The organism is Bacillus cereus group sp. BfR-BA-01349 (genome assembly GCF_022663795.1).
Classification (GTDB): domain Bacteria; phylum Bacillota; class Bacilli; order Bacillales; family Bacillaceae_G; genus Bacillus_A; species Bacillus_A cereus.
In genome coordinates, this window is record NZ_JAKUGE010000038.1 from 1 (window position 1) to 48,973 (window position 48,973).

Here is a 48,973-nt window from a genome sequence, read left to right on the forward strand (position 1 = left end):
CAAAACTAAAAGGATTGTCCCCTGTGCAATACAGAGTTCAATCCTTAGTAGCTGCTTAATATATTTGTCTAATTTTTTGGGTTCAGTTCATAATAGAAGGTCTTTTTTTTATGCTTATGTTCATATAGATGAAGTAAGACAAGCATAGGAGGGATAGCGATGAAGAACACATGTATCGTTTGCGGTGGTGAGGAGTTTTTTTCCTCAACGTTATATGCACGTACGAAACAAGATTGGGCATATGCACCAAACATGTATCGATTTGAAAAAGTATTTATTGAGCATCGAGATGAAGAAAATTATCCAGTGTTTCAAGAAATTACAGCGAAACATTGTTGTGGATGCGGTCATATTATGTTGTATCACGAATGAACACACCAAGTATAACTTGGTGTGTTTTTTTAAAACGCTGACAAAGCAAGCGGATAAAGTAAAGTAAATAAAACAGAAAAACTACCAAAACCAATTGCTGTATATCCAAGTGTTCTTGCTCCGAAATTGACAGCTAATAAGCCAACTAAAATTGCTAGGGAGCCGAGCGTAACGGGATAAAAAGCAATGGAGAATAACGAAAGAAATAAAGCGACATAGCCTACCATTGCGCCGGTATTTGTACCTTCTATCTCATTTGCAATTTCTTTACGCTTATGTCTAATTGGAATGCCAGCTGGTGATATTTCAGCAGCATACTCTTCGTTTTTTTCACCACTTTTAAAATGATGATTTCTCTTTCTTCGCATGTACATCCCTCTCTTTCAATTGGGTGTATCTATAGTATCTTTCAAAATGAGAAGAGCATGAGTATGAGTTAAACCCAAGTAAAGCAAAAATTGGAGAATACGCATTCCATCGTTAACATATCCATCTCCTAGTGAAGATAAAGTGTGGGATTTTTCCACTAGGACTGATTATCAGCCAGCAACAATTGGATTTTTATGAGCAGTTCTCTCCCATTAACTGGTCCGCATCCATTGAATTTTGAGGTAGGTATCTTACTGCAAGCGGGATAAAACAGGAATTTTGGAAAATGATGTAGAATGAAATGAATGATAATACGTGAAGGTAGGGGAATGTATGACGAAATTTAATTGGCATGAATCAGCAGAAAAGAAATGGGATAGTAGTGCAGAGTTTTGGAATCAAAATAGTCAAGAGATGTGGGACAGCGGGAGTAGGAGCACAATTATTCCGTTTTTTGAACAATACGTGAAGAAAGAAGCACTAGTGCTCGATGTTGGTTGTGGTGATGGGTACGGTACATATAAATTAAGTCGCGCAGGCTATAAAGCAGTGGGAGTAGATTTATCGGAAGTGATGATTCAAAAAGGTAAGGAACGCGGAGAAGGACCGAATTTATCTTTTATAAAAGGAGATCTTTCTGCATTACCATTTGAAAATGAGCAATTTGAATCAATTATGGCAATTAATTCTTTAGAATGGACGGAAGATCCATTACGAGCGTTAAATGAAATAAAGCGTGTGTTAAAGAAAGATGGATATGCATGTATTGCAATTTTAGGACCGACAGCAAAGCCACGAGAGAATAGTTATCCTCGCTTGTACGGAAAAGACGTTGTTTGTAATACAATGATGCCTTGGGAATTTGAACAGTTAGCGAAAGAACAAGGTTTTAAAGTTGTAGATGGCATCGGCGTATATAAGCGCGGAGTAAACGAGAAGATGTTAGGTCAACTACCTACAGAGTTGCAACAATCGTTAACATTCTTATGGGTATTTATGTTAAAAAACGTATAAAGAAATGAAAGAATTTTTAGGAGGTAAATAAGTGCAGAAAATACAAAAAACTGATACAATATCATCAGAACCAATTAAAGGGGGACTAGGGTATATGACAACTACTACAACAGTGAAATCCGATATTGAAATCGCACAAGAAGCGAGTATGAAGAAGATTCAAGAAATTGCAGCTGATTTAAATATTTTAGAATATGAATTAGAGCCATACGGGCATTATAAAGGTAAGTTATCTCTTGATATTTTTAAGCGCTTACAAGATGAGAAAGACGGTAAAGTTGTTTTAGTAACAGCAATTAACCCAACTCCAGCTGGAGAAGGTAAATCAACAGTAACAGTTGGTTTAGGTCAAGCTTTTAACAAAATTGGTAAGAAAACAGTAATTGCACTTCGTGAACCATCTCTTGGACCGACGATGGGATTAAAAGGTGGAGCAGCAGGTGGCGGTTTTTCACAAGTCGTACCAATGGAAGACATTAACCTTCACTTTACTGGAGATATCCATGCGATCACAACTGCCAATAACGCATTAGCAGCGTTTATTGATAATCATATCCAACAAGGAAACACACTTGGAATTGATACGCGTAAAATCGTTTGGAAACGCTGCGTTGACTTAAATGATCGTGCCCTTCGTAACGTAGTAATTGGTCTTGGTGGACCTGTACAAGGTGTACCACGTGAAGACGGTTTTGACATTACAGTAGCATCTGAAATTATGGCCGTGTTCTGCCTTGCAACAGATATTCAAGACTTAAAAGCACGTTTATCTCGCATCGTAGTTGCCTATAACTTTGCAAATCAACCTGTAACGGTTAAAGATTTAGGTGTAGAAGGTGCGTTAACACTATTATTAAAAGACGCATTAAAGCCGAACTTAGTACAAACGTTAGAAAATACACCAGCTATCATTCATGGCGGACCATTTGCGAATATCGCTCACGGTTGTAACAGTGTTATCGCTACAACAATGGCAGCAAAATTAGGTGATTATGTTATTACAGAAGCTGGATTCGGTGCTGATTTAGGCGCTGAGAAGTTTTTAGATATTAAAGCTCGTGCAGCTGGCATTAAACCAGAAGCAGTTGTTATTGTTGCGACGATTCGTGCGCTTAAAATGCATGGCGGCGTTGCAAAAGATCAATTAAAAGAAGAAAATGTAGATGCATTAGCAAAAGGTATGGAAAACTTACAGAAGCATGTTGAAACAATTCAAAGCTTCGGTGTGCCTTTCGTAATTGCAATTAATAAATTCATTACAGATACAGATGCAGAAGTTACATACTTACAAGAGTGGTGTAATGAGCGTGGCTATGCAGTATCCTTAACAGAAGTTTGGGAGAAAGGTGGCCAAGGCGGAGTTGACCTTGCTGAAAAAGTACTAAAAGAAATCGAAAAAGGTGAAAACAACTACGCACCACTTTATGAATTAGAATTACCCTTAGAAGAAAAAATTCGTACAATTGCTCAAAAAGTATATGGCGCAAAAGATATTGAATTTGCTCCGAAAGCACGTAAGCAATTAGCTCAATATGAAGGAGAAGGTTGGAGTAACCTACCAGTTTGTATGGCGAAAACACAATACTCTCTTTCTGACGATGCAACAAAATTAGGTCGTCCATCTGACTTTATTGTTACAATTCGTGAGTTAAAACCATCTATCGGTGCAGGTTTTATCGTTGCGTTAACAGGTACAATGTTAACAATGCCAGGTCTTCCAAAACAACCAGCAGCACTTCAAATGGATGTAAATGAAGATGGAAAAGCAGTAGGTTTATTCTAAAAGGTTGTAATTCATCTCGTTTATCTGTAAACTATATATACATCAAGTGGCGCCTTTCCATCGAAAGGCGCCTGTTTTTTGGAGGAAATTATGTTTGATCCAACTGCTTTTGACAATTTAAAAGTAATCGTAGAAGGTGCTGTGTATGATTTTGATCTACATGGAGATATTCTTGTAACAGATCGAAAAGATATGATGGATCTTGCTTCATTAAGTCGTATATATCATATCTCATTTCAATTAACAGAACCGTTTGAACCATTAGTAGAAGCAACATTTTCATTATCTGTGGATGCAAAGAACTTGTCTGGTGAAATACTAGAAGTGCCTCAGTTTACACCAGGTTGTGAAATGAAGCTAGCATTTTCATTCCCGTTAGAACAACCAGAAGTAAAATGCGAAGAAATTGAAACATTAATGCGTTCTATATGGGGAAAAGAAAGAATGATTATGCAGAAAGTTTCATACGAATATAATAAGCGAGCGATTTCATATCATAATAAGGTAGAGGTTCTATTTCAAAAAGCGATTACAGAAGACCATGTTGATGATTTAATAGCTGTTATTTCACACATGATAGAAACGGTGCGAACAATACAGCATTTTCTTCAAAAATAGAGATAAAGGAGAAAAACAAATGATAAAAGATATGCAACCATTTTTACAACAAGCTTGGGAGAAGGCTGGTTTTAAAGAGTTAACTGAAATTCAAAAACAAGCGATTCCAACTATTTTAGAAGGACAAGACGTTATAGCTGAATCTCCAACTGGAACAGGAAAAACATTAGCGTACTTATTACCACTTTTACATAAAATTAATCCTGAAGTAAAACAGCCACAAGTTGTTGTTTTAGCGCCAACACGTGAACTTGTAATGCAAATTCATGAAGAGGTTCAAAAGTTTACAGCAGGAACTGAAATTTCAGGTGCATCTTTAATTGGTGGTGCAGATATTAAGCGCCAAGTTGAAAAATTAAAGAAACACCCAAGAGTAATTGTCGGTTCACCAGGCCGTATTTTAGAATTAATTCGTATGAAAAAGCTAAAAATGCATGAAGTAAAAACAATTGTATTTGATGAGTTTGATCAAATTGTAAAGCAAAAAATGATGGGCGCAGTGCAAGATGTAATTAAATCAACGATGCGCGATCGTCAATTAGTATTCTTCTCGGCGACAATGACAAAAGCGGCAGAAGATGCGGCACGTGATTTAGCAGTGGAACCACAATTAGTACGTGTAACACGTGCAGAATCAAAAAGCTTAGTTGAGCATACGTATATCATTTGTGAGCGACGCGAAAAAAATGATTACGTAAGAAGAATTATGCATATGGGCGATGTAAAAGCAGTTGCTTTCTTAAACGATCCATTCCGTTTAGATGAAATTACAGAGAAATTGAAATTCCGTAAAATGAAAGCGGCGGCTCTTCATGCAGAAGCAAGTAAACAAGAGCGCGAAGCGACAATGCGTGCTTTCCGCGGAGGGAAATTAGAAATTCTACTTGCTACTGATATTGCAGCGCGCGGTATCGATATTGACGATTTAACACATGTAATTCATCTAGAGTTACCAGACACAGTAGACCAATATATTCACCGCTCAGGACGTACTGGACGTATGGGTAAAGAAGGAACTGTCGTATCTCTTGTAACTCCACAAGAAGAGCGCAAATTACTGCAATTTGCGAAAAAACTAGGCATCGTATTTACGAAGCAAGAAATGTTCAAAGGATCATTCGTAGAAACGAAACCGAAAGCACCAAAGAAAAAGAAACCAGCATTTACTGGGAAGAAAAAGCCTAGATAAATGATGGAGAAGGCGTAACTATTTGTAGTTACGTCTTTTTTGTTTGTAAACAAGTGATAATGGGAATTGTATTAGTGTTTTTAATGTGCCTATCATATATATGCTTCTACTGGGAGTATCGAAAAAAGGGTAGTTTATTTATTTGGTTTATACGAGGAAATAATATAAAAAAGTCGAATATTAAAATGATGCGAAATAATAAAAAGAAGGTACATATATGGATAGGAAATTAGGAATGTTTTTGAATACAAAATATATTGAAGTAAACGAAGGAATAAAAAAGGCGAGAGAATGGGGGTTAGAATATATTCAATTATATGCTATGAATAAAAACTTTAACTTAGCTAATATTCCAATGGCAGAGTGGAATGCTTTAAAGAAAAGCGTATCTTTTAATGGAATAAAGATTCCATCATTAGCAATTAGTTTTGGAGAAAATGGAATTATGGGAATAGAAGCTGAGAGTGCAATAGATCAGTTTAAATATATTACTGACAGAGGTTTGGAGCTTGGGGCAAAGAACATAACAGCTCATATTGGGAAAGTTCCAGATGATGAAAAAAGTGCCTACTATGATAAAATGGTACGGGTTTGTTATGAGATAGGGGAATTAGCGTTCAAATTTGGGGGAGTCTTTGCTATTGAGACGGGATCTGAAAAAGCAATAGTATTAAAACAATTTTTAGAAACTGCAAACTCGAAAGGACTAGCTGTTAACTTTGACCCAGCAAATTTAATAAGTGATGTAAATGAAAATCCGGGAGAAGGTTTATTACTATTAAAAGATTATATAGTACAAACTCATATTAAAGATTGTACAAAGGTGAAAAGCGATAGTTCAAGTAAGTATATTGAAGTCGCAGCAGGGAATGGTGAAGTAGATTTCGATATATTCTTCAAAGTATTAGATAAAATTGGATTCGACGGATATAACATGATTGAAAGAAATGATTATTTTGATGAACTGGATGGGATGAGTCAGTCGATAAATTTTGCAAAGAAGTACATACCAACTCAAAAGGAATAACGATAGTATTTGTAGAAAGCTACATAGAATATAAAAACCATTAGGGGGAAATGTAATGATCCATAAAGTAGGACAAATTATGTTATATGTAAATAATCAAGATGAGGCAGTAAATTTTTGGACGGAGAAGGTAGGGTTTTATGTAGTTGCAGAGGAAGATAATAAGCAAGGAATGAGATGGATTGAAATCGCTCCGAAAAGCGGTGCGGAAACGAGCATTATATTACATAATAAAGAAGTTATTTCGAAAATGAGCCCAGAATTGAATCTTGGTACACCGTCTTTAATGTTCTTCTCAGAAAATCTTGATCAACTATATACAGATTTAACAAATAAAAATGTTACTGTTGGAGAAATGGTAACTATGCCTTCTGGTAAAGTGTTTAACTTTGCTGATAGCGAAGGGAATTATTTTGCGGTTATGGAGAAGAACCAATAATAATATTGCTATGTGAAAATCCCCCTCAAATATATTTGAGGGGGATTAAATTTTTGAAGTGGATTTTTCATTAGAGAGTTGTTTAATAAAAAATACTCCTTTTTCAATAGCTGTCTCAATATAGCCAACGATTTGGTCAAACGTAAATACTTGTAAGTCTTCATGCAAATGTTGCTTTGGATACAACATATCTTCAAAAAGATACTTTCGAAAAGCTAAAACGTTTTCTTTAGAAACCTCTTCAATATCCACAATGTGAGCCTCTTGATTGAGAAGAGAGAAAAGCTGTTGTTCTTGATCGTAATGATGAAGCAACTTTGCATTTAACAATTTAAAATCGTTATAGTACAGGGGTGCGATAGTTTCGTCATTCTCTATTCTATTTTTTAGCCAAGGTAGAAAAAATCCACTTAGCCAATTATCATCGGCAATGAGGTGGGTATAATAGCCTAAAATAAATGGGGAATCTATATGTGATTCATATTTATGAAAAAATGAATCATAATCTATTCTTCTCGTATAGTTCTTCGTTGTACCGGCATAAAAATGTGAGGTTCCTTTTTCTTTTTTTGAATGAACAGCATCAGGGGCTACAGCTCCAAGTAAGAAAGAAGTCTTATCGTGAATTGATAGTTTCTCAGCAATACCACTAGCGATAATAACATGCATAATTCGTGATCCCATGAATGCCACCTCTGTTTCCAGTATTCATTTCAGGAAGAGGACTAAACAGTTAGTATTACTTTCCCTGTACTTTTTCTACTTTCGACCCATTCATGTGCTTTCCCTGCATTTTGAAGTGGAAAAGATTTCGTAGCCTTAATTTGTAAACGTCCGTCACGCAAATAACGGAAAACTTCATTTGCAGTTTCTTGGAGCAGTTCAGGACGCTTTTTTCGTGTGGTTCCAAAGCTAAAACCGAGTATAGAGCGACAACTTGCATGTAAATCTTTCGTTTGAAAGTTACCAATTTCACCGCTAGCATTACCGAAATGAACGAGGCGACCGTAATCAGCAAGGCAGTTTAAACTTCTTTCAGAAACAGTTCCAGAAATAGAGTCCAAAATGATATTCACTCCTTCTCCGTTTGTCAGCCCATTGACTTTCTTTACAAAATCTTCAGCTTGATGACAAATTACATAATCAGCTCCAGCATCTAAAGCAATTTCTTTTTTTGCTTCACTTCCGACAGTGCCTATAACTGTCCTAGCCCCTAATAGTTTAGCAAGTTGAATAGCAGTAGTGCCAATTCCGCCAGCAGCTGCATGAATGAGTACAGATTCACCTTGTTGAAGCCTTGCAACATTTGCGAGTAAATTATAGCTTGTAAAAGATACGATTGGACAAGCGGCTGCAGTTTGAAAGTCAACTTCATGGGGTAATACGAAAGTAAGATTTTCATTTGCAACAACGTATTCTGCGTAAGATCCATTTTGAGGAAAAGCAATGACACGTTGTCCAGGGTGAATATTTTTCACATGAGAACCGACACGTTCTACAATACCAGTGGCATCTATACCTGGAATAAAAGGTAGTGCTTTATTTCCTTTTTTACCATAACGTGATTTAATATCAGCGAAATTTACACTAGTAGCAACAACGCGAATTAAAACTTGATCTTCTGGAATAGCCGGTATATCCAAATCTGTATATTTCATCACTTCAGGACCACCGAACGACGTTACAACGATAGCTTTCATCATATATCCTCCTAAATTTGACTATATAAATTATTTTAAATCTTTATCAGAAATTGGAAAAATATATAATAGTTATGTGTGGTTATAAGTGAAGCTTATGAACTCAATGAATCATAATATTAATTTATATAAAAAAACTTTAAAAAAATCGAACGAAATATGAATTACCTGCCAATATATAGTGTAAGACAAAGGAGGGCTGGAATATGAAGGGTGAAATAGATTACGCACATTTAATCCAATTAACTTTATCAGGAAATAAAGAAGCATATAGCAAGTTGTATGATAAAACGATTCAAGAAGTATATAAAACAGCACATTTTTTAATTGAAGATAAAACGGATGTAGATGATGTCGTTCAAGAAATATACATACAACTATATGAATCGCTTCGTAAGTATGATAGCGAGAAGCCATTTCGTCCTTGGCTAATTGGACTTGCGATTAAACAAATTCATTCATATAGAAGAAAGAGGTGGATGCGACTACGCATTATAAAAAAAGCAGACGAGCAAAGAAAACCAGTACAAATTGATTTTTCTAACGCTGTTGTAAGTAAAATATCAAACCAAAAACTAATTGAACTCATTCATAAATTACCGTATAAATTGAAACAAGTTATTATCTTAAGATACTTACACGATTATTCACAAGAAGAAGTAGCACAAATATTACATATTCCAATTGGTACAGTGAAATCTAGAATTCATGCGGCATTAAAGAAACTACGTCAAAAAGAGCAAGTAGAAGAAATCTTTTTAGGAGAGGTAGGGAATGTGAAATGAGTTTAGATTGTAGAGTTAGGGAATCTATACAAGAAGAAGCAAAGGGTATTGTTGCCCCGCCGGATTTAAAAGAAAAAGTAATTGTACAAATAAAAATGAAGCACGGGCGGAGTAAGAGGAAGAAACGCCTTATCGCAGGAGTACTTGCAGCAGCTCTTTTAATCCCGACGACAGGTTTTGCGTATCAATCTATTATGGCGGACGGTATATACGGATCTTTCGAGAATTTAAAAAAACATGCCGGAACGATGACATTAGAGGCGTATATGCGTTTTAGTGCAAAATTATCAGAAGCAAAAAATGAAATGGGTGCGAAAGAATATGAAGAGTTTACAAAAGAACTAAAAAAATTAACAAATGCAAAGCTTGCATACGGAGATTCGAACGGTAATATTGATTATGATCAATTATCACCAGCAAAAAGAGAAGAAATGAAAAAGGTAAGTATGGGTCTTCAGCCATACTTTGATAAATTAAATGGTCATAAGTCTAGTAAAGAAGTATTAACACAAAAAGAGTTTGACCGTTATGTGGAAGCTTTAATGACATATGAAATCGTACAAGTGAAGACAAAATCAACTGGTGGGATGAAAGTAGAAGAAGTACCTGAGGCGTACAAAGAAAGATTTATTCAAGCGGAGCAGTTTATGGAGTATGTAGATGAAAAGGTGAGATAAGTAAAAAGCTCAATGCTTTAGCTTTGAGCTTTTTTATTAAAACAAAAAAAGAGTGTTCAATTATATTTTTTCATATTTGCATTATCTTTTTGTATAAAACAATCTAAAAGGGAATAACCAGCTATTAAACTAATTATCGTAACAAAAGTTGTATTTATTAGAATAATATTAACTAAATAAGGTAGGTATTCTGCAAGTGGTGAAAAGAGTAGTGCTGGGGAAAAGGAAATGAATAGTGTAGGCACTGTAATAGCAATAAATTTATCCGGTTGAAAGCTCCAGTTTTGTTTACTTGTTTCGCGATTAATAGATTGAAGGAATCGTAATAAAATGCCAACTATAAGAGGGAAGAGTGTAAAGTAGAATAATCTTGGATAAACGTTAAAGTTCACTTGCGTGTCTGTATCTAAATAAAATTGAATTTTTACTCCTACAAATAATAATAAGACGATAAATAATGTAAAGCAGAGGTATAGCATCACTTTTTGCATTATATTCCACCATCCTTTACTCAAAATATATTCAAAAAAAGAAGAGATATACAATAACTACTGTTGTATATCTCTTCTTTTACTGTTAGTTAATAGTGGAGTTTGCTTTTTCTTGCTTCGTGAAATAATCAATAATGCCCATTGCACTAATTTCTATATCTAGATGTAAAATATTATAAACGGAATGATCTGATGGAACGTTTAACCTTGTAAGATGAGAAGAGATTTTATCCATTAACAAAGTTTGTAAAGCTTTAGTCGCTTCATCGAAATCATTATACTTTTCAAAGACTTCCTTACCAGTCTGAACGAAAATAGGTAGCCAATGTTCCAGTTGATTGTATACTTCTGTAACATGAGAGGATGCGCCGTAATGACCGAAATAAATAGTATCTACATCCATACTTTGAATATGATTTTTAGAAGCAATCATCGCATCTGGTTGAAATTGTGAAGGGGACGTTGATGGTAGATACAGTTCTACACCAACGTTTGCGAGTTCTCTATAATAAATTCCAATTGTATCACCAGTGAAAATCCCGTTTGTTAATGAATCGTGAATGCTAATATGGTGCTTAGCATGCCCCGGTGTATCGTAAAATGTAAGGATACGTTCTTCGGCAATTTTTAACGTATCACCATGTTGTACAATACGAACACGTTCTTCTTCTATAGGAAGAATTGGATCAAATAGTTTATCAAAATCTTCTTTGTATACAGCTTTTGCACCTAAAATGAGTTTTGTTGGGTCAATCATATGACGAGCACCGCGAGAATGCACATATAAAGTAGCATTTGGGCACTTTTCCATCATTAAACCAGCAGCCCCTGCGTGATCTAAATGAACGTGTGTAACGATAATGTTTTTAACTGCGTTTAAATCAATATGTAATTGTTGTAAGCCTTCTAAAATATACGGAAGAGAAGGGGCTGCACAAGTTTCAATTAAAGTAATATCGTCACCTAATAAAACGTACGTACCAGTTCGTTCATTATGTTGTAAATCGAAATCATCAATCAGATATAGGTGAGAAGATAATTGCTCTACTTTTTTCATATTTACCACTCCTTATATACTGCATGTTTCTATTATACGCTAAAATAGAAAAAAGGCAGAAAACGAAGCTCGTCTTCTGCCTTTTTGTAATATTATTATTTCGTTTGTTGTTTATTAATAGACATAATGAACAGTCCAACAATCCCGCCTACTAATGGAAGCATAATTTCTCCTGCTAAATTAAAGTAGGAGCTTAAGAATAAACCATTTACATCGATTACCCAGCCAGTAACATACAATAACATCATATATAGTACGAAATAAAACTCGCGATTTGAAATCGTTTCATGTTGTGCAGTTTTCATAATGGACACCATCCTTTTCTTTTATAATGGAATATAAACTGTCACATTTTGTTCACATTTCAATTGTAAAACTTTCCATCATAAAAGTCTAGTAGTATGTGTCGAATTTTGAACGGAAATAAAGCGTTATCATTATATCTTATAAGTACGTAATAAGAGATGTATATTCACGAATGTAGTATAGTATAAACATAGAATGATAGTGAAGAGAGGGGCAAAGACAATGACAGTTTATGATTTTTCAGCTAAAACAATTACCGGTGAAGAAAAATCGTTAAAAGATTACGAAGGAAAAGCACTTCTTATTGTAAATGTAGCTAGTAAATGTGGTTTCACACCGCAATATAAAGGATTACAAGAGGTGTATGATAAATATAAAGACCAAGGACTTGAAATACTCGGATTCCCTTGTAACCAATTTGGAGGACAAGAACCAGGTACAGAAGCGGACATTACTAGTTTTTGTGAATTAAACTACGGTGTAAACTTCCCAATGTTTGCAAAGGTTGATGTGAAAGGTGATAAGGCTCATCCTTTATATACATACATGACAGAACAAGCACCAGGTTTACTCGGTATGAAAGCAGTGAAATGGAATTTTACGAAGTTTTTAATTGGAAAAGACGGGAAAGTAGTAGGGCGTTTTGCGCCACAGACGAAGCCGGTAGATTTAGAGGTTGAGATTGAGAAGGTACTTGGAGAATAATTAGGAGTTTCACTTTATTAAAAAACGTCTCAAAGAACAATGTAGTTCTTTGAGACGTTTTCTTTAAACTCACATTTTCAAGATTAAATTACTGTATCAAAGCCATCTGATTTAGGTAGAGAAGCTGCTTTTTTCATAAGCACTTCCCATAAGTGTACGGATTTCTTCCATTCTGCTGCAGCCTGCCCCTGTTTATACATAGCATTCTCATAACTGGCAGTAAGTTGTTGCATATCGGCCGAGTTGTAAAGTGTATCGATATGGAGAGCGTATTCTCGGAATGTTTGACTTTCACCCCGTGGCATGCCAATTCTCGCAAATTGTTTTAAAAGTGCACCGTAAGCTTTTTGATAAACAGCATCATCTTTTCGGTATTTATAGAAATGAATAATAAGAAATGTCCTCCATATCATTCTAGTGGTGAAGAGAATGTATCCCATAATACTAATTAGTATCGTAGAGAGGAATACGTACCACCAAGACAAACTAGTTTGAGAATTTGTGACCTTTTTAGTAGAAGCTTCTTCTGTATTTTTTATTAAACTTTTAAGTTTTGCTTCATTATTTCGTTGTTGTATTTGCGTGTTATTAGAATTATTTGCTTCGCTATTTTGTGAAATAGGAGCAGGCGTATTATTTATAAAATTATAGGGATTAGTAAATCCTTTTGTTGGTTCGAATGGAATCCATCCGTATCCTGGGAAATATACTTCGACCCAAGAGTGTGCATTATCGTTCGTGATTGTATAAACATCCTCACCTTCTGCAGAGGCAAGTGTATTGTCAAGAGTTCCTTCTGTATAGCCTTTTACCCAGCGAGCAGGAATCCCGGTAGAACGAAGTAGTACAATCATAGACGTCGAAAAATTATTACAGTAGCCGCTTTTTGTATCGAAAAGGAATTGATCTACATAATCTTGGCTCTTGGCAGGGAATAAGACATTCGTTGATTCGTATGTAAAAGAGTTGTCTGTAAAGTAATTTTCAATAGCTAATACTTTATCATATCGGTTGTCTTTATCATTTGTAAGATTGACAGCCAAGTCTTTTACGCGCTGTGGTAATGACTTGGGAAGTTGTGTGTACTTTGTCATAAAATAAGGATTTGTTTCTTGACCTTCATTTGTTTTTACAGCTTTCAAGTTTTCTATGGAAAACTCAGGGATCTCATATGTTACTTTATACGAATGTAAAGTAGTAGAAGAGTCTCCATTCATTGTATAAATTTTTTCTGAAAACGAGTCAACACTGTATGATACATCAGAAGCAGCCTCAACTGATACTAATCCTGCTGGATAGGTAAGGTGAGGGTAACTTTTTTGCATGGTAATTGTTGCCTCAGTCGTTTTCATTTTTGTATTTTGTTCGTACCAGCTTACGACGTCGTTTTTATTTTTAAAAGAAATCTTTTTCGGATTTTCAGAAATTTCCCAGCCTTTTCCTGTATAAAAATCTTTTGTTTCTACTCTCCAATATTGTTTGTTTTGCGTTCGTGCTGTGAAAACAATTGTAGGATCCGCCTTAAAAGGACCGCCTAATCGCGAGTCATCTAAACCATACCCAATTGTAGAAATTTTTTGTTCTTTACTTGCTTCAGATGTGTTGAATTTTAAAAAATCCATTGGGTTTGGCCATTGAGGGCCAAATTTTGGAGAAAAGTATGCAATGGTTGCTAATAATACGATAAATATTGTAAGTGGTCTAAGTAATTTTGAGATTTCTCTAGCATAATTTTGTAAGTGTTCACGTTCTTTTATTCGTTCTACTTGAAGAAGACTAAGCATAAAAAAGCCGATGACAACAGTACGAATAATAGCGTAGTTTGCATTGTATAAATGTAAGTTATGAAAAGTTGCGATATAAATAATAGTCAATACAAGGAATAGAAACCCACGTTTTTTATGAATAATCCAAAATGAAGTGAAAGAACTCAAAAACCAAAATGAGAGAAAAAATAAAACCGTCGGAAAAACTGGAGAAATATCTAGTAAATTCCCTTGGAAAAACAGGGAGGAATTTCGAAACATATTAGAAAAGAATGTTGTTAGCCAAGATGGATTTATAAAAGCATTTTTATAATATAGGGAATGAATGATAAATAAGACTGTGACAATTTTTATAGGAATCTGCCACCTCGTTTGAAAAAAAGAGAGAGCGAAGCAAATTCCTATAAATGTTACGAAAATATCTAATCTACCTACATTTGTAATACCTATAAGAGGTCTTAGCCATTCTAGTAAAAGAAGAAATACACATGCATGCATGAAGAATCTGTTCGTATCCCACTTGTATTTTGCTTGTAATATCATCATTTGCTCACCTCAAAAAACACGTTTGTATACCGGTTTTCATAAACCGTGTTTACAAATATTTGTCGTTTTTTTAGAGTTTCTAGTATACTGAGTTCTCGGTGTGAAAGTTGATTCGCTTTTTCTTTCACGACAAAAACCATACATTTTCTATTTCTTATAGCAGCACAATCAGCCGCCTTTTGAATATCGGGAGAAAGATTACTGGTCACGAGTATAACCGTGACGGGCTCATAAATTTTTCTTAGTTCCATGTCTACACTCTGGGAGAGCGGGAATACACTGTCTGCTTGTACTTTTGCTAAATGACAAAGGATTTGTTGTAACTGCGTATCTCCATTGTCTAAAGGGAAAATAGTTTGTTCTTTTCCGATAGACACGAATGATGCTGGTGAATTTTGTTTCAAGACAGCCCTTACGATAGAGGCAGTAAATGTGACGACTGATTCGAATAGAAGAGACTCGGTTCTGTCTATGAATATCATGATATTATGGCTGCGCTGTTGTTCAAACTCTTTTGTCATAATATTGTTTGTTCGTGCAGTTGCTTTCCAATCGATCCATGAAAAGCGATCGCCAGGTTTATAGTCTCTGACACCGACCGAGATTGTAGAGTCTTTTGCTGAATTTATATTTGCTGAAAGCGCTCCTTGTTCGAAATGATTTTCCAATTGTCGATACGCTATATCTACATACTGGGGATAGACTAAAAATGTATCTGGAACTGAAAAAGTTACTTCTTTCTCCATCATGCCGAATAAATCGCCAGTTTTGACACGAACGCTTGAAAAAGTGTGCTCGCCTCTAGGGATTGTGTCAATAACATATTGAAACGAAATATTTCGTTTCAATCCTGGGAAGAGTACTACCTTATTCATCTTTATTTGTTTACAACTTATAAATTGTGGTGGCAGTTCATCTTCTATAACTAAATAAAGTAAGGGAAAAGGAAATTTTCTTTTTATTGTAATCGTGCTTACAAATTGTTCTCCTACTACATATCCATTTTGGTTTGTTATTCGCTTTACTTCAGCGTCCCGTAAAGCGTAGAAGGGGAGTAGTAGTGAATAAAGAGCAATGGGAATTATGCTGTAAAATAAAAACCAACTGACAAACCCTCCTTGAAACATAGCGTACACAAATGTTAAGACTAGGCATAAAGGGAGTAGCAATAACTTCATAACGTGATATAGCGCTCGCAGCATTCGTTTCATCAAGGGTTCATTGTCCTTTGAGTAGGCACGGTAGTTCGTGCAACGATTTTTGCGATAACTTGTTCGCCAGTTATTCCTTCAAATTTTGCTTCCATTTTTATAATGAGTCTATGTGCTAAAACGTAAGGGGCTAAAAGTTTAACATCGTCTGGAATAACATAATTCCTGCCATGGATAAATGCATAAGCTTGTGAAGCTTTCATTAAAGCAATCGAACCACGTGGACTTGCACCTAACTGTATAGAACTGTACGTACGAGTCTGATTAACAAGCTTTACAATGTAATGCTTAATTGCTTTGTCCATACTTACTACCCGTACGCTTTGTTGTAAATAAATTAATTCTTGTATTGTAGTAATGGTCTGTAATTGAGAGAGTGGATTTGTTTTTTCCATCCGGTTTAAAATTTCAAATTCTTCTTCTGGTGTAGGATATCCCATTTTTAGTTTCAATAAGAAACGATCGAGCTGAGCTTCTGGTAGAGAATATGTTCCTTCATATTCGACCGGATTTTGTGTAGCCATGACAAAGAACGGCTTTGGTAAAGGTCTTGTAATACCATCTATTGTAATATTTCCTTCTTCCATACATTCAAGTAAAGCAGATTGTGTCTTTGGAGATGTACGATTAATTTCATCAGCAAGTACAAAATTCCCCATAATTGGTCCAGGCTTGAACTCAAATTGGAGCTCTTTCGGATTATAAATAGAAACTCCTGTTACATCTGACGGCAATAAATCAGGTGTAAATTGAATTCGCTTATAATCAGCATCAATGGATTTAGAAAGAGCACGTACTAGCATTGTTTTTCCGACACCAGGAACATCTTCTAATAGCACATGACCTTCAGCTAAGAGAGCTGTCAAAGCTAAGATCGTTTCTTTTCGTTTTCCGACCATTATTTTTTCAATATTATTGATTATTTTTTCTACAGTGGGATGTAATGAATCAAGCTGGGGCATCGTAATCCTCCTAATGTTATTATCGTTTTCTAATCTATTTAGTGGACATATTTCTAATTCTATTTGTAGATAGTAAAACTTCCACCTTTAATTCTGAGAATATTCAGATTATTTATTTTGATTATATCTAGTATAATTGTTTCCGTAACTAAGGGCAATACAGTAAATAATGATTTGTAGTTTTATGTAAAATATATCTTGATATAAACTATTGTTGTGGGTAAAACATATAGGAAGGGAAGGAAAGATTGTCCTCAATGAGCAAAATAAATAGCGTAGGAAACCCTACGCGTAAAGTTTGGAACATATATTAATATGCCTTGTGATTAAAATGTATATGAATAAAAAATAAAGTCGAATTCACATGAAGAGGTCAGCTATTTAAATTATTACACTCTTTTATTTTTTATCTTTCTTATATTCTTTTCGTTTATTTAACCAAATATGAATTAATTCTACCAATTCCATTGTTTCAATCTCACAATATTCTCCTTTACCATCTTCGGCTAAATTGTCTAACACAGTAGTTGTGTCGTTCCGAATTTCTAAACCACAAATATTGCCATTTACTACTACATAATTTTTTTCTCCGTTTAAAACATTATGTATTTCTTCTAAAATCCAATCTCCAAAAGCTGTAACTTCAATTCCTAAAAAAGTTTCAACAAGTTTAATTTCTTGAGGAAGTCTCATAACTAAATCACTACTGTTAAGCAATTCAAAACTATATGGATATTTCATGACTATTTTACTCCTTTATTTCTGGCTTTAGTGACTCTATTTACTTCTCTATTAATCTCATAAGCTCTATTAAGGTAATAAATTCTTATACTATCATCACTATTTTCCTACTTAAATTATAGTAAAAGTAGATTATTATTAAACTTATCTATCCAATATTTCTCTGATGTAGGTATGAATTCAGTGAAATCTTCATATGTACCACTCCAATCTTTTGGTACATAGTTTTCGTAGGATGCCGGTTCTGGAAACATTGAATATAGTATTTTATTATCAAAGTTAATTAATAAGATTGGACTAAAATCTAATAGATCTTCTCCTGCATTTTTCCTTTTAATATTTTCAAGTAGTAAATAATTTAATTCTTCTTTAGTTGTTTTATATTGATTAATCCTTACTAAAAATACTTCTACATTTTCATGATCTAATACTTTTATTCCATTTCTTTCTTCCGTTTCGTCATTATCTTCAATGCTTATACCTAAATTTTTATATGCATTATCTAATTTATTATAATCTAAAAACCATAGTTCTTTATCTGTTACATACCATCTAAACTCATTTTTATATATGACGGCTACTATAATGTTTTCTGCGTAAAGCGGTTCTAATTTCATAATATACTCCTTGTATTATTATCTTAAAATCCTGCCATTCTTGTTGTATTCTTCTATTGATTCAATCCAAGTTGCTGACAATTCATATGGATTTCCTGGCGTTTTTTGTTCAACTATTTTCAGGATAGTTGCCCTTGATATGGTGGATTTAAAGTATTGTATTTTCATTTATTAACTCATTTAACGATTTAGGTATATTAAATTTAACTACTCCCAAATTACTGTCTCTATTATATAAGAAATTTTTTGCAAGCTCATTATTATCTGTACTTCATCTTAAACTTTGCTAGAAGCAAGGAAGTAATTTAACAGTCAGTGAAGGATGTGAGCCCTCCACACTGATTAGATGTTCACTTTTTTATATTTTTTCCGGAATTTTTGACAATCTCTTGAACTGTGCGAAATGTCACATCTGTATTTTACAACCTCTCTTATAGTAAGGGTATGTAAGAGAGACGTATTAAAGGAGTGAACAGTATGAAGAAAAAAACTTCAGCACTAATGAGACGTTTAAAATATTTTTCACCAATAGATCGTTATAACGATAATCATACACAAGAAACATATGAAGATCGCGAATGGGAAAATGTGTACAGAAAGCGTTGGCAGCATGATAAAGTAATTCGTTCTACACACGGCGTGAACTGTACTGGTTCATGTAGCTGGAATATATATGTGAAAGATGGAATTGTAACTTGGGAAGGGCAGGAGCTTAACTATCCGACTACAGGTCCTGATATGCCAGATTTTGAACCGCGAGGATGCCCACGTGGAGCAAGTTTTTCTTGGTACATTTATAGTCCACTTCGTGTGAAATACCCGTATGTACGTGGTGTTCTTTGGAATATGTGGCAAGAAGAATTGCAAAATAACGAGTCACCATTAGAGGCTTGGAAAAGCATTGTGGAAAACCGTGAAAAGGCACGTACGTATAAGCAGGCGCGTGGTAAAGGGGGATTCATTCGTACGAATTGGGATGAAGTGTTACAACTCGTTTCAGCTTCTTTACTGTACACAGTAATGAAATACGGTCCAGACCGAAATGTTGGCTTTTCACCAATTCCAGCTATGTCGATGTTAAGTCATGCTGCTGGTAGTCGCTTTATGCAACTTATGGGTGGACCGATGCTTAGCTTCTATGATTGGTATGCGGATTTACCACCAGCTTCTCCTCAAATTTGGGGCGATCAAACAGATGTACCAGAAAGTAGTGACTGGTATAACTCTGGTTACATTATGACATGGGGTTCAAATGTACCAATGACGAGAACACCAGATGCACACTTTTTAGCAGAGGTTCGATATAAAGGAACGAAAGTCGTTTCTGTCAGTCCTGATTTCGCTGAATCAACAAAGTTTGCGGATGATTGGATTAGTGTGAAACAAGGTACAGACGGTGCACTTGCGATGGCAATGGGGCACGTAATCTTACAAGAATTTTACGTAGATAATCAAGTGGAATATTTCACAAATTATGCGAAGCAATATACTGATTTTCCTTTCTTCGTCACATTGAAACAAAAAGGAGATCAATTCGTTGCTGATCGGTTCTTAAATGCTTCTGATATTGGACGAGAAACGAAGTTAGGGGAATGGAAACCTGTTCTTTGGAACGAGAATACGAATGATTTTGCAACACCTCACGGCACAATGGGATCACGTTGGGATAATGAAAAGAAATGGAACTTGCGTTTAGAAGATGAAGAAACAGGTGAAAAGATTGATCCACGTCTTTCTTTACTTGGAATGGAGGATAGTGTTCAAACTGTACAAATTCCGTACTTCTCTGATGATGGAAACAAAATATTAGAACGTACGATTCCAGTGAAAAAGGTTATGACAGAAGAGGGCGAATTGTTCGTTACAACTGTATACGACTTAACGTTAGCAAATTATGGTGTGAACCGAGGGCTTGGCGGACAAGGACCAAAAGACTTCAATGATGACATACCGTTTACACCTGCATGGCAAGAGAAAATGACAGGTGTAAAACGTGAGCTTATTATTCAAATCGCTCGTGAGTTCGCACAAAATGCTGTTGATACGAATGGTCGCTCAATGATAATTGTTGGAGCAGGTATTAACCATTGGTTTAACTCTGATACGATTTATCGCGCCGTTTTAAATCTTGTTCTTCTCGTTGGAGCACAAGGTGTAAACGGCGGTGGTTGGGCTCATTATGTTGGTCAAGAAAAATTAAGACCAGCAGAAGGATGGCAAACAATCGCGATGGCAAAAGATTGGCAAGGTCCACCGAAATTACAAAACGGTACATCCTTCTTCTATTTCGTAACAGATCAATGGCGTTATGAAGATACACCTGTTGGACATTTAGCATCACCAGTTGAAGGTAACTCTCGTTATCAACATCACGGTGATTACAACGTATTAGCTGCACGACTTGGCTGGTTACCTTCTTATCCAACATTCGAGAAAAATGGAATTGAATTATATAAAGAGGCTGTTGCTGCTGGTGCAACAACGCAAGAAGAAATCGGAAAATACGTTGCGCAAAAACTAAAAGAAAAAGAACTGAAATTCGCAATTGAAGATCCTGATAACAAAAACAACTTCCCGCGCAACTTATTCGTATGGCGTGCAAATTTAATTTCGAGTTCTGGTAAAGGACATGAATATTTCTTAAAACATTTATTAGGTACAACAAACGGGTTAATGAATGACGACAGTGATTCATTACGACCAGAAGAAATAAAGTGGCATGAAGAAGCGCCAGAAGGGAAGCTTGATTTACTCATTAATTTAGATTTCCGTATGGCTGGAACAGCACTGTATTCTGATATCGTCTTACCTGCTTCAACTTGGTACGAAAAACACGATTTAAGCAGTACAGATATGCATCCATTTGTACATCCATTTAATCCGGCAATCGGTTCACCGTGGGAAGCGCGCTCTGACTGGGATATTTTCACTTTACTTTCTAAAGCTGTGTCAGATTTAGCGAAGAAAATTGATCTTGAATCAATGAAAGAAGTTGTTGCAACACCACTTCTTCATGATACACCGCAAGAATTAGCGCAACCACTTGGCAAGATTAAAGATTGGAGTAAAGGTGAATGTGAACCAATCCCGGGTAAAACGATGCCACAAATTCACGTTGTTGAAAGGGATTATAAAACGATTTATGACAAAATGACTGCGCTTGGACCAAATGCCGGAAAACAACCGATTGGTACGAAAGGGATTTCTTGGTCAGCAGAAAAAGAGTATGAGCAATTAAAGAGCAAATTAGGAGTCGTTCGAACGGATTCTATCGCGAAAGGTTGTCCAGACATCAAAGAAGCAATCAATGCTGCTGAAGCGGTATTAACACTATCTTCTACAACAAACGGTCATATGGCAGTAAAAGCATGGGAAGCACTTGAAAAACAAACAGATTTAAAACTACGTGATTTAGCAGAAGAACGTGAAGAAGAATGCTTTACATTCGAACAAATTACAGCACAACCGAAAACAGTAATTACTTCTCCGGCCTTTACAGGTTCAGAAAAAGGTGGACGACGTTACTCACCGTTTACAACAAATGTGGAACGTCTCATCCCTTGGAGAACGATAACTGGTCGACAATCTTTCTACTTAGACCATGACATGATGAAAGAATTTGGTGAGACGATGGCAACATTTAAACCAATTCTGCAACATAAACCGTTCCGTAAATCACGACCTGAAGTAGAAGGGAAAGAAATTACATTAAACTATTTAACACCGCATAATAAGTGGTCGATTCATAGTATGTACTTCGATTCATTACCGATGTTAACGCTATTTAGAGGTGGTCCAACTGTTTGGATGAATAAAGAGGACGCTGCTGAAGCGGGTGTTGCAGATAATGATTGGATTGAGTGCTTTAATCGTAACGGTGTTGTTGTAGCGCGTGCTGTTGTAACGCACCGTATACCGAGAGGAATGGCATTTATGCATCATGCGCAAGATCGTCACATTAATGTACCTGGTACGAAATTAACAAGTAATCGCGGGGGAACGCATAATAGTCCAACTCGAATTCACGTAAAACCGACACATATGATTGGTGGATATGGTCAATTAAGTTATGGATTTAACTATTATGGTCCAACTGGGAACCAGCGTGATTTAAATGTTGTAATCCGTAAACTGAAGGAGGTAGATTGGCTTGAAGATTAAAGCACAAGTCGGAATGGTAATGAACCTAGATAAATGCATCGGCTGTCATACTTGTAGCGTAACATGCAAAAACACCTGGACAAATCGTCCAGGTGCTGAATATATGTATTTCAATAACGTAGAAACGAAACCAGGTATTGGTTATCCGAAACAATGGGAAGATCAGGAGAAATATAAAGGCGGCTGGGAATTGAAAAATGGTGAAATTCAGCTAAAATCCGGTTCGAAAATGAAACGTCTTATGAATATTTTCCACAATCCAGATCAACCAACGATTGATGATTACTTTGAACCTTGGAACTATGATTATGAAACGTTAACAAATAGTCCGCAGCGTAAGCATCAGCCAGTTGCTCGTCCGAAATCAGCAATTACAGGCGAATTTATCGACAAAATTGAATGGGGTCCAAACTGGGAAGATGACTTAGCAGGCGGACATATAACTGGATTGCAAGATCCAAACGTAAAGAAAATGGAAGAAGAAATTAAAACAGATTTTGAAAACGTCTTTATGATGTATTTACCACGCATATGTGAACATTGTATGAATCCATCTTGCGTATCATCTTGTCCATCTGGTGCGATGTATAAGCGTGAAGAAGATGGAATTGTTCTTGTAGATCAAAATGCATGTCGCGCATGGAGATTCTGCGTATCATCTTGTCCATATAAAAAAGTGTATTTTAACTGGCAAACGAATAAAGCTGAAAAATGTACAATGTGCTTCCCACGTATTGAAGCTGGTATGCCAACAATTTGTTCAGAAACATGTGTAGGACGTATCAGGTATATTGGAGTAATGCTATATGACGCTGATAAAGTAAAAGAAGCAGCTTCTGTTGAAGACGAAAAAGATTTATATGAATCTCAGCTTACTGTTTTCCTAGATCCAAATGATCCAGAAATAGCAGCTGAAGCGAAAAAACAAGGCATTCCTGAAGAATGGATTAAAGCAGCACAACATTCACCTATCTATAAAATGATTATCGATTGGAAAATTGCTCTGCCTCTTCACCCGGAGTATCGTACAATGCCGATGGTTTGGTATATCCCTCCGCTTAGCCCAATTATGAACATGGTGGAAGGGAAAGGTAGTAACTGGCAAGCAGAAGAGGTTTTCCCTGCAATTGATAATATGCGTATTCCAATTCAATATTTAGCGAATTTACTCACTGCAGGGGATGAATCACACATTCGTCTTACATTGAAAAAAATGGCTGTTATGCGAACATATATGAGAGCACTGCAAATTAATAAAGAGCCAAATGAAGCTGTATTAAAAGAACTTGGTTTAACGAAACAGGATGTAGAAGATATGTATCGTCTTCTTGCCATTGCGAAATATAAAGATCGCTTCGTTATCCCGACATCTCACCGTGAACAAGTGGCAGATTTATATAGCGAACAAGGAAGCTGTGGTTTATCATTCACAGGTGGTCCAGGCTCTTGTATGACAATTTCTTAAATAAAGGGGGCAGAAAATTATGAGACAAAGTTTACAAACAGCTTTTTCTTGTTCTTCTTTTCTTCTCTCCTATCCTGAACTAGGGTGGAGAGAAGCTGTAACTGAATTGCAAGAAGAGGTTGAAACAATAGAACAGGAAGACGTTAAAGCGTCACTTACAGCCTTTATAAAGCAAGTGCTAGATAAAACGAATGATCAACGCATTGATAGTTACGTATATACATTCGATTTTGGTAAGAAAACAAATATGTATCTTACTTATATGAACACTGGTGAACAAAGAGAAAGAGGTATTGAATTACTGGAGTTAAAACAGCATTATAAAAAATCTGGTTTTGAAGTAACAGATAAAGAATTACCTGATTATTTACCGCTATTGCTTGAGTTCTGTGCAAATGCAAATGAGATAGACAGTGAACCAATTATGAGTAAATACACGGAGAATATACAAGCGTTACACGTTCAATTAAAAGAAGCAGACAGTATGTATGAACCAATTCTTGCGGCTGTTCTACTCGCTATCGAAACATGGGGTGTACAGACAAATTAGAAAGGAGAGTTGTTAAAATGATGGATCAATTTCTATGGGTATTGTTTCCCTATATCATTTTTGCAATCTTTATCGGTGGACATATTTTTAGATACAACTATGATCAATTTGGATGGACATCAAAATCTAGTGAACTATTAGAAAAGAAAATGCTCCGACTCGGAAGTCTATTATTTCACTTTGGGATCATGTTCGTAATTGGCGGTCATGTTATGGGGATTTTAATTCCAGAAGCTGTATACCGTTCAGTAGGTATTTCTGAGCATATGTATCATGTAGTAGCAATTAGTTTTGGGCTTCCGGCAGGTGTTGCTTCTATTAGCGGTTTAATTATATTAACGTACCGCCGCGTAACTGTAAAACGTATCATTGCAACGAGTACAAAGGGAGATTATATTGCGCTTATTTTATTACTTATCGTAATGCTAGCAGGACTTTCCTCAACATTTTTAAATATCGATTCAAAAGGATTTGATTATCGTACAACGATTGGCCCTTGGTTCCGAAGTCTCTTTATTTTCCAACCGAAAGTTGAATATATGATGGAAGTACCAATATGGTTTAAAATTCACATTCTCGCAGGGATGGGGCTTTTCGCAGTGTGGCCATTTACAAGACTTGTACATGTATTTAGTGCCCCAATTAAATATGTAAGCCGTAGTTATGTGATTTACAGAAGACGTATTCCTAATGAGTTGAAAAAATAATACTGCAGTAAACGGATAGGAGCTAATGGTTAAAACGAAACGAGGTCTAATATGGAAGGCCTCGTTTTTGTTTACATAGGGAATAAATGTTAATAAGTAGTTTAAATTGAAAAAAGATTAGCATCTAAATAAGATGCTAATCAATGCTACAAACAGAAGCAGAGCAATCTTCACAAGCAATTTCACATTTTAAAAATTGTAAATCGTGGATTGTAATCTTTCCTTTATGAATTGAAATTGTACCTTGCTTTTTTAATTCATTTAACATTCGATTTACACTTTCACGTGAAGTTGCACAGAAATTAGCGAGTTCTTGATTCGTTAATGGTAAATCGATGAGAATACCATTTTCTTTTAATACACCGTAACTATTTGTCATTCGTATAAGAGTAGAGTACAGGGCACCTTTTTTGCCGTGTAATACTAAATCTCGGAACTTCGGTTGCATTCTTCTTAAATGTTCACTAATCCATTTCATAAATTCAAATACAAGAGCGGGTTTTTGGAGTAATGCTTTTTCTAACGCTTCACGTTTTATTACACCTACTTCAACATCTTCAAGACATTTTGAGTTTAATAAATATTTTGCATTATCCGTGAACAATGTTAATTCTCCAATAATGTCATATTCCGAACAAATTCGAAGTGTTAATTCTTGTCCGTCAGCACTAAGTTTACCAATTTGTACTTTCCCTGAGTGAATGATATAGAGTTCTGTTGCCTCCATACCTTCTTGAAAAATAAAACTACCTTTTTTTATCTGCATTTTATATTCAACAGATGCAAGTAATTCTTTTAAATCTTGAGATAATGTCATACTGTTTGCCACAGTGATCACCTTTCTTCTTATAAGCAATACATTTCCTATTTTGAGTGTAAGTATGATGAAAATGCAAGAGCTATTTAAAAATAAATTGAAATTTCAATGACCGTAAGGAGGAGTGGCTAAAGATGTGAACAAAATGCGAACGGATTTGTGAAAATTTTTTGAATGGGGAAAGTGATGTGAGAAAAGTCACATTGAATATGTAGCTTCTTTTTTATAATGAAGGCAAATAAAAAAATGAAAGCTTACTAAGGATTGCAGCAGAAAAGAAGGGATATAGATGCACGAGAACATGAAAGATTCTTTAAAGCGGCCACTTCAAGATTTACGCATTTCAGTTATTGATCGTTGTAATTTTAGGTGCACATATTGTATGCCTGCTGAAGTGTTCGGACCTGATTATGCTTTTTTACAGAAAGAGTGTTTATTAACATTTAATGAAATAGAAAGGTTAGCTAGATTATTTATAAGTATGGGAGTTAATAAAATTAGGCTTACTGGCGGTGAACCTTTATTGCGTAAAGACTTACCGAAATTAATTGCAAGACTTACAAATCTAGAAGGCTTAAAAGACATTGGACTCACAACAAACGGAATTCATTTAGCAAAACAAGCTAAGGCGCTAAAAGACGCGGGATTAAAACGTGTAAATATTAGTTTAGATGCGATAGAGGACCATGTCTTCAAAAAAATTAACGGAAGAAATGTAAGTACAAAACCTGTACTGAAAGGAATAGAAGCAGCAAATGCTGCTGGATTAGAAGTAAAGGTAAATATGGTCGTAAAAAAAGGGATGAATGATAGTCAAATTCTTCATATGGCTCGTTATTTTAAAGAAAAAGAAATTCAGCTCCGTTTCATTGAGTTTATGGATGTAGGCAGTACAAACGGATGGAATTTTGAAGAAGTCATTACGAAGGAACAATTAATAGAGAAAATTAATCGTGTATATCCAATTGAGCCCGCTCAGCCTCGTTATTTTGGAGAGGTTGCGAAATTGTATCGATATGTAGGGAGTAATGCAGAAGTTGGATTTATTACTTCTGTTTCTGAGTCATTTTGTTCTTCTTGTACGAGAGCTCGTATTTCGGCAGACGGCAAGTTTTTCACGTGCCTATTTGGAGCGAAAGGAACGGATTTGCGAACGCTTCTTCGAGAAAATATTTCTGATGCATCACTATTAAAAATTTTAAATGATACATGGCGATATAGAACAGATCGATATTCAGATGAAAGAACGGTTGAGAATACAAGTAAACGTCCAAAAGTTGAAATGTCTTACATTGGTGGATAGTGAAAGGAGGATTTCTTATGCAAGAGCGTTATTCAAGACAAGTGTTGTTTTCTGGAATTGGTGAAATGGGACAAAGAAAAATAAGAGAAAAGCATGTGCTCCTAATCGGTGCGGGTGCGCTAGGAGCTGCGAATGCAGAAGCACTTGCTAGGATGGGAATTGGGAAATTGACAATTGCTGATCGTGACTACGTCGAATGGAGTAATTTACAGCGGCAGCAGTTATATACAGAAGAAGATGCGCAGCAGTGTAAACCAAAAGCAATTGCAGCAGCAGAACATGTAAGAAAGATTAATTCTGAAGTGGAAATTGTACCAGTTGTAACAGATGTCACAATGCGAGAAATAGAAGAGTTAACAAAAGATATGGATCTCATATTAGATGCGACTGACAATTTCGATACGCGTCTACTTATAAATGACATTTCACAAAAAGAAAATATACCTTGGATATATGGCGGATGCATTGGGAGTTACGGTGTAACGTATACAATTCTTCCTGGGAAAACACCATGTTTTCGCTGTCTAATGGATCATCCTATGGGCGGTGCAACATGCGATACAGCCGGAATCATTCAGCCAGCTGTACAAATGGTCGTTGCTCACCAAGTTACAGAGGCGATGAAAATATTGGTGGGTGATTATGAATCATTAAGAGGGACGATGTTGTCATTTGATATTTGGAACAATCAATATCTCTCATTAAAAGTAAATAGACAGAAGAAAAGTACATGTCCTTCTTGTGGGAAATCACGAACGTATCCAAGCCTAATATTTGAAGCGCAAATGAAAACGGAAGTGTTATGCGGACGGAATACAGTTCAAATCCGTTCAGGAATAAAGAGAAATCTTAATTTAACCGAAATTCAAAAACGATTACAAAAAAGTGTACATGTTAAAAAAACGCCTTACTTACTATCATTTCTAGTTGATGAATATCGTTTTGTTTTATTTATAGACGGTAGGGCATTTATTCATGGGACAAATGATGTAAAAATAGCAAAACGATTATACGCCAAATATATAGGATGAACAGAAAAATCGTTTTTTCCTTATTAAAACGAGGTGAAAAAAGAATGTTAGATAAACGTATACCAATTCCAGTAGCAGAAGCAGTTGCTCGTGTAATGAAATATGCCTACCAAGGTGAAATGGAAAAGGTTTCTCTTATAGAAAGCTACGGTAGAACACTTGGAGAAGATGTTATTGCAGATCATGATGTTCCGCATTTTGATCGCTCTCCGTACGACGGGTTTGCGATTCGAGCGGAAGATACAAAAGAAGCGAGTAGTAGTAACCCCATTCAATTTGAAGTAATTGGCGAAATTGGAGCAGGCTTTGTTTTTACAGAAGAAGTGAAAGAATTTCAAGCTGTCCGTATTATGACAGGTGCCGCAATTCCGGAAGGGTGTAATGCGGTTGTTATGTTAGAGCTAACGGAAGGATTTGAAGAAAACGAAAAGATTTATATGGTATTAAAACGTTCTTTCTCTTCTGGCGATAACATTTCTTTTAAAGGAGAAGATGTAAACCAAAATAGCATCCTTGTGAAAAAAGGGACTGTTATTAATCCTGGAGTAGCAGCGCTTCTTGCTACGTTTGGTTATAGTTCCGTACATGTTATAAAACAGCCGGTTATTGGAATTGTAACGACAGGAAGCGAACTGCTCGAAGTACATGAACAATTAAAGCTAGGAAAGATTCGAAATAGTAATTCTTATATGATTGCTGCTCAAATTGAACGAGCCGGCGGAGTTGTACAGTATTATGGGCAATTCGCTGACGATTTAGAGACGTGTTATAACACTGTAAAAAAAGCGATGAAAGAAGTCGATATTTTAATTACAACTGGTGGCGTTTCGGTAGGAGATTATGACTATTTACCTGCTATTCATAAGAGGTTACAAGCTAATGTACTTTTTAACAAAATAGCGATGCGACCAGGAAGTGTGACAACTGTAGCTGAGGTAGAAGGAAAACTACTATTTGGTTTATCTGGTAATCCTTCTGCTTGCTATGTCGGTTGTGAATTATTTGTTCGGCCAGTTATTCGAACATACTTGTATAAGAAAAATCCGCACGTATTTCGTGCAGAGGCAATATTACAAAAAGACTTTCCGAAAGCAAATCCATTTACTCGATTTGTAAGAGGGAAAGTGGAAATTGTAGATGGAACATTGCAAGCTATACCAGTTGGTTTAGATAAATCTAGTGCAATTTCTTCACTTGCAGAGGCGAACGCATTTATCGTCCTGCCGGGAGGAACGAGAGGATTTGAAGCAGGAATAACTGTTTCGGTACTGTTATTAGAATCAAACGCTGGAAGTGAGTGGCCTTGGGAAGAACCACTTCGATCATACAAATAATAGAAAAATAGATTACTAACTTATACAAAGATAAGAGGTGCAAAATGATACAAACGTATTATGAAGTAATTGATACACCTATTTCAATTGAGGAAGTTACAAACAAAGTAATTCGTCGTGAGTGTGGCGCAGTTACTACTTTCGTTGGTACTGTTAGAGAATTTACGAAAGGACGTCGTACGCTACATTTAGAGTATGTAGCATATAAAACAATGGCAGAAAAACAACTTGAGAGAATTGGTACTGAAGTAGGAGAGAGGTGGCCTGGGACATTTGTCGCCATTACACATCGCATTGGTACATTACAAATTTCTGATCTTGCTGTTGTCGTCGCTGTTTCTACACCACACCGGAAAGCAGCCTATGAGGCGAACGAATATATTATGGAGCGTATAAAACAAATCGTTCCAATTTGGAAGAAAGAATTTTGGGAAGATGGTGAATCATGGATTGGTGATCAGTTAGAGAATGTAGCATATGAGAATGGTGAGCCTGAAGAGGAGATGAGAATATGATTGAAGTACTATTATTTGCACATTTACAAGAAGAAGTAAGTAAGCCAGCATTACAAATCGATTGTGAAAATATTACAGTTGCTGAACTAAAGAAGGTACTCATTAAGAAATACAACGTAGCGATTTCAAATGAAATCATGGTAGCTATAAATGAAGAGTATGCAAATGAGAATGACATCATTCAAACTGGTGATACTGTGGCGATGATTCCGCCAGTAAGTGGTGGTTGATTCTTTTCGACCTAATCATGTTACGACGTGATTAGGCTGGAGAGAATGAATATAACTATGCATACATAGGAGGGAACAGGATGAAAAGTCCTAATTTTCAATTAAGTTTACAAACTTCTAATCTAATTATAGGTTTTATGGTATGGGTCATTTTATCATCATTAATGCCTTATATTAAAGTGGATATCCCATTAACTGCGGGGCAAATTTCTATGGTCACAGCAGTACCCGTTATTTTAGGTTCTGTTCTTCGCATTCCAATTGGTTATTGGACAAATCGTTTCGGAGCAAGAAAATTATTCTTTATTAGTTTTATTCTATTATTACTTCCTGTCTTTTATATTAGTGTTGCCAAGTCTATGATGGATTTAATTATTGGTGGATTATTTGTAGGAATCGGTGGTGCTGTATTCTCTGTAGGAGTAACTTCTTTACCAAAATACTTTCCGAAAGAGAGTCATGGTTTTGTAAATGGTATTTACGGTGTCGGTAACGCCGGAACAGCAATTACTTCATTTTTAGCGCCTGTTATCGCAACTTCAGTTGGCTGGAGAACGACAGTACAATGTTATTTAGTTTTACTTGCAGCATTTGCACTTATGAACTTTTTATTAGGTGATCGTAAGGAGAAAAAGGTGAATACACCATTAATGGAACAAATAAAAGGTGTATATAAAAATGAGAAACTTTGGTTTTTATGTATCTTTTACTTTTTAACATTCGGATCATTTGTCGCATTTACAGTATACTTACCAAACTTTTTAGTATCTCACTTCGGATTAGAGAAAGTAGATGCTGGTGTGCGAACTGCAGGATTCATCGTACTCGCAACAATTATGCGTCCGATTGGTGGTTGGCTCGGAGATAAGTTTAATCCATTTAAAATATTAATCTTCGTATTTATCGGTTTAACACTTTCAGGTATTATTTTATCATTCATGCCTAGTATGAACGTGTATACATTTGGTTGCTTACTAGTCGCATTTTGTGCAGGCATTGGTAATGGTACAATCTTTAAACTCGTTCCAATGTACTTCTCAGAACAAGCAGGTATTGTAAATGGACTCGTTTCAGCTTTAGGCGGACTAGGAGGGTTCTTCCCGCCCCTAATTTTAACATTACTATTCCAACTAACAGGCCATTATGCAATTGGATTTATGGCATTATCAGAAGTCGCACTTGCTTGTTTAATCATTACAGTGTGGATGTATAGTCAAGAAAAGCTGTTAGTGATGTTAAAGAATCATTAATAAGGAAAAAGAACCATCCCAAAGTATTTTGGGATGGTTCTTTTAGTAATAGGCTTCAACATGTTTTTATTGATCTCTCAATAAACGCTTGTTTTCTATAAGAATGTGCTTTTAAAATGAAGATGTCAAAAGTTATTCAATTAAAGGGCAGATTAATTAAGGAAATCTTAAATCTATTCTAAAGATCGAACTCATTTTTAGAATGCAAATATTTAATTGAATCGGGATGTTTAGATGAAAAAAATATAAGTCCACTCAAGATAAACAAGTATCAGGTGTGTTAGGTAGTTTAAGCGACAAGTATAGGATTGATGCAAGTATCCTTCGCATAGTAACTGCATTATCAGATTTTTTAAGGGCCAAATTTTTTGGTAAGGTTAATGGATATTGTGAAAAAGTATACTTAAAATAAAGAAGATAGTTTAGGTCAATAAGATAGAATTATGAATTTGTATAAATAATCCATAATTTTCTTTATGAGTTATATTTGGTATGTTAAAGAAAAGAGAGGAGAGGGAAATGAAATAAGAATTTTTGATGCACATTTTCATATTATTGGTTTAAGTTTTTCTGATTATTGAGAATTGAAGGGGTTTTCCGACTGATTAAATGTGATTCATATTTAGTAAAGTGTTTAATCCAACTAAAATATATTTAGAATGAGGTTTTACATGTTTGTTTTTATTATATTAGACGTAATATTACCAATATTAATATTAATGCTAATTGGTGCAATCTTACAAAGAAAGTTCCAATTTAACTTAAAGCAGCTTTCTACACTTATTACTTATTGCTTAATGCCAGCGGCTGTATTTGTGAATATATATGATATTAGTATAGAGACAGGTTTGTTGCTCCAAATAATATACTATTTAATGCTTTATAGTCTGAGTCTGATCATAGTAAGTCATTTCATTTCAAAAACATTAAAGTTAGAAAAAGGAGAAAGTGCAGCTCTAAAAAATAGCATTTCGTTAATGAATTCCGGTAATTATGGGTTACCAGTAAGTCAATTGATTTTCAGTCACAATCCAGTGGGGGTTTCCATTCAGATTTTTATTGTGATTTTCCAGAATCTTTTAACTTATTCATATGGGATATATAACTTACTATCAGCAACAAAAACAATCGGAGGTATTATTCAATCATTTCTAAGACTGCCTGTATTTCATGCGCTCGTATTAGGGGTTCTCTTTCAATCTTTTAAAATTCAAATACCTAATTCTATCTTGCTACCTCTTAATCAGCTTGCGAATGGTTTTGTTGCAATAGCACTCATATTGCTAGGGGCGCAATTATCCAACATTAAACTTAATTTTTTCCATCGAGTCATAACATGGGCTTTAATTGGAAGGTTACTGATGGGACCATTATTAGCACTTGCTGTAATATACATACTAAACATCGATGGTATTGTTGCACAATCGTTATTTATTGCAAGTTCTTTTCCTACTTCAAGAAATACATCAACCATTGCTATGGAATATCAAATAGAGCCTGAATTACATGCACAAATCGTTTTATTTTCAACAATTTTCAGCATTATTACAGTAACTGTCGTTATTTATTTATCATATATTTTGTTTTGAATATACGTGCAAAAACGAAAAGATTTGAGGCGGTAAATGATGGACAGAAGTCCTATAGATATGAGAAGAAAGCAGTCTTTCATATATTGGGTGTCGTTTACAATTGTACCATGTTTCAAAATCTAGTGACTTAACTCAAAAAAAGAAACTTATTAGGGTTTATTTCGTATGGAAATCTTTACAGTATTTACATATAGACTTGCGAAAAAAAGACACAATCTCGCTTATAATTAAAGTTATATGAGCTTAGGGTGATAGCGATGGGGTGGGAGTGTCAAGTAAGAATTTTATGCATAATTGCCACTAAGGGAGATGATTAAAAGTTGAGTAAACAGAATATCAGCACAATAGTTTCAGGAGATTTGATTGTTACCCATCTAATTGGCCAGATTAATACAGAGGATGTGTATGAATGGTTTAATGATTTTGAGCAGGTTTGTCAGCAATTTATTTCTGAGGGTCGGAAATACAAATTGTTGGTGGATAGAAAAGGGTATACCCCAAATCATTTTTCTGTTCAAAAAGTATGGAAAGATAAGTTCTTCAATGAAACCATTTTGAATCATAGTAAGGCAATTGCATTTCTTCTTGAAGAAGGAGAGATACTGAAGTATTTACAACAATCCAATACAAAAGAATCCGTGGAGTTTTTTGATGATTATGAACAAGCGCTAATTTGGTTGAATGAATATCCAATATAAAAACTGAATAGAAAGAGTTGCTCGTAATGTTACACTTGTCATGAAATTTATTTGTTTACAAGTTGCAAACACCATTTATTTTCTTCATAGATTGCTTGTGAAATAAAAGAACAGAACTACAATAAAAAGAACAAACGTCCCCTAAAAAACGTTTGTCCAAAGGTAATTACTATTTTAACTAAGAAATAGATTACAATTTATGTGTACGAGAAATCTTTTTTATAAGTTTAGGCAATATAGATGTTAGTTCTTGCTTCAAACGCTTCGTAAATGATGGATCTTTACCAGAAGTTGAAATAGTGACAACATATTCATTATTTCTTATAACGCCAGGTGTGTGAAAAGATGATTCTGTACCATCACTTACAACGTTAACCCACTGGAAATCATGAGCGGCCTGTTTGACCATCATATTTACAGCGTGTTGATTTGTAGCTGCATAAATAAGGTGAGCATCTTTAATATCATCATTACTAAAAGCTTTTTGCTTCCAAGTAATATAAGAAAGTTCCTTCATTTCCTCGCAAATTTCTGGGCTGACAACAGTGACGAAAGCGCCTGTATCTTTTAATCCAGACGCTTTTCGATATGCAATTTTACCTCCACCAATGATAACAACCACTTTATTTTGTAGATTAAACATAAGAGGGTACATGTTATACATATATGCATTCCTCCATTCGTTCTAACAATGTTAGTTTCATATATGTATCAAACTGAAGACAGTTACAAGTCGTAACATGATTGTATTTTTTTGTATGCAATTCAATTTTTTGAAGTAATAATCCGGTAAAGAGAAGGTATGGCATGACATATACATGGGACGCAGTCGATGTTATAGCCTTGAGCTCGGCAGTAAAAGAGGGAGTTCCTTTCGTTAAAAAGGAACAGGATACTGGCATACCAAGTTTTCGTTCGATAGCTGCTCCGATTTGTTGTAACTCATATATCGGTTGTGTATCACTACTGCCTCGTCCTACGAGTAAAATACTACTATTTTGCATAGGCATAGCTTCACGTATTCTTTTCACTACAAGTTCCACCATATGTGGATGTGTACTAAAAGGAGGTACAACTGAAAATGTTATTTGTGGATATTTCTTTTGTAGTTGTTCTATTTCAAAAGGAATATCACGTTTATAGTGAGCTGCTGCAAATAATAAAACAGGTACAATCATTATTTCAGTTACTCCCTCTATTATCGTTTCTGTAACTGCATCCGAAATAGTAGGTGTCGTTAGTTCTAGAAAAGCTATTTTTTGAATTCTTTCGTTTCGCTCTTTCATAACAGATTGAATAAATTGAATGAATTGTTCATTACCTTCTTGTAGCCGGCTCCCATGTCCAACATATACAATTCCTTTCATTGTCTCACCATGTCTTTCTTCATAAGAGTTTCTTGTAATTGATGATCTACGTTATGAAACCCAACTTTATTTGCATAGTATAAAGTTGGAACATCGGTATACGAGAATGGGAGAGTAAGAATATTGATAAAGCCAAGGCGTTTTATTTCTGCTAGAAACGTATCAATAGAAGCACGACCTTCAAATACAATGCTATCCCATGAGAATTCAGAAAGCATACGTGAATGAATTTCATCGAAGCGATGATCAATTGTGTACTCATGAGTCATCATATAGGAACCAGCACCAATTTTTTCTTGAATAACAGCAATTCGGTTAATGTTTCGTCCTAAATAAACTGTTGTATTGGAAGAGAACTCTGCTTGTTTACTTAGTAGCCCATATTGCATAAGTTTTTCTTGAGTGGCAACGTTCATATGTTGTAGTTGCGCTTGTAAAGAACGAATATCTTTTTGGTGTTTACTACATGATTGCATCAATATTTCTACACTTTCAGCTGAACAAAAAACAAGACGATTAACGTTAAAAATTTCATTGATTTGTTCAAGTGTTAATGTGTATTCTACCTTTTTGAAAGTAGGAATTTGATATATTTCTGCACCGGCTTCTTGTAACTTTTGCTTCATTGAACTTGTTTTATTCGTTGCAGATGCAAATAAAACTTTTTTCTCGTGTAATGGTTTACGTTCTTTCCAAGCGATCTGATCCCGTAAGGAAACGACATCACCAATAATTGTCATAGAAGGATTAGAAATATTTTCGTTTTTGACAATAGAAACAATGGTAGACAGTGTCCCTGTGACAACGCGCTGTTTACCAGTTGTACCCCATTCAATGACTGCTACTGGCGTATCTTCTTTTTTTTCTGCTTGTAGTAAGTTTTCACAAATTGTAGGTAAGTTTTCTATACCCATGTAGTAGGCAATTGTGTCGCTATTGTGAGATGAATTATATTTTCCATGGTCGGTTAAAGGACCTTTTGCATGTCCGGTTAATAAAGTGACGCTATTACTGTAGTCACGGTGGGTGAGGGGAATACCTGCATAGATACTAGCGGCGATGCTAGATGTAATACCTGGTACAATTTCATATGGAATATTTGCTGATGCTAAAGTCTCTGCTTCTTCACCAACACGGCCAAAAATAGATGGATCTCCGCCTTTTAAGCGGACTACGATTTTTCCCTCTTTCGCAAATTGAAGGAGGTGTGCGTTAATTATTTCTTGACGCATAGTATGATTCTTTGGCATTTTTCCGCAATAAATAAGTTCACATGTTTCTTTTGTATAATTAAGAAAGGAAGGGTTTAATAAGCGGTCATATAAGACGATATCTGCACGATTTAAGCACTCTATCGCTTTTTTTGTAATAAGCCCTTCATCACCTGGTCCTGCACCAACTAAATATACATATCCGTTCATATTCGCACCTCGTCTATTTTTATTTAAAAGGAAGCCAGGGGAGGCTTCCTTTTGTAAATTACATGTATATATAAATATCCCCGTCAATAACTTCTACTTCATACGTTTGAATACAACCATCATCAGGTTTTTGAACTTCACCTGTTAGTAGTGAAATTTTCCAATCATGTAGTGGACAAAAGACGAATTCTCCAGATATAATACCTTCCGCTAATGGCCCGTTTTTATGAGGACAACGATTTTCTACAGCTCGAATATCGCCATTTGAAAGGCGGAATAGGGCGATAGACATACCTTTCATTTGTACCTCTTTACCGATTTGAATAGGAAGGTCTTCTGCACGCATAACTTTTATTTTTTCTTTCGTTTGTATCATATAGATCACAGCTCCTTATTTCACAGTTTCTACTTCATACATCGCTTTTAATGATTTCGTTTCTAGTGCTTGTCCCCATGCTTCTTTATATGTGCCACGAGCTTTTTGGAAACGTTCATTTAACTTAGTGACCATATTTGCATCTTGCAGTATTTCCTTTATGTGATCGAAGCCTAATCGTTCTGTCCAGTAGGCAGTACGCTCTCCATAAATACCAGTTTCACGATAATATTGCATGTAAGCTGTAGCGATGCGAAGGACATCATCTTCAGTAGGGACAATCATTACAAAATCAGCTTCGCGTACTTCCGTACCACCATTTCCGCCAATATAAAGTTGGTATCCATTTTCGACACAAACAACGCCAAAATCTTTCGTCAGTACTTCCGCACAGTTACGCGGACAGCCCGTTACACCCATCTTCATTTTATGAGGTGTATCTACCATTTCTAATGATTGTTCAAGCAACATACCAAGTCCTAATGAATCTTTCGTACCGAAACGGCAGAAACGAGAGCCAACACATGATTTTACATTACGAAGAGATTTTGAATACGCATATCCAGAAGCCATATTTAATTCAGCCCATACGTTAGGTAAATCTTGTTTCTTAACACCGTATAAGCCAATTCGGCTCGCACCTGTAATTTTCACAAGTGGAACATCGTACTTTTTCGCAACTTCAGCAATTTTCATTAAATCATCTGCTGTTGTAACGCCTCCGTACATACGTGGAATAACAGAGAAGGTACCATCGTGCTGGATGTTACCATTCATTCTTTCATTCACGAAACGGGATGCTTTATCATCTTCATATTCTTCTGGAATCGCCATACGTAAATAGTAGTTTAAAGCAGGACGACATTTCGAACATCCATCTTCATGTACAAAACCAAGAACGTTTCGTACTTCTTTTGGAGATTTTAAACCTTTCTCATGAATGGCCGCTACGACTTCATCACGTGATAAAGGTGTACATCCGCACATACCGGTAGACTGCGCAGAAGCATCAAAAGCATCTCCAAGTGTATGAGATAAAACTTGTTCTACAAGCGGACGACATTTACCACAAGACCCTGCGGCTTTCGTACAGCCTTTAACTTCTTCAAAAGTCTTTAACTCTTGTTCTAAAATGGCGTGAACGATTGTGCCTTTCGTAACACCATTACATCCGCAAATTGTGTCATCCGCACTCATAATAGCAACGTCAAGTTCACATTCTTCACCAGCTTTGTGAAGAATGGAAGCTGGTGTATATTCTTGTATATCTTCTTCTTTCTTTAACATGCTAAAGAGGCGTGTACCGTCAGCTGTATCACCGTATAAAACGATACCGACGACTTTATTATCACGAATTAATACTTTTTTATAGGAACGTTTACATTCATTAAAGATGGATATTGCTTTCGTTTGATCATCTTCATAAATTTGGCCAGCAGAGAATAAATCACAACCAGCAACTTTTAATTGTGTACCGACGATACTGCCCGAATATCCATCAGTTTGTAAATTTGTTATATGTTTTGCTAATATCGCACCTTGTTCATAAAGAGGAGCAACAAGTCCATATGCGATACCGTCATGCTCTGCACATTCTCCAACTGCATAAATGGACTCATCATTTGTTAGCATATAGTCATTGACTACAATACCGCGATTTACAATTAGACCAGCATCTTTTGCTATTTGCGTATTTGGGCGTATTCCGACAGCCATTACGATTAAATCACAATCTACAACTTCACCGTCTTCAAATTGAATGCCCTCAACATGGTCTGTACCAAGAATTTTTACAGTTTTCTTTTCCATTAAAAACTTCATGCCTTGTGCTTCTAAATCTTCACGCAGAAGAGCAGCTGCTTTCGTATCTAGTTGTTGCTCCATTAAGCTAGGCATTAAATGAACAACATGTACGTCCATTCCTAAATCAATTAGACCTCTTGCGGCTTCTAAACCGAGTAACCCGCCACCAATGACAACGGCCTTTTTCTTTTCTTTAGCGGTATCTATCATAAATTGTGTATCTTCAATAGTTCGAAATCCTGTTACACCAGAAAGTGCGGAACCTTCAACAGGTAAAATAAAAGCACTAGAACCTGTTGCGATAATGAGCTTGTCGTATGTAAGAGTACGCTTCTTTTCTGTAATAATAATTTTTTCTTCTCGATTAATACTTTGCACTCTTTCATTCGTATACAAGGTTATTTCGTTTTCTTCATACCAACTGTATTCATTCATAATGATATCTTGCATATTTGTTTTGCCTTGTAAAACATGAGAGAGCATAATGCGGTTGTAGTTTGGATGCGGTTCATCTCCAAAAATAGTAATCTCATATGAATCACTATCATGTTTTAAGATTTCTTCCATACAGCGAATGCCAGCCATACCATTTCCGATCATAACTAAACGTTTTTTCATTTTCGTTTCCCCTTTTTATGTGAAATGTTGAACAAAGGATTATATTTTTATTATAGAAAATCAAATAAGGGGGAGATGTGATATTTATCACATTTTTATAATGATTCACAAATTGTTAAAATTCGGTTTTATGTGAAGGGGATGTGAATATTTTTCGCGAAACGAAAAAGCAGGCCATAAGTATTTACACTCATGTCCTGCACTTGATTTATGCTTTCGTAATGGCACGCGGAAATAAAATATTATTTTCTAAATGAATATGCTCAAATAAATCAGACTCTAGCGCTTCGAGGCGTTGGTAAACAAGTCGATAAGTACCGCAAGCACCTTCTGGAGGAGTAAAGTCATTTGTCACTTTACGAAGTTCTTTTATAATATTTCCAGCATGATTGTGCTCATTTTCTAGTTCATTTACTACTTTACGTAACTTAGCATAGTTTTCATTAGTTGGATTTTGTTCAAATTCTAAAATTAATGGAAAATCTTCCATTTCTTCTTTAATTAAATGCTGTTCTAATTCCATTTTAAGTTCATGAAATAGCTTATGAATTTGAGCTAAATGAGGCTGACTTGCCCCATGAACACGTAATACTTTTGTCACATATGGACTTAACTGCGGTAATTCTTCATTTAAATAGCGGTGATGCTTATTTATAACATAATCAATCAATTCACGATAAGAAGCATTTTTCCAATCAATTTCCGATTCATTTAATCGTTTCGTATTATGATAAAGCATATTTAACTCTGTAAGCACTTCAGTAGCTGATAAATTTCTTTCATGAATTGCATCAATAAGTGGCTTATTACCGCCACAACGAAAATCTATTCTATATAATTTAAAAAGATCACTAGCTTTCGGAAATTGTGTAACAATCTCACCAACAATTGAAGTTTCAGTAAATGTATGTTCCATATGAATGCCTCCATAAAATTTTAATGTAATATCTGAATTAAGAATAGCGATAAATTAAAATCTATGTAGTGATTGAAATCACTTATTCTGTGTCGTTTTTGAGAATAATAAGAAGAATGTTATTAAAATACGGGGGAAAGTAATAAGTGGTAATGTTTTACGTTAATAAAAAAGAAGCTTAGTAAAAGCTTCTTTTTTATTACTATTTTTCACATGCAATTCCATCGCCATCACGATCAAGATGAGAGCTATAACCTGGTTGCACTTTATGTAAAGGAGCTTTCCCAGCTGCTCTAACTGCAGCACAATTTTTGTAGTATGCACTATCAGTATTACCATTAGCTGGTTGTGTTTGAGCTTGCTGTGCTTTTTGTTCTTCTTGTTGTTTGCGAGCTTGTTCATCAGCCAGACGTTTTTGTTCTTCTTGTTGTTTGCGAGCTTGTTCATCAGCCAGACGTTTTTGCTCTTCTTGTTGTTTACGAGCTTGTTCATCAGCCAGACGTTTTTCATCCTCTTGCTTACGAGCTTGTTCTTCGGCTAGACGCTTCTCATCTTCTTGCTTTTGAGTTTTTTCGTCCGCCTCTTTCTTTTCTAGCTCTTTTTTCTGTTCGCTATCTTTTGGCTCTTCATTATTAGAGGCAACTTTTGTACTAGTTGCTGTCGTTTTTTCAGAAGAAGGAGCTGAAATACCTAATAACGCAACAAAAATGACAAATAATACAGCTGTAATAATAAATTGTTTTTTCGCTACACCTGTTTTCTTAATAACAGATAAGATTGCTAGAACAAGGAAGAATATAAATAGAATGAAACTTAAAGTAGAAAAAAAACTCGACGACGGGGTGTTCCGATTTTGTTGTACCAGCCGTTATTAATATAATAGAAATCATAAAAAGAATAACGGTAGGACGTCCATATTGTTTTGCTTTTCCATTTTTCTTAAAGAATGAAATGATACATAAGATTAAAAGAATAAAAGCAATAAAAAATAAAGCTGCACCAATATTACTTAAAATTGACATTTTCATACCTCCATTTGTAAGGTTCTTCTTATTGATTATATAGGAATTTATTGGATATCACACGTTTTGTATAAATTTAGAAAATTAATATTTTTAATAGACTCATAAACATTTATTTTGTATATAAGGAAAAATGGATATATTTCCTATTACTTTTTGAAAGAGATTTCATAAATTATAGTATATCGATTGAAAGGAGGAGATTTGAATGGAATTTCAATTGTTGGTAACTTGTATATTACAAGAAGGTAATGCTTACTTTTTAGTAACGAAGGTAGATGATGTTATTACGTTAAAAGTACCGATTACTGCGGGAGTAGCAGGTTTATTTTTAGCTTTAGGTGTACCAAGATGTTCTTAATTTAAATCTCTATAGTAGAAGAGGAAGGGACATGCCTTCCTTTTCTACTATTACATAATATAATTATGTAAACTTAAATATCATATTTATGATAGCACGTTTGAAATGGACATGCATATACTATAATGTTTCATTGGATGTTAGCGGCGAAAGGTAGTTTTAATACGTGAATCCAGTGATATTTTTAAGCTATGAAAATAAAAGAGGTGCTATTATATATGAAAAGAAAAACATTGGATATTCCAGTTACATTGCGAAGAGAGTGGTTTTTAATAGAGTTAGCTCATTTAACGAAAAAATATGGAATTGAAATTGCAACTAGTAAAATGGATGCTGCACCGTTTTTAAGAGATCAAGTTACGGAGTCAAAGATAGGGAAAGGGCTACAATACGATAAATATGATGATGAGTATATAATTGAAAATTAAAGGGTAACAACAAAATTAAATTAATTTATAACAAAATATAAAATAAAGCAGATTCTAAATATAGAATCTGCTTTATTATGAAATACTTGTAGTCAACTAGCCTCTTTCTAGTGTTTTTCCTACATATTTCTCTTGCGTTATTCCAAAAGAGTCACGAAGAATGCGAGCATAATCTTTAGATTCTATTGGTCGTTTATTTTTGGTGCCTTTAAAGGTTTCTGTATAATTTTTATTTGTTAATGATATGTGACCATAAGTAGTTAATTTACAAGTGATAGCTCCTTTATTAAAAGGAGATTCTTTATGCTCTACAATCACTTTTTGAATCTTATTCACTTTTTTCTCATCTATTGGATCTACAGTGAAAGCATAGCCTATTTTCCATTCGTTTGAAGGTTCAGATTGTAAGAAACTTGTAGATTCCCCGTTAGCTCCTTTTCTCATTTCTAAAATATGCGTACCTTTTCGAGTATTTCGATTACGAATTCGATATTCTCCTGTTTGAGAGGAGATGACTTCTCCGTTAAAAGGGACTGGATGTAAAGGGAGATGAGATGCAAAACCTGCATCCACAACATAATCTTTATCCTCATGACTTAATATGATAATGACATGACCATCATCGGGTTTCCATTTATTATCGTAAAGGTCATAAACAGTACCGGCTACTTTGTATACTTGAAACCCACAATCAATTAAAAAATAATACAATAGGGAGTTTAATTCATAACAAAGTCCACCTCGTTTTTGAATAAGTAACTTTTCTATTAAGTTATCTTTTGAGATATTTTTAATAGTACCAGCCATAATATCAAGATTTTCATAGGGGAGAATCATTCCCATTTTCAAGAGAATTTCATCTAAATCATCAAATGTTATTTCTTTTGCAGGAATTTCTAAGCGTTTAAAAAACTCCTTTTGTAATTTGGTCATCATAAAGTATTCTCCTTTCTTTTTACAGAATTTTCTTCTGTTCACCGATAGGTTAGTACTTCTAAAAAGTTAATTCAAGTGTGCGGAAATTATCATAATATATGTTTCTGGAAATATGATTTTCTATTCGGAAATTTCAGTTTAATTTTTAATCGTAGGAAAGTCTTATAATACAAGCTCCTTTAAAATTAGTTTGTATTTAATGAAAAGAAAGTACATATCTTTATTATATTTTTAAATAACTAACTAGTAATAAAATGTTTTTTTACTAAAATTTTTTCAAGATTTGTATGCTTTATATAAACAATAATGATTTAAAAAATATCTGGGTGTAGCGAAGTTAACAATTATTGAGAAACTTTTTTGTCGTATTCTATCAAAAGGAAGAGGTAGAAACAAAGAGAATAACGAGAGTTAAGGAAGAGGGTATACAACTAGTAACCTTCTAAAAATAGGGCTAACATCTTTTAAAAATAAAAGATTAGCTATTATTAAGGAAGGGAAAATATAAAATATTATAAAGAACACCTTCTTTCAAAAAAATAGGGGGAGTAATATGCGACTGATGAGAAGATGTGTGGCCTTACTAATTGTATTTTTTATCATGGCTCCAACGATTAGCACAAATGTACAGGCAGAAGTTGTAAAAGAGCTTGGAAAGGGGTTTCCTGATACAGAAGTATTCACACCTGGAGAATGGTTTTTAGGCCAAAAACCTGCTAATTATGATGAGAATAAACCGCCAATTCTCTTTGTACAAGGAAGAAATGGTAATGCTGATAGTTGGTATGGCAAGACAGTATATCATGATATAAATGATATGTATGATTATGCTTTAAAAGCAGGCTATCAAACAGTGTTTATACAATTGTATGATGCTGCAGGGAAAGGTTCGGCTAGTCAGTGGGATAACGGAAAATTGTTAGCACAAAAACTTGAAGAAATATATAATCATTTCGGTAAAAAAGTTAATATTGTAGCGCATAGTAAAGGTGGTATTGATACACAAGCTGCATTAGTTGAATATGGTGCGAATCGATTTGTTGGAAATGTTATTACACTTGCTACACCGCATCACGGCTCAAATTTAGCAGATTTGTCATATAGTTGGTGGGCAGGGTGGCTTGCTTCTATATTAGGTCAAAAAGATGATGGTACGTATTCGTTACAAATAGGTGAAATGGCAAAGTTTCGTTCAATAATAGATAACAACCCAGCAGCTAAATTAAACCGTTACTATACGGCTACTGGAACTAGCTGGGGACCAACATTTTCTGCATTATCTATGGGCGGGTTATATTTATCATCGTACGGTTCAAATGATGGACTAGTAAATGAATGGAGTACGAAGCTATCGTACGGTACACATTTATTTACAGATTCCAGATTTGATCATGACAATATAAGAAAAGGATCAGCTGTTTTTGCACGAATTGAACCATATTTACGTACGACAAATGTGGGATTACCAGCTTTAGTAGCATCCAGCACTAGTTCAAATGAAGATCTAGAACAATTAAATACAACTTCAAATCAAAATATTTTAGGAGGCGAATTACCACAAAATCAGTGGATAGAGCAAAGTATTTCTGTTGATAAAAAGGCTGAAGGAATAGTTTCTGTACTAACTGCTTCTTCTGATGTAGAAGTACAAATGGTATCTCCAAAAGGAAAAATCTATGCAAATAAAGATAGCGCTATAACTACTGGTGAAGGCGAATCTTTCTTTAATGGGGCGACAATTAGAACGTTTAAGTTTGATAAATTGGAAGTAGGCGAATGGAAAATCAAAATGATGGCGAAGCAGTCGAAAGATGCATATTTAGTTGTAAGCGATTACAAGGATGATGCACCATTTGTTCTTCGAATGCCTACAAAAGTTAAAGTAAATAAACCTGAGTATAAACTGAAAAAATCACCTGTAGCACCTGAAATGAAAGGGGATCTTTCCATAACAGTAAGAGTCGTTAATAAAGAAGGTAAGTTAGTCTCTGAATTTAATGAATTACAAAATGTTAATACGAATACATTTACAGGTGCTTTGAAAGATATAAAACAACCGGGAGTATATAACGTTACGATGGATATAAAAGGGATGAATAAAGAAGGAAAACCATATAATCGTACGATTGTTAAGTCGGTTTATGTAGAGAAATAAGGAAGAACAAATAAGTATAATAAAAAAGTGCAGAAATCTTGTGTTAGAAAGAATTCTGCACTTTTTTATGTGGGGAGAGATAATAGAAGTTGAAAAAAACTGTTATTCAATAAAAAAAGATGCTGAAATAGCATCTGAATGTGAAGAAATAATTTTAACTTAGTTTTGTAACTGTTAATTCCACTGAATTTATACCATTGTCACAAGTTACAATACTTTGACGATTAAAACCACTATTATTTCTAAGTTGAAGAGTTGAATTAGCAGGCACTGTAACAATCGTTTCGCCAACGAGTTGAAGACATTCGTTATTTGATGAAGTATTCATTTGAATAGCGAAATCACCTTGACTATCAGCAAGTGGATTGTTATTTAAAAATATAGTTATGACTGGGATATGTGGAAATACAGGATTTAAAGTAGTATTAATACTGGAAATGAACGAAACTCTATAATCACCAGCTTGTCTAAAGTGTATAGTAGTAGGATTTAGTAAGGAAACGCCTCCTGCTAAAGGTCCAACGTAATTAAATGAAAAAGGATCGCCAAAAGGAACAGTTATAAATTCAGTTTGCCAAAAAGTTCCGTATGCAGGACAGCTTCGTGTATGTGAATGGTCACATGAACATTTTTTATTTGAACTGGAAGAAGATTTGCAGGAGCATTTTTTATACGAGTTTGAAGAATGATAGTATGAACCCAATATATTACCTCCTATTCTTAATAAATTTAAATCACATAGTAGTTTATGAAGATGAATCACAATTGGCGTGTATGCTTGTACTATAAAAGGAGATAGATTTGGAATATAAAGTGGTCAAATGATGAAGTGTAGTATTTGGGTATTACCTGTAACACCTTTTGAAGATGATAAGGTTTATAATTTGATAGAAAAATAAATGGAATTTCTAAATAGAGTGAAGTAACGAGGAAACGTTTATCCCGCTATTTTCCGAGCAGTAAGACTCCCACCTCAAAATTCAGCGAAAGCAAAGAAGTTAGGTGGGGGATGAATTAAACCCCCACTCATTAAAATTTTACTTTACTATATTTATTTAGTCTGATAAAACAGAAATATTACCTTTAGCTGTATGGATGTTATCATTTGGTGAAGTTATGATATTTAACTGTATGTATATTAGGCTATTCAGTTTATCTTTTATTTGCGTAGCTGAGCAGGAAAAAGTCAGAAAATATAGAATAATGTACATATGAAGCATCATTTGTTTTTGGTGTGAATAGTAATTAAAGATACGCTAAAATATTTAAAATTGTAACGAAAGAGAGATTAAATAATAGAAGGAGCAACTTACATGGAAAATATATTAAAGGTATCTTCAAAATCAAACCCAAATTCAGTCGCAGGTGCAATAGCAGGAGTACTAAGAACAAGTGGTAATGTGGAAATTCAAGCGATTGGGGCTGGAGCTATAAATCAAGCGATTAAAGCAATTGCGATTGCAAGAGGGTTCGTCGCTCCAAGTGGTATTGACTTAGCTTTTGTTCCAGCGTTTCAAGAGATTTCTATCAATAATGAAGAGAGAACAGCGATTAAATTAATTGTAGGCCCTAGAAAGAAAAGGTCTTAGTAGAAGAGAGCGTTACTATAAGGGAAAAAGCTAATAAACTTCCCAGGTTAGATACGTTATTTTATGTAACCGATCCTTGGGTGTGGACACGGCATTATACCGGACTCATGTCTGTTAATTTCTCCTTAAATTTAGCGCGTGTTCTAGATACTTAAAAATGCCAAATCCTTTGTGATATAAGGGATTTGGCATTTTTGATGTTTTTAAAAATAAACAACCCTAAAACTGCTCATTTAGAAGATTTAGTTTTAGTAGCGGCCATTGAACGTTTTTATGATAGTTTACCTGATAAATAGAAGAGTTTACCAATGAAAAGTAACTGGGGGATTCAAAAAATGAATCAAACTATTTTAGAGAAAGTCCTAAAATTTCGGGACGATAGGAACTGGAAGCAGTTCCACAATCCTAAAGATTTAGCTATTTCTCTTTCTTTAGAGGCGAGTGAGTTGTTGGAGAATTTTCAGTGGAAAAGCAGTGAGGAAGCTGTAGAAACAAAAAAAGAAGACATGAAAGATGAGTTGGCAGATGTACTCATTTATTCAATGTTGTTGGCAGATCAATTGGATATTGATTTAGAAGAGATTATTATAAACAAAATAGAAAAAAATAATAAAAAATATCCAGTAGAGAAATCTCGAGACTCTAAAAAGAAATATAATGAAATTTTAAAAAGGTGGAATTAAATATGTTATATCTTTTTACTGCAAGTAATGATAGTGCTATAAAAAATTTGGAAGCTACTATTGAAAAACCATATCCTATTTCTAAATGTTTAGCAGATTTAGATGCCGATACAGTAACTAAACTTAAAGATAATGAATTACATGAGAATGTATGTGGGGAGCAACTCCTGGTTCTTCAAATGTTGATAGATGGGAAAAGTTAAAAGAGGGTGACGGGATTTTAGCATATTCTAAAGGGGAATTTAAGTTTTTCGGGACAATTTTTGCTAAGACTCATAACCCAGATGTAGCTAGGGAAATTTGGAAAACAAACGATAATGATGAAACTTGGGAATACATCTATTTTATTAAGGATCTAAAACCTGTAAACATTAAAGCAATCGAATTCGCAGCTTTCTTTGGCTACAAATTGAACCATACACCACAAGGATTTACTAATATTGATTCAACAAAATTAGAAATTAAATTAGCAAAATATAAATCTATTGATAATATTATTAAAGCGTTGAATGAGAGCTTTATTCTTTCTGAGGATGAGCAAGAGGAAGATATGTATCAGGCTAATATTGATTCGGATTTTAGTAAAGTAAAGATTGCAGAAGAAGAGAAACCGGAAAATCGAAAAAAAACTAAAATGGAATCTGGTAGGGAAGTATGGCCTCGTGATCCGAAAAAAGCTAAACAAGCTATTAAACAGGCAGAATTTAAATGTGAAATAGATGACACACATGAAACATTTGTATCGGAAGCCAGCCGAAAAAATTATATGGAGGCCCATCATCTAATACCGTTAAGAATGCAACATGATTTTGAAAATAGTTTAGATGTTGTTGGAAATATAGTTAGTATATGTCCGAACTGTCATAGGTTGATTCATTATGGAAGAGACAAAGATAAGAAAAAAGTTTTAGAACTTCTCTTTGAACAAAGAAAAGATTCTTTGAAGAAGTTCGGTATTGAGGTATCTCTCAAAGAGCTATTTGGATACTATGGAATTCTAAAATAAGAATATTCATAGCTATAGTGAAGGTAGAATGTTTCATACTTAAACATAGCTATTATTGTGATGGAAATTTAAATTTCGTCTTTTGAAAGTATCAATAATTTGTATTATTTTTATAGGGTTATATATATTTCTTTTGCTCTGCTGTATAGCAGAGCTCTTTTTTTGTCGTACAAAAGCCACCTATATATGTGAAGTGGGCCCCCAATGTTTTGGGGTGTGGTTAAAATTGGGGGGGGGGGAGTGCGGGGGGGGGGGGGGGGTTTT

49 protein-coding genes and 2 pseudogenes are annotated in these 48,973 nt (G+C 34.9%); 30 read left to right on the forward strand and 21 right to left on the reverse strand.

The window, feature by feature from the left end:
- The first annotated feature begins 159 nt into the window (after nt 1–159).
- Nucleotides 160–372, forward strand: coding sequence for a hypothetical protein (locus tag MR169_RS19455; RefSeq protein ID WP_000798747.1), 213 nt, complete (start codon nt 160–162; stop codon nt 370–372).
- A gap of 29 nt (nt 373–401) precedes the next feature.
- On the opposite strand, the gene MR169_RS19460 is transcribed toward MR169_RS19455, so the two are convergent.
- Nucleotides 402–740, reverse strand: coding sequence for a hypothetical protein (locus MR169_RS19460; RefSeq protein ID WP_001253201.1), 339 nt, complete (start codon nt 738–740; stop codon nt 402–404).
- 334 nt (nt 741–1,074) lie between these two features.
- Here MR169_RS19460 and MR169_RS19465 point away from each other — a divergent pair, with 334 nt between their 5' ends.
- From MR169_RS19465 to MR169_RS19490, 6 genes are all read left to right on the forward strand, one after another.
- Nucleotides 1,075–1,755: a class I SAM-dependent methyltransferase gene (locus tag MR169_RS19465; protein WP_242319864.1), complete on the forward strand. Its 681-nt coding sequence runs from the start codon at nt 1,075–1,077 to the stop codon at nt 1,753–1,755.
- A gap of 94 nt (nt 1,756–1,849) precedes the next feature.
- Nucleotides 1,850–3,538, forward strand: coding sequence for a formate--tetrahydrofolate ligase (locus MR169_RS19470; protein WP_255846501.1), 1,689 nt, complete (start codon nt 1,850–1,852; stop codon nt 3,536–3,538).
- Between the two features lie 90 nt (nt 3,539–3,628).
- Nucleotides 3,629–4,156 (forward strand): hypothetical protein, encoded by a 528-nt coding sequence (locus MR169_RS19475; RefSeq protein WP_000460220.1) that lies wholly within the window; start codon nt 3,629–3,631, stop codon nt 4,154–4,156.
- A 19-nt stretch (nt 4,157–4,175) separates the two neighbouring features.
- The gene (locus MR169_RS19480) at nt 4,176–5,345 is read left to right on the forward strand and encodes a DEAD/DEAH box helicase (protein ID WP_000588613.1); all 1,170 of its coding nucleotides are present in this window, start codon (nt 4,176–4,178) and stop codon (nt 5,343–5,345) included.
- 217 nt (nt 5,346–5,562) lie between these two features.
- Nucleotides 5,563–6,372, forward strand: coding sequence for a sugar phosphate isomerase/epimerase family protein (locus MR169_RS19485; protein ID WP_137070168.1), 810 nt, complete (start codon nt 5,563–5,565; stop codon nt 6,370–6,372).
- Between the two features lie 55 nt (nt 6,373–6,427).
- Nucleotides 6,428–6,811, forward strand: coding sequence for a VOC family protein (locus MR169_RS19490; protein ID WP_086391319.1), 384 nt, complete (start codon nt 6,428–6,430; stop codon nt 6,809–6,811).
- A gap of 45 nt (nt 6,812–6,856) precedes the next feature.
- On the opposite strand, the gene MR169_RS19495 is transcribed toward MR169_RS19490, so the two are convergent.
- Nucleotides 6,857–7,495 (reverse strand): zinc dependent phospholipase C family protein, encoded by a 639-nt coding sequence (locus MR169_RS19495; RefSeq protein ID WP_000535630.1) that lies wholly within the window; start codon nt 7,493–7,495, stop codon nt 6,857–6,859.
- A 41-nt stretch (nt 7,496–7,536) separates the two neighbouring features.
- Complete coding sequence (locus tag MR169_RS19500; RefSeq protein WP_242319866.1) at nt 7,537–8,511, reverse strand: quinone oxidoreductase family protein; 975 nt, start codon at nt 8,509–8,511, stop codon at nt 7,537–7,539.
- A gap of 206 nt (nt 8,512–8,717) precedes the next feature.
- Here MR169_RS19500 and MR169_RS19505 point away from each other — a divergent pair, with 206 nt between their 5' ends.
- On the forward strand, nt 8,718–9,296 hold the full coding sequence (locus MR169_RS19505; protein ID WP_061663721.1) for a sigma-70 family RNA polymerase sigma factor: 579 nt from the start codon (nt 8,718–8,720) through the stop codon (nt 9,294–9,296).
- Nucleotides 9,293–9,973 (forward strand): DUF3600 domain-containing protein, encoded by a 681-nt coding sequence (locus tag MR169_RS19510; RefSeq protein ID WP_000050677.1) that lies wholly within the window; start codon nt 9,293–9,295, stop codon nt 9,971–9,973. Before MR169_RS19505 ends, MR169_RS19510 begins: the two co-directional genes overlap by 4 nt.
- Nucleotides 9,974–10,029: 56 nt before the next feature.
- On the opposite strand, the gene MR169_RS19515 is transcribed toward MR169_RS19510, so the two are convergent.
- The 3 genes from MR169_RS19515 to MR169_RS19525 all read right to left on the reverse strand — a co-directional run bounded on the left by MR169_RS19515 (nt 10,030) and on the right by MR169_RS19525 (nt 11,826).
- Nucleotides 10,030–10,464 (reverse strand): hypothetical protein, encoded by a 435-nt coding sequence (locus tag MR169_RS19515; RefSeq protein ID WP_001174543.1) that lies wholly within the window; start codon nt 10,462–10,464, stop codon nt 10,030–10,032.
- 85 nt (nt 10,465–10,549) lie between these two features.
- Nucleotides 10,550–11,521, reverse strand: coding sequence for an MBL fold metallo-hydrolase (locus tag MR169_RS19520; RefSeq protein WP_000755001.1), 972 nt, complete (start codon nt 11,519–11,521; stop codon nt 10,550–10,552).
- 95 nt (nt 11,522–11,616) lie between these two features.
- Nucleotides 11,617–11,826 carry a DUF3925 domain-containing protein gene (locus MR169_RS19525; protein WP_000844984.1) on the reverse strand — a complete coding sequence of 70 codons (210 nt, stop codon included), beginning with the start codon at nt 11,824–11,826 and terminating at the stop codon, nt 11,617–11,619.
- Nucleotides 11,827–12,049: 223 nt separating this feature from the next.
- Between MR169_RS19525 and bsaA the strand changes: the two genes are divergently transcribed.
- Complete coding sequence (bsaA, locus tag MR169_RS19530; RefSeq protein ID WP_000219434.1) at nt 12,050–12,532, forward strand: glutathione peroxidase; 483 nt, start codon at nt 12,050–12,052, stop codon at nt 12,530–12,532.
- 83 nt (nt 12,533–12,615) lie between these two features.
- Here bsaA and MR169_RS19535 read toward each other — a convergent pair whose 3' ends face one another.
- The 5 genes from MR169_RS19535 to MR169_RS19555 all read right to left on the reverse strand — a co-directional run bounded on the left by MR169_RS19535 (nt 12,616) and on the right by MR169_RS19555 (nt 18,375).
- Nucleotides 12,616–14,844, reverse strand: coding sequence for a transglutaminase TgpA family protein (locus tag MR169_RS19535; RefSeq protein WP_242319867.1), 2,229 nt, complete (start codon nt 14,842–14,844; stop codon nt 12,616–12,618).
- The gene (locus MR169_RS19540; protein WP_016117693.1) at nt 14,841–16,055 is read right to left on the reverse strand and encodes a DUF58 domain-containing protein; all 1,215 of its coding nucleotides are present in this window, start codon (nt 16,053–16,055) and stop codon (nt 14,841–14,843) included. Before MR169_RS19540 ends, MR169_RS19535 begins: the two co-directional genes overlap by 4 nt.
- Complete coding sequence (locus MR169_RS19545; protein WP_001135808.1) at nt 16,055–17,017, reverse strand: AAA family ATPase; 963 nt, start codon at nt 17,015–17,017, stop codon at nt 16,055–16,057. The genes MR169_RS19540 and MR169_RS19545 overlap by 1 nt, the downstream gene beginning before the upstream one ends.
- A 399-nt stretch (nt 17,018–17,416) precedes the next feature.
- Nucleotides 17,417–17,758, reverse strand: a complete 342-nt coding sequence (locus MR169_RS19550; protein ID WP_242319868.1) for a hypothetical protein — start codon at nt 17,756–17,758, stop codon at nt 17,417–17,419.
- A gap of 116 nt (nt 17,759–17,874) precedes the next feature.
- Complete coding sequence (locus tag MR169_RS19555; protein ID WP_044797210.1) at nt 17,875–18,375, reverse strand: hypothetical protein; 501 nt, start codon at nt 18,373–18,375, stop codon at nt 17,875–17,877.
- Nucleotides 18,376–18,852: 477 nt separating this feature from the next.
- Between MR169_RS19555 and MR169_RS19560 the strand changes: the two genes are divergently transcribed.
- From MR169_RS19560 to narI, 4 genes are read left to right on the forward strand one after another with little or no spacing between them, the layout of a single operon-like run.
- The gene (locus tag MR169_RS19560) at nt 18,853–22,536 is read left to right on the forward strand and encodes a nitrate reductase subunit alpha (RefSeq protein WP_242319869.1); all 3,684 of its coding nucleotides are present in this window, start codon (nt 18,853–18,855) and stop codon (nt 22,534–22,536) included.
- Nucleotides 22,526–24,001, forward strand: coding sequence for a nitrate reductase subunit beta (gene narH, locus MR169_RS19565; RefSeq protein ID WP_000692662.1), 1,476 nt, complete (start codon nt 22,526–22,528; stop codon nt 23,999–24,001). The genes MR169_RS19560 and narH overlap by 11 nt, the downstream gene beginning before the upstream one ends.
- A gap of 19 nt (nt 24,002–24,020) precedes the next feature.
- Entirely contained in the window at nt 24,021–24,551 is a 531-nt protein-coding gene (narJ, locus tag MR169_RS19570; RefSeq protein ID WP_242319870.1) for a nitrate reductase molybdenum cofactor assembly chaperone, read from the forward strand.
- Between the two features lie 17 nt (nt 24,552–24,568).
- Nucleotides 24,569–25,258, forward strand: a complete 690-nt coding sequence (gene narI, locus MR169_RS19575) for a respiratory nitrate reductase subunit gamma (protein ID WP_000969222.1) — start codon at nt 24,569–24,571, stop codon at nt 25,256–25,258.
- Nucleotides 25,259–25,394: 136 nt separating this feature from the next.
- Here narI and MR169_RS19580 read toward each other — a convergent pair whose 3' ends face one another.
- Nucleotides 25,395–26,087, reverse strand: a complete 693-nt coding sequence (locus MR169_RS19580; RefSeq protein ID WP_242319871.1) for a Crp/Fnr family transcriptional regulator — start codon at nt 26,085–26,087, stop codon at nt 25,395–25,397.
- Between the two features lie 277 nt (nt 26,088–26,364).
- Here MR169_RS19580 and moaA point away from each other — a divergent pair, with 277 nt between their 5' ends.
- The 9 genes and pseudogenes from moaA to MR169_RS19625 all read left to right on the forward strand — a co-directional run bounded on the left by moaA (nt 26,365) and on the right by MR169_RS19625 (nt 34,028).
- Nucleotides 26,365–27,378 carry a GTP 3',8-cyclase MoaA gene (moaA, locus tag MR169_RS19585; protein WP_000545033.1) on the forward strand — a complete coding sequence of 338 codons (1,014 nt, stop codon included), beginning with the start codon at nt 26,365–26,367 and terminating at the stop codon, nt 27,376–27,378.
- Between the two features lie 17 nt (nt 27,379–27,395).
- On the forward strand, nt 27,396–28,409 hold the full coding sequence (locus tag MR169_RS19590) for a molybdopterin-synthase adenylyltransferase MoeB (RefSeq protein ID WP_242319872.1): 1,014 nt from the start codon (nt 27,396–27,398) through the stop codon (nt 28,407–28,409).
- A 44-nt stretch (nt 28,410–28,453) separates the two neighbouring features.
- On the forward strand, nt 28,454–29,743 hold the full coding sequence (locus MR169_RS19595) for a molybdopterin molybdotransferase MoeA (RefSeq protein ID WP_000884820.1): 1,290 nt from the start codon (nt 28,454–28,456) through the stop codon (nt 29,741–29,743).
- 44 nt (nt 29,744–29,787) lie between these two features.
- On the forward strand, nt 29,788–30,258 hold the full coding sequence (locus tag MR169_RS19600) for a molybdenum cofactor biosynthesis protein MoaE (protein WP_000616829.1): 471 nt from the start codon (nt 29,788–29,790) through the stop codon (nt 30,256–30,258).
- A complete protein-coding gene (moaD, locus tag MR169_RS19605; protein WP_000573682.1) occupies nt 30,255–30,488 on the forward strand; it encodes a molybdopterin converting factor subunit 1 in 234 nt (77 codons plus the stop codon). The genes MR169_RS19600 and moaD overlap by 4 nt, the downstream gene beginning before the upstream one ends.
- 80 nt (nt 30,489–30,568) lie before the next feature.
- Entirely contained in the window at nt 30,569–31,738 is a 1,170-nt protein-coding gene (gene narK, locus MR169_RS19610) for a nitrate transporter NarK (protein ID WP_242319873.1), read from the forward strand.
- Between the two features lie 238 nt (nt 31,739–31,976).
- Nucleotides 31,977–32,105: pseudogene (locus MR169_RS19615) on the forward strand (PspC domain-containing protein); the annotation flags it as partial.
- A 304-nt stretch (nt 32,106–32,409) separates the two neighbouring features.
- The gene (locus MR169_RS19620; RefSeq protein ID WP_000497508.1) at nt 32,410–33,327 is read left to right on the forward strand and encodes an AEC family transporter; all 918 of its coding nucleotides are present in this window, start codon (nt 32,410–32,412) and stop codon (nt 33,325–33,327) included.
- A 323-nt stretch (nt 33,328–33,650) separates the two neighbouring features.
- Nucleotides 33,651–34,028 (forward strand): STAS/SEC14 domain-containing protein, encoded by a 378-nt coding sequence (locus MR169_RS19625; protein WP_000043362.1) that lies wholly within the window; start codon nt 33,651–33,653, stop codon nt 34,026–34,028.
- 190 nt (nt 34,029–34,218) lie between these two features.
- On the opposite strand, the gene MR169_RS19630 is transcribed toward MR169_RS19625, so the two are convergent.
- The 7 genes and pseudogenes from MR169_RS19630 to MR169_RS19660 all read right to left on the reverse strand — a co-directional run bounded on the left by MR169_RS19630 (nt 34,219) and on the right by MR169_RS19660 (nt 41,551).
- Entirely contained in the window at nt 34,219–34,692 is a 474-nt protein-coding gene (locus MR169_RS19630; RefSeq protein WP_000282595.1) for a precorrin-2 dehydrogenase, read from the reverse strand.
- Nucleotides 34,685–35,395: a sirohydrochlorin chelatase gene (locus MR169_RS19635; RefSeq protein WP_000676476.1), complete on the reverse strand. Its 711-nt coding sequence runs from the start codon at nt 35,393–35,395 to the stop codon at nt 34,685–34,687. The genes MR169_RS19630 and MR169_RS19635 overlap by 8 nt, the downstream gene beginning before the upstream one ends.
- Nucleotides 35,392–36,816, reverse strand: coding sequence for a uroporphyrin-III C-methyltransferase (locus MR169_RS19640; protein ID WP_242319874.1), 1,425 nt, complete (start codon nt 36,814–36,816; stop codon nt 35,392–35,394). Before MR169_RS19640 ends, MR169_RS19635 begins: the two co-directional genes overlap by 4 nt.
- Nucleotides 36,817–36,874: 58 nt before the next feature.
- Nucleotides 36,875–37,192 carry a nitrite reductase small subunit NirD gene (gene nirD, locus MR169_RS19645; RefSeq protein WP_000616686.1) on the reverse strand — a complete coding sequence of 106 codons (318 nt, stop codon included), beginning with the start codon at nt 37,190–37,192 and terminating at the stop codon, nt 36,875–36,877.
- 15 nt (nt 37,193–37,207) lie between these two features.
- Complete coding sequence (nirB, locus tag MR169_RS19650; protein ID WP_242319875.1) at nt 37,208–39,613, reverse strand: NADPH-nitrite reductase large subunit; 2,406 nt, start codon at nt 39,611–39,613, stop codon at nt 37,208–37,210.
- Between the two features lie 208 nt (nt 39,614–39,821).
- The gene (ric, locus tag MR169_RS19655) at nt 39,822–40,529 is read right to left on the reverse strand and encodes an iron-sulfur cluster repair di-iron protein (protein WP_242319876.1); all 708 of its coding nucleotides are present in this window, start codon (nt 40,527–40,529) and stop codon (nt 39,822–39,824) included.
- Between the two features lie 202 nt (nt 40,530–40,731).
- Nucleotides 40,732–41,551: pseudogene (locus MR169_RS19660) on the reverse strand (excalibur calcium-binding domain-containing protein).
- Between the two features lie 208 nt (nt 41,552–41,759).
- Here MR169_RS19660 and exsG point away from each other — a divergent pair.
- Both exsG and MR169_RS19670 read left to right on the forward strand, forming a co-directional pair.
- Nucleotides 41,760–41,912 (forward strand): exosporium protein ExsG, encoded by a 153-nt coding sequence (gene exsG / locus MR169_RS19665; RefSeq protein WP_000395679.1) that lies wholly within the window; start codon nt 41,760–41,762, stop codon nt 41,910–41,912.
- 218 nt (nt 41,913–42,130) lie between these two features.
- Nucleotides 42,131–42,340: a hypothetical protein gene (locus MR169_RS19670; protein WP_000824207.1), complete on the forward strand. Its 210-nt coding sequence runs from the start codon at nt 42,131–42,133 to the stop codon at nt 42,338–42,340.
- Between the two features lie 96 nt (nt 42,341–42,436).
- Here the strand turns inward: MR169_RS19670 and MR169_RS19675 are convergent, their stop codons facing one another.
- Nucleotides 42,437–43,276 carry an arylamine N-acetyltransferase family protein gene (locus MR169_RS19675; RefSeq protein WP_242319877.1) on the reverse strand — a complete coding sequence of 280 codons (840 nt, stop codon included), beginning with the start codon at nt 43,274–43,276 and terminating at the stop codon, nt 42,437–42,439.
- Nucleotides 43,277–43,829: 553 nt separating this feature from the next.
- Here MR169_RS19675 and MR169_RS19680 point away from each other — a divergent pair.
- A complete protein-coding gene (locus tag MR169_RS19680; protein WP_001238707.1) occupies nt 43,830–45,431 on the forward strand; it encodes an esterase/lipase family protein in 1,602 nt (533 codons plus the stop codon).
- Nucleotides 45,432–45,585: 154 nt separating this feature from the next.
- On the opposite strand, the gene MR169_RS19685 is transcribed toward MR169_RS19680, so the two are convergent.
- Nucleotides 45,586–46,134 (reverse strand): preprotein translocase, encoded by a 549-nt coding sequence (locus MR169_RS19685; protein ID WP_242319878.1) that lies wholly within the window; start codon nt 46,132–46,134, stop codon nt 45,586–45,588.
- Between the two features lie 610 nt (nt 46,135–46,744).
- On the opposite strand from MR169_RS19685, the gene MR169_RS19690 reads away from it, so the two are divergent.
- The 4 genes from MR169_RS19690 to MR169_RS19705 all read left to right on the forward strand — a co-directional run bounded on the left by MR169_RS19690 (nt 46,745) and on the right by MR169_RS19705 (nt 48,709).
- A complete protein-coding gene (locus tag MR169_RS19690; RefSeq protein ID WP_242319879.1) occupies nt 46,745–47,020 on the forward strand; it encodes a stage V sporulation protein S in 276 nt (91 codons plus the stop codon).
- Between the two features lie 335 nt (nt 47,021–47,355).
- Nucleotides 47,356–47,703, forward strand: coding sequence for a nucleotide pyrophosphohydrolase (locus MR169_RS19695; RefSeq protein WP_044797225.1), 348 nt, complete (start codon nt 47,356–47,358; stop codon nt 47,701–47,703).
- Between the two features lie 2 nt (nt 47,704–47,705).
- Entirely contained in the window at nt 47,706–47,906 is a 201-nt protein-coding gene (locus tag MR169_RS19700; protein WP_241669928.1) for a hypothetical protein, read from the forward strand.
- Nucleotides 47,855–48,709 (forward strand): HNH endonuclease, encoded by an 855-nt coding sequence (locus tag MR169_RS19705; protein WP_229172705.1) that lies wholly within the window; start codon nt 47,855–47,857, stop codon nt 48,707–48,709. Before MR169_RS19700 ends, MR169_RS19705 begins: the two co-directional genes overlap by 52 nt.
- Nucleotides 48,710–48,973 lie beyond the last annotated feature (264 nt).

What these genes read in the sequence shown, in the direction of transcription:
- MR169_RS19465 (WP_242319864.1), top strand. Translation starts at nt 1,075, where the DNA reads ATGACGAAATTTAATTGGCATGAATCAGCAGAAAAGAAATGGGATAGT.
- MR169_RS19470 (WP_255846501.1), top strand. Translation starts at nt 1,850, where the DNA reads ATGACAACTACTACAACAGTGAAATCCGATATTGAAATCGCACAAGAA.
- MR169_RS19485 (WP_137070168.1), top strand. Translation starts at nt 5,563, where the DNA reads ATGGATAGGAAATTAGGAATGTTTTTGAATACAAAATATATTGAAGTA.
- MR169_RS19455 (WP_000798747.1), top strand. Translation starts at nt 160, where the DNA reads ATGAAGAACACATGTATCGTTTGCGGTGGTGAGGAGTTTTTTTCCTCA.
- MR169_RS19670 (WP_000824207.1), top strand. Translation starts at nt 42,131, where the DNA reads ATGAAAAGAAAAACATTGGATATTCCAGTTACATTGCGAAGAGAGTGG.
- MR169_RS19535 (WP_242319867.1), bottom strand. Translation starts at nt 14,844, where the DNA reads ATGATGATATTACAAGCAAAATACAAGTGGGATACGAACAGATTCTTC.
- nirD (WP_000616686.1), bottom strand. Translation starts at nt 37,192, where the DNA reads ATGATACAAACGAAAGAAAAAATAAAAGTTATGCGTGCAGAAGACCTT.
- moaD (WP_000573682.1), top strand. Translation starts at nt 30,255, where the DNA reads ATGATTGAAGTACTATTATTTGCACATTTACAAGAAGAAGTAAGTAAG.
- narJ (WP_242319870.1), top strand. Translation starts at nt 24,021, where the DNA reads ATGAGACAAAGTTTACAAACAGCTTTTTCTTGTTCTTCTTTTCTTCTC.
- MR169_RS19555 (WP_044797210.1), bottom strand. Translation starts at nt 18,375, where the DNA reads ATGAAATTAGAACCGCTTTACGCAGAAAACATTATAGTAGCCGTCATA.
- MR169_RS19705 (WP_229172705.1), top strand. Translation starts at nt 47,855, where the DNA reads ATGTGGGGAGCAACTCCTGGTTCTTCAAATGTTGATAGATGGGAAAAG.
- MR169_RS19510 (WP_000050677.1), top strand. Translation starts at nt 9,293, where the DNA reads ATGAGTTTAGATTGTAGAGTTAGGGAATCTATACAAGAAGAAGCAAAG.
- MR169_RS19525 (WP_000844984.1), bottom strand. Translation starts at nt 11,826, where the DNA reads ATGAAAACTGCACAACATGAAACGATTTCAAATCGCGAGTTTTATTTC.
- MR169_RS19675 (WP_242319877.1), bottom strand. Translation starts at nt 43,276, where the DNA reads ATGATGACCAAATTACAAAAGGAGTTTTTTAAACGCTTAGAAATTCCT.
- MR169_RS19630 (WP_000282595.1), bottom strand. Translation starts at nt 34,692, where the DNA reads ATGTATAACATGTACCCTCTTATGTTTAATCTACAAAATAAAGTGGTT.
- nirB (WP_242319875.1), bottom strand. Translation starts at nt 39,613, where the DNA reads ATGAAAAAACGTTTAGTTATGATCGGAAATGGTATGGCTGGCATTCGC.
- moaA (WP_000545033.1), top strand. Translation starts at nt 26,365, where the DNA reads ATGCACGAGAACATGAAAGATTCTTTAAAGCGGCCACTTCAAGATTTA.
- MR169_RS19550 (WP_242319868.1), bottom strand. Translation starts at nt 17,758, where the DNA reads ATGAAATATCCATATAGTTTTGAATTGCTTAACAGTAGTGATTTAGTT.
- MR169_RS19640 (WP_242319874.1), bottom strand. Translation starts at nt 36,816, where the DNA reads ATGAACGGATATGTATATTTAGTTGGTGCAGGACCAGGTGATGAAGGG.
- MR169_RS19680 (WP_001238707.1), top strand. Translation starts at nt 43,830, where the DNA reads ATGCGACTGATGAGAAGATGTGTGGCCTTACTAATTGTATTTTTTATC.
- MR169_RS19695 (WP_044797225.1), top strand. Translation starts at nt 47,356, where the DNA reads ATGAATCAAACTATTTTAGAGAAAGTCCTAAAATTTCGGGACGATAGG.
- MR169_RS19515 (WP_001174543.1), bottom strand. Translation starts at nt 10,464, where the DNA reads ATGCAAAAAGTGATGCTATACCTCTGCTTTACATTATTTATCGTCTTA.
- MR169_RS19620 (WP_000497508.1), top strand. Translation starts at nt 32,410, where the DNA reads ATGTTTGTTTTTATTATATTAGACGTAATATTACCAATATTAATATTA.
- MR169_RS19495 (WP_000535630.1), bottom strand. Translation starts at nt 7,495, where the DNA reads ATGGGATCACGAATTATGCATGTTATTATCGCTAGTGGTATTGCTGAG.
- narK (WP_242319873.1), top strand. Translation starts at nt 30,569, where the DNA reads ATGAAAAGTCCTAATTTTCAATTAAGTTTACAAACTTCTAATCTAATT.
- MR169_RS19505 (WP_061663721.1), top strand. Translation starts at nt 8,718, where the DNA reads ATGAAGGGTGAAATAGATTACGCACATTTAATCCAATTAACTTTATCA.
- MR169_RS19590 (WP_242319872.1), top strand. Translation starts at nt 27,396, where the DNA reads ATGCAAGAGCGTTATTCAAGACAAGTGTTGTTTTCTGGAATTGGTGAA.
- MR169_RS19490 (WP_086391319.1), top strand. Translation starts at nt 6,428, where the DNA reads ATGATCCATAAAGTAGGACAAATTATGTTATATGTAAATAATCAAGAT.
- MR169_RS19700 (WP_241669928.1), top strand. Translation starts at nt 47,706, where the DNA reads ATGTTATATCTTTTTACTGCAAGTAATGATAGTGCTATAAAAAATTTG.
- MR169_RS19560 (WP_242319869.1), top strand. Translation starts at nt 18,853, where the DNA reads ATGAAGAAAAAAACTTCAGCACTAATGAGACGTTTAAAATATTTTTCA.
- MR169_RS19600 (WP_000616829.1), top strand. Translation starts at nt 29,788, where the DNA reads ATGATACAAACGTATTATGAAGTAATTGATACACCTATTTCAATTGAG.
- MR169_RS19460 (WP_001253201.1), bottom strand. Translation starts at nt 740, where the DNA reads ATGCGAAGAAAGAGAAATCATCATTTTAAAAGTGGTGAAAAAAACGAA.
- MR169_RS19690 (WP_242319879.1), top strand. Translation starts at nt 46,745, where the DNA reads ATGGAAAATATATTAAAGGTATCTTCAAAATCAAACCCAAATTCAGTC.
- narI (WP_000969222.1), top strand. Translation starts at nt 24,569, where the DNA reads ATGATGGATCAATTTCTATGGGTATTGTTTCCCTATATCATTTTTGCA.
- MR169_RS19540 (WP_016117693.1), bottom strand. Translation starts at nt 16,055, where the DNA reads ATGAAACGAATGCTGCGAGCGCTATATCACGTTATGAAGTTATTGCTA.
- MR169_RS19595 (WP_000884820.1), top strand. Translation starts at nt 28,454, where the DNA reads ATGTTAGATAAACGTATACCAATTCCAGTAGCAGAAGCAGTTGCTCGT.
- bsaA (WP_000219434.1), top strand. Translation starts at nt 12,050, where the DNA reads ATGACAGTTTATGATTTTTCAGCTAAAACAATTACCGGTGAAGAAAAA.
- MR169_RS19520 (WP_000755001.1), bottom strand. Translation starts at nt 11,521, where the DNA reads ATGAAAAAAGTAGAGCAATTATCTTCTCACCTATATCTGATTGATGAT.
- MR169_RS19500 (WP_242319866.1), bottom strand. Translation starts at nt 8,511, where the DNA reads ATGAAAGCTATCGTTGTAACGTCGTTCGGTGGTCCTGAAGTGATGAAA.
- MR169_RS19475 (WP_000460220.1), top strand. Translation starts at nt 3,629, where the DNA reads ATGTTTGATCCAACTGCTTTTGACAATTTAAAAGTAATCGTAGAAGGT.
- MR169_RS19545 (WP_001135808.1), bottom strand. Translation starts at nt 17,017, where the DNA reads ATGCCCCAGCTTGATTCATTACATCCCACTGTAGAAAAAATAATCAAT.
- MR169_RS19635 (WP_000676476.1), bottom strand. Translation starts at nt 35,395, where the DNA reads ATGAAAGGAATTGTATATGTTGGACATGGGAGCCGGCTACAAGAAGGT.
- MR169_RS19480 (WP_000588613.1), top strand. Translation starts at nt 4,176, where the DNA reads ATGATAAAAGATATGCAACCATTTTTACAACAAGCTTGGGAGAAGGCT.
- exsG (WP_000395679.1), top strand. Translation starts at nt 41,760, where the DNA reads ATGGAATTTCAATTGTTGGTAACTTGTATATTACAAGAAGGTAATGCT.
- ric (WP_242319876.1), bottom strand. Translation starts at nt 40,529, where the DNA reads ATGGAACATACATTTACTGAAACTTCAATTGTTGGTGAGATTGTTACA.